General features: G+C 73.0%; 55 protein-coding genes and 1 riboswitch (1 of these 56 running past the window's edge). Of the genes, 27 read left to right on the top strand and 28 right to left on the bottom strand.

Annotated features, from left to right (window positions below):
• The first annotated feature begins 29 nt into the window (after positions 1 to 29).
• Genes KBX63_RS12430 through KBX63_RS12440 form a run of 3 tightly spaced genes read left to right on the top strand, consistent with a single transcriptional unit; the run spans position 30 to position 3515 of the window.
• Positions 30 to 1538, top strand: a complete 1509-nt coding sequence (locus tag KBX63_RS12430) for a S8 family serine peptidase (protein ID WP_210911155.1) — start codon at positions 30 to 32, stop codon at positions 1536 to 1538.
• Between the two features lie 37 nt (positions 1539 to 1575).
• Positions 1576 to 2142, top strand: a complete 567-nt coding sequence (locus KBX63_RS12435; protein ID WP_210911156.1) for a WXG100 family type VII secretion target — start codon at positions 1576 to 1578, stop codon at positions 2140 to 2142.
• 17 nt (positions 2143 to 2159) lie between these two features.
• On the top strand, positions 2160 to 3515 hold the full coding sequence (locus KBX63_RS12440) for a WXG100 family type VII secretion target (RefSeq protein ID WP_210911157.1): 1356 nt from the start codon (positions 2160 to 2162) through the stop codon (positions 3513 to 3515).
• A 95-nt stretch (positions 3516 to 3610) separates the two neighbouring features.
• Here KBX63_RS12440 and mycP read toward each other — a convergent pair whose 3' ends face one another.
• Complete coding sequence (mycP, locus tag KBX63_RS12445) at positions 3611 to 4855, bottom strand: type VII secretion-associated serine protease mycosin (protein ID WP_307871697.1); 1245 nt, start codon at positions 4853 to 4855, stop codon at positions 3611 to 3613.
• 50 nt (positions 4856 to 4905) lie between these two features.
• Positions 4906 to 5244 carry a MarR family winged helix-turn-helix transcriptional regulator gene (locus tag KBX63_RS12450; RefSeq protein ID WP_210911158.1) on the bottom strand — a complete coding sequence of 113 codons (339 nt, stop codon included), beginning with the start codon at positions 5242 to 5244 and terminating at the stop codon, positions 4906 to 4908.
• Between the two features lie 203 nt (positions 5245 to 5447).
• Here KBX63_RS12450 and KBX63_RS12455 point away from each other — a divergent pair, with 203 nt between their 5' ends.
• On the top strand, positions 5448 to 6167 hold the full coding sequence (locus tag KBX63_RS12455; RefSeq protein WP_210911159.1) for a carbonic anhydrase: 720 nt from the start codon (positions 5448 to 5450) through the stop codon (positions 6165 to 6167).
• Between the two features lie 56 nt (positions 6168 to 6223).
• Here the strand turns inward: KBX63_RS12455 and KBX63_RS12460 are convergent, their stop codons facing one another.
• Together KBX63_RS12460 and KBX63_RS12465 are read right to left on the bottom strand one after the other, a co-directional pair.
• Complete coding sequence (locus KBX63_RS12460) at positions 6224 to 7243, bottom strand: hypothetical protein (RefSeq protein ID WP_210911160.1); 1020 nt, start codon at positions 7241 to 7243, stop codon at positions 6224 to 6226.
• A 4-nt stretch (positions 7244 to 7247) separates the two neighbouring features.
• Positions 7248 to 7378: riboswitch (cyclic di-AMP (ydaO/yuaA leader) on the bottom strand.
• A gap of 166 nt (positions 7379 to 7544) precedes the next feature.
• Entirely contained in the window at positions 7545 to 8921 is a 1377-nt protein-coding gene (locus KBX63_RS12465) for a YibE/F family protein (RefSeq protein ID WP_210911161.1), read from the bottom strand.
• A 311-nt stretch (positions 8922 to 9232) separates the two neighbouring features.
• On the opposite strand from KBX63_RS12465, the gene KBX63_RS12470 reads away from it, so the two are divergent.
• Entirely contained in the window at positions 9233 to 11302 is a 2070-nt protein-coding gene (locus KBX63_RS12470; RefSeq protein WP_210911162.1) for a heavy metal translocating P-type ATPase, read from the top strand.
• Positions 11303 to 11351: 49 nt separating this feature from the next.
• Here the strand turns inward: KBX63_RS12470 and KBX63_RS12475 are convergent, their stop codons facing one another.
• Entirely contained in the window at positions 11352 to 11648 is a 297-nt protein-coding gene (locus KBX63_RS12475) for a metal-sensitive transcriptional regulator (RefSeq protein ID WP_007454936.1), read from the bottom strand.
• A 152-nt stretch (positions 11649 to 11800) separates the two neighbouring features.
• Between KBX63_RS12475 and KBX63_RS12480 the strand changes: the two genes are divergently transcribed.
• The 7 genes from KBX63_RS12480 (at position 11801) to KBX63_RS12510 (ending at position 17914) form a co-directional block, all read left to right on the top strand.
• The gene (locus tag KBX63_RS12480) at positions 11801 to 12010 is read left to right on the top strand and encodes a heavy-metal-associated domain-containing protein (protein WP_210911163.1); all 210 of its coding nucleotides are present in this window, start codon (positions 11801 to 11803) and stop codon (positions 12008 to 12010) included.
• 14 nt (positions 12011 to 12024) lie between these two features.
• The gene (locus KBX63_RS12485) at positions 12025 to 13005 is read left to right on the top strand and encodes a hypothetical protein (RefSeq protein WP_210911164.1); all 981 of its coding nucleotides are present in this window, start codon (positions 12025 to 12027) and stop codon (positions 13003 to 13005) included.
• A gap of 12 nt (positions 13006 to 13017) precedes the next feature.
• Positions 13018 to 15273 carry a cation-translocating P-type ATPase gene (locus KBX63_RS12490; RefSeq protein ID WP_210911165.1) on the top strand — a complete coding sequence of 752 codons (2256 nt, stop codon included), beginning with the start codon at positions 13018 to 13020 and terminating at the stop codon, positions 15271 to 15273.
• 84 nt (positions 15274 to 15357) lie between these two features.
• Positions 15358 to 15531, top strand: coding sequence for a CsbD family protein (locus tag KBX63_RS12495; RefSeq protein ID WP_089017952.1), 174 nt, complete (start codon positions 15358 to 15360; stop codon positions 15529 to 15531).
• Positions 15532 to 15693: 162 nt separating this feature from the next.
• The gene (locus tag KBX63_RS12500) at positions 15694 to 16041 is read left to right on the top strand and encodes a helix-turn-helix domain-containing protein (protein ID WP_074316342.1); all 348 of its coding nucleotides are present in this window, start codon (positions 15694 to 15696) and stop codon (positions 16039 to 16041) included.
• Positions 16038 to 16316 (top strand): hypothetical protein, encoded by a 279-nt coding sequence (locus KBX63_RS12505; RefSeq protein WP_210911166.1) that lies wholly within the window; start codon positions 16038 to 16040, stop codon positions 16314 to 16316. The genes KBX63_RS12500 and KBX63_RS12505 overlap by 4 nt, the downstream gene beginning before the upstream one ends.
• Before the next feature lie 122 nt (positions 16317 to 16438).
• Complete coding sequence (locus tag KBX63_RS12510) at positions 16439 to 17914, top strand: alpha/beta hydrolase (RefSeq protein WP_210911167.1); 1476 nt, start codon at positions 16439 to 16441, stop codon at positions 17912 to 17914.
• A gap of 101 nt (positions 17915 to 18015) precedes the next feature.
• Here the strand turns inward: KBX63_RS12510 and KBX63_RS12515 are convergent, their stop codons facing one another.
• The 4 genes from KBX63_RS12515 to KBX63_RS12530 all read right to left on the bottom strand — a co-directional run bounded on the left by KBX63_RS12515 (position 18016) and on the right by KBX63_RS12530 (position 21689).
• A complete protein-coding gene (locus KBX63_RS12515; protein ID WP_210911168.1) occupies positions 18016 to 18648 on the bottom strand; it encodes a dihydrofolate reductase family protein in 633 nt (210 codons plus the stop codon).
• Positions 18649 to 18677: 29 nt separating this feature from the next.
• On the bottom strand, positions 18678 to 19931 hold the full coding sequence (locus tag KBX63_RS12520; RefSeq protein ID WP_210911169.1) for an RNA polymerase sigma factor: 1254 nt from the start codon (positions 19929 to 19931) through the stop codon (positions 18678 to 18680).
• Positions 19928 to 20284: a YciI family protein gene (locus KBX63_RS12525; protein ID WP_247662240.1), complete on the bottom strand. Its 357-nt coding sequence runs from the start codon at positions 20282 to 20284 to the stop codon at positions 19928 to 19930. Before KBX63_RS12525 ends, KBX63_RS12520 begins: the two co-directional genes overlap by 4 nt.
• A gap of 148 nt (positions 20285 to 20432) precedes the next feature.
• Entirely contained in the window at positions 20433 to 21689 is a 1257-nt protein-coding gene (locus tag KBX63_RS12530) for a DUF2786 domain-containing protein (protein WP_210911171.1), read from the bottom strand.
• Positions 21690 to 21923: 234 nt separating this feature from the next.
• On the opposite strand from KBX63_RS12530, the gene KBX63_RS12535 reads away from it, so the two are divergent.
• Positions 21924 to 22415: a DUF2243 domain-containing protein gene (locus KBX63_RS12535; protein ID WP_210911172.1), complete on the top strand. Its 492-nt coding sequence runs from the start codon at positions 21924 to 21926 to the stop codon at positions 22413 to 22415.
• Positions 22412 to 23287: a cytochrome c oxidase assembly protein gene (locus tag KBX63_RS12540; protein WP_307871698.1), complete on the top strand. Its 876-nt coding sequence runs from the start codon at positions 22412 to 22414 to the stop codon at positions 23285 to 23287. The genes KBX63_RS12535 and KBX63_RS12540 overlap by 4 nt, the downstream gene beginning before the upstream one ends.
• Positions 23288 to 23318: 31 nt before the next feature.
• Here the strand turns inward: KBX63_RS12540 and KBX63_RS12545 are convergent, their stop codons facing one another.
• The 9 genes from KBX63_RS12545 to KBX63_RS12585 all read right to left on the bottom strand — a co-directional run bounded on the left by KBX63_RS12545 (position 23319) and on the right by KBX63_RS12585 (position 32777).
• Positions 23319 to 23588: a hypothetical protein gene (locus KBX63_RS12545; protein ID WP_210911173.1), complete on the bottom strand. Its 270-nt coding sequence runs from the start codon at positions 23586 to 23588 to the stop codon at positions 23319 to 23321.
• Positions 23589 to 23602: 14 nt separating this feature from the next.
• Positions 23603 to 24688, bottom strand: a complete 1086-nt coding sequence (locus KBX63_RS12550; RefSeq protein ID WP_210911174.1) for a hypothetical protein — start codon at positions 24686 to 24688, stop codon at positions 23603 to 23605.
• The gene (locus KBX63_RS12555; protein ID WP_210911175.1) at positions 24666 to 25007 is read right to left on the bottom strand and encodes a hypothetical protein; all 342 of its coding nucleotides are present in this window, start codon (positions 25005 to 25007) and stop codon (positions 24666 to 24668) included. The genes KBX63_RS12550 and KBX63_RS12555 overlap by 23 nt, the downstream gene beginning before the upstream one ends.
• 4 nt (positions 25008 to 25011) lie before the next feature.
• Entirely contained in the window at positions 25012 to 25470 is a 459-nt protein-coding gene (locus tag KBX63_RS12560) for a YbaB/EbfC family nucleoid-associated protein (RefSeq protein ID WP_210911176.1), read from the bottom strand.
• 139 nt (positions 25471 to 25609) lie between these two features.
• Entirely contained in the window at positions 25610 to 26725 is a 1116-nt protein-coding gene (locus tag KBX63_RS12565; protein WP_210911177.1) for a reverse transcriptase family protein, read from the bottom strand.
• Between the two features lie 356 nt (positions 26726 to 27081).
• Positions 27082 to 28227, bottom strand: coding sequence for a CaiB/BaiF CoA-transferase family protein (locus KBX63_RS12570; RefSeq protein ID WP_210911178.1), 1146 nt, complete (start codon positions 28225 to 28227; stop codon positions 27082 to 27084).
• Positions 28224 to 30392 (bottom strand): 3-hydroxyacyl-CoA dehydrogenase NAD-binding domain-containing protein, encoded by a 2169-nt coding sequence (locus tag KBX63_RS12575; protein ID WP_210911179.1) that lies wholly within the window; start codon positions 30390 to 30392, stop codon positions 28224 to 28226. The genes KBX63_RS12570 and KBX63_RS12575 overlap by 4 nt, the downstream gene beginning before the upstream one ends.
• 14 nt (positions 30393 to 30406) lie before the next feature.
• A complete protein-coding gene (locus KBX63_RS12580; protein ID WP_210911180.1) occupies positions 30407 to 31621 on the bottom strand; it encodes an acetyl-CoA C-acetyltransferase in 1215 nt (404 codons plus the stop codon).
• A complete protein-coding gene (locus tag KBX63_RS12585) occupies positions 31611 to 32777 on the bottom strand; it encodes an acyl-CoA dehydrogenase family protein (protein ID WP_210911181.1) in 1167 nt (388 codons plus the stop codon). Before KBX63_RS12585 ends, KBX63_RS12580 begins: the two co-directional genes overlap by 11 nt.
• Before the next feature lie 407 nt (positions 32778 to 33184).
• Here KBX63_RS12585 and KBX63_RS12590 point away from each other — a divergent pair, with 407 nt between their 5' ends.
• Positions 33185 to 33847, top strand: coding sequence for a TetR/AcrR family transcriptional regulator (locus KBX63_RS12590; protein WP_210911182.1), 663 nt, complete (start codon positions 33185 to 33187; stop codon positions 33845 to 33847).
• A gap of 21 nt (positions 33848 to 33868) precedes the next feature.
• Here KBX63_RS12590 and KBX63_RS12595 read toward each other — a convergent pair whose 3' ends face one another.
• The gene (locus KBX63_RS12595) at positions 33869 to 34621 is read right to left on the bottom strand and encodes a zf-HC2 domain-containing protein (protein WP_210911183.1); all 753 of its coding nucleotides are present in this window, start codon (positions 34619 to 34621) and stop codon (positions 33869 to 33871) included.
• Between the two features lie 72 nt (positions 34622 to 34693).
• Between KBX63_RS12595 and KBX63_RS12600 the strand changes: the two genes are divergently transcribed.
• From KBX63_RS12600 to KBX63_RS12635, 8 genes are all read left to right on the top strand, one after another.
• The gene (locus KBX63_RS12600) at positions 34694 to 35734 is read left to right on the top strand and encodes a TRM11 family methyltransferase (protein ID WP_210911184.1); all 1041 of its coding nucleotides are present in this window, start codon (positions 34694 to 34696) and stop codon (positions 35732 to 35734) included.
• A 389-nt stretch (positions 35735 to 36123) separates the two neighbouring features.
• Complete coding sequence (gene kdpF / locus KBX63_RS35155; RefSeq protein WP_089017935.1) at positions 36124 to 36213, top strand: K(+)-transporting ATPase subunit F; 90 nt, start codon at positions 36124 to 36126, stop codon at positions 36211 to 36213.
• A complete protein-coding gene (gene kdpA / locus KBX63_RS12610) occupies positions 36213 to 37868 on the top strand; it encodes a potassium-transporting ATPase subunit KdpA (RefSeq protein WP_210911185.1) in 1656 nt (551 codons plus the stop codon). The genes kdpF and kdpA overlap by 1 nt, the downstream gene beginning before the upstream one ends.
• 20 nt (positions 37869 to 37888) lie before the next feature.
• Positions 37889 to 40090, top strand: a complete 2202-nt coding sequence (gene kdpB, locus KBX63_RS12615; RefSeq protein WP_247662173.1) for a potassium-transporting ATPase subunit KdpB — start codon at positions 37889 to 37891, stop codon at positions 40088 to 40090.
• Complete coding sequence (locus KBX63_RS12620) at positions 40090 to 40971, top strand: potassium-transporting ATPase subunit C (protein ID WP_210911186.1); 882 nt, start codon at positions 40090 to 40092, stop codon at positions 40969 to 40971. Before kdpB ends, KBX63_RS12620 begins: the two co-directional genes overlap by 1 nt.
• Before the next feature lie 79 nt (positions 40972 to 41050).
• Positions 41051 to 43603: a DUF4118 domain-containing protein gene (locus KBX63_RS12625; protein ID WP_210911187.1), complete on the top strand. Its 2553-nt coding sequence runs from the start codon at positions 41051 to 41053 to the stop codon at positions 43601 to 43603.
• A complete protein-coding gene (locus KBX63_RS12630; RefSeq protein WP_210911188.1) occupies positions 43600 to 44280 on the top strand; it encodes a response regulator in 681 nt (226 codons plus the stop codon). The genes KBX63_RS12625 and KBX63_RS12630 overlap by 4 nt, the downstream gene beginning before the upstream one ends.
• A 115-nt stretch (positions 44281 to 44395) precedes the next feature.
• A complete protein-coding gene (locus tag KBX63_RS12635; RefSeq protein ID WP_307871699.1) occupies positions 44396 to 44821 on the top strand; it encodes an FAD-dependent oxidoreductase in 426 nt (141 codons plus the stop codon).
• 44 nt (positions 44822 to 44865) lie between these two features.
• Here KBX63_RS12635 and KBX63_RS12640 read toward each other — a convergent pair whose 3' ends face one another.
• The 9 genes from KBX63_RS12640 to KBX63_RS12680 all read right to left on the bottom strand — a co-directional run bounded on the left by KBX63_RS12640 (position 44866) and on the right by KBX63_RS12680 (position 52636).
• Positions 44866 to 45393 (bottom strand): YetF domain-containing protein, encoded by a 528-nt coding sequence (locus KBX63_RS12640; RefSeq protein WP_307871700.1) that lies wholly within the window; start codon positions 45391 to 45393, stop codon positions 44866 to 44868.
• Positions 45394 to 45466: 73 nt separating this feature from the next.
• Complete coding sequence (locus tag KBX63_RS12645; protein WP_210911189.1) at positions 45467 to 46570, bottom strand: L-dopachrome tautomerase-related protein; 1104 nt, start codon at positions 46568 to 46570, stop codon at positions 45467 to 45469.
• Between the two features lie 102 nt (positions 46571 to 46672).
• Entirely contained in the window at positions 46673 to 47557 is an 885-nt protein-coding gene (locus KBX63_RS12650; protein WP_210911190.1) for an SMP-30/gluconolactonase/LRE family protein, read from the bottom strand.
• A 30-nt stretch (positions 47558 to 47587) separates the two neighbouring features.
• Positions 47588 to 48529, bottom strand: coding sequence for a sugar kinase (locus tag KBX63_RS12655; RefSeq protein WP_210911191.1), 942 nt, complete (start codon positions 48527 to 48529; stop codon positions 47588 to 47590).
• Entirely contained in the window at positions 48526 to 49146 is a 621-nt protein-coding gene (locus KBX63_RS12660; RefSeq protein WP_210911192.1) for a bifunctional 4-hydroxy-2-oxoglutarate aldolase/2-dehydro-3-deoxy-phosphogluconate aldolase, read from the bottom strand. The genes KBX63_RS12655 and KBX63_RS12660 overlap by 4 nt, the downstream gene beginning before the upstream one ends.
• Complete coding sequence (locus tag KBX63_RS12665; protein ID WP_210911193.1) at positions 49146 to 50006, bottom strand: hypothetical protein; 861 nt, start codon at positions 50004 to 50006, stop codon at positions 49146 to 49148. Before KBX63_RS12665 ends, KBX63_RS12660 begins: the two co-directional genes overlap by 1 nt.
• Complete coding sequence (dgoD, locus tag KBX63_RS12670; RefSeq protein WP_210911194.1) at positions 50000 to 51145, bottom strand: galactonate dehydratase; 1146 nt, start codon at positions 51143 to 51145, stop codon at positions 50000 to 50002. The genes KBX63_RS12665 and dgoD overlap by 7 nt, the downstream gene beginning before the upstream one ends.
• Positions 51142 to 51852, bottom strand: a complete 711-nt coding sequence (locus tag KBX63_RS12675; RefSeq protein ID WP_210911195.1) for a FadR/GntR family transcriptional regulator — start codon at positions 51850 to 51852, stop codon at positions 51142 to 51144. Before KBX63_RS12675 ends, dgoD begins: the two co-directional genes overlap by 4 nt.
• A 37-nt stretch (positions 51853 to 51889) precedes the next feature.
• Positions 51890 to 52636 (bottom strand): SDR family NAD(P)-dependent oxidoreductase, encoded by a 747-nt coding sequence (locus KBX63_RS12680; protein WP_210911196.1) that lies wholly within the window; start codon positions 52634 to 52636, stop codon positions 51890 to 51892.
• A gap of 158 nt (positions 52637 to 52794) precedes the next feature.
• On the opposite strand from KBX63_RS12680, the gene KBX63_RS12685 reads away from it, so the two are divergent.
• The 4 genes in view from KBX63_RS12685 to KBX63_RS12700 are tightly spaced (at most 1 nt apart) and all read left to right on the top strand, a layout consistent with a single transcriptional unit that may run on beyond the window.
• Positions 52795 to 54090, top strand: coding sequence for an extracellular solute-binding protein (locus KBX63_RS12685; RefSeq protein WP_210911197.1), 1296 nt, complete (start codon positions 52795 to 52797; stop codon positions 54088 to 54090).
• 1 nt (position 54091) lies between these two features.
• Positions 54092 to 55009, top strand: a complete 918-nt coding sequence (locus KBX63_RS12690; RefSeq protein ID WP_210911198.1) for a carbohydrate ABC transporter permease — start codon at positions 54092 to 54094, stop codon at positions 55007 to 55009.
• On the top strand, positions 55009 to 55830 hold the full coding sequence (locus KBX63_RS12695; protein ID WP_210911199.1) for a carbohydrate ABC transporter permease: 822 nt from the start codon (positions 55009 to 55011) through the stop codon (positions 55828 to 55830). Before KBX63_RS12690 ends, KBX63_RS12695 begins: the two co-directional genes overlap by 1 nt.
• Positions 55827 to 56006: the 5' end (the start) of an alpha-galactosidase gene (locus KBX63_RS12700; protein ID WP_210911200.1), read on the top strand. Its footprint extends 1914 nt past the window's final position; 180 of the gene's 2094 nt are visible here — the first part of the coding sequence; the start codon lies at positions 55827 to 55829; its stop codon lies off the right edge, out of view. The genes KBX63_RS12695 and KBX63_RS12700 overlap by 4 nt, the downstream gene beginning before the upstream one ends.

Consider the following 56006-nt stretch of genomic DNA (forward strand, 5'->3'; position numbering starts at 1 on the left):
TTGGCGTCGACACAGGTTCTGGGAGAGCGATGGGTACGGGGAAGTCTTACCGTTCGGCGCGGGTCACCGCCGCGGCCGTGCTGGCGTTGTGTGCCGCGATGGCGTCCGGCGTGGTCCCGGCACCCGCCCACGCCGCCGATACGGTCCGCGGCCTGCAGTGGTATCTCGACTCGCTGAAGATCCCCCAGGCACACAAGATCACCCAGGGCAAGGGAGTGGTGGTCGCCGTCATCGACTCCGGTGTGGACCCATCGCACCCTGACCTGCGCGGTCAGGTGCTGCCGGGGCATGGGGTGAATGCTGCCGCCGCTCCGGACGGGCGCCGCGACGACGACGCGGAGTCCGGGCACGGCACCTCGATGGCGGGCATCATCGCCGGCCGCGGTGGGAGCACGACGCGGGAGTTGGGCATCGCGCCGGCCGCGAAGATCCTCCCGGTCTCCATGGGGCCCCGCGCGGCCAGCATCGACATGGTCCTCGCGATCCGCTGGGCGGCGGACGCGGGCGCGGACGTCATCAACATCTCCTACGGTGGCGACCCGGCTCGACCCGACCCGGACCTGACGGACGCCGTCAAGTACGCGTTGGGCAAGGACGCGGTGGTGGTCGTCTCCGCCGGAAACATCGAGGAGGGCGACCGGCAGGTCACCCTTCCGGCCAACATCCCCGGCGTGATCGCCGTCTCGGGGCTGAACAAGCGCGGTAGCTTCTTCGCCGGCTCGGTGCAGGGCCCGGAGATCGTGCTCGCCGCACCCATGGAGAGCATCATCGGGCCGGCGCCCAAGGCGGTCTCGCCGAACGGCTACACGGTGGCCAGCGGCACCAGCTCGGCGGCCGCCATCCTCTCCGGGGTGGCGGCGCTGGTCCGAGCCAAGTATCCGAACCTCGACGCGGCCAACGTCATCAACCGGCTGGTCAAGACCGCTCGCGACGCCGGGCCGGCCGGTCGCGACCCGCAGTTCGGCTTCGGTGCGGTCGACCCGCTCGCCGCACTGACCCGCTCGGTGCCGGCGGTGACGGCCAACCCGCTGCTGGGCACGGCGGCCGGCTCGACCCGGCCCGGTGGTGCCGCCCGGCCCGGCGACGATGACGGCCCGGCGGTCGAGTTCGGGGTCAGCAACAGGGCCGGCGCCATCGTCCAGGTGGGGCTCTGCCTGGCCGTGCCGATTGTCGCGCTGGTCATCCTGCTGGTGGTGCTGCGGCGTCGCAAGCGGCGCGCGCCGGCGGCCGTCACCGGCCCACCGGGGCCGCCGCCTGGTTGGCCCGCGGGTCCGCCCGGCTGGCCGCCGCCAGCGGGTCAGGCCCCACCTCAATACTCCGGCCCGGGCTACGGTCCGCCGCCGGGCCAGCCCGCGCCGGGGTATCCGCCGCCGGGGTATCCGCCGGCTCAGGCCACGCCGGGCTATCCGCCGGCCGGTCAACCCGCGCCGGGCTACCCGCCGGCTCCGGCCGCGCCGGCACCACCGTCGGGCGGGCCCGGTTGGCCGGGTGCCGGCCCGGGGCAGGCTCCACCGCCATCCAGCCCACAGCAGCAGTGAGCGCGGACCACCAGTCAGGTTTTCGGGGAGGGGACCGATGACGGACGACACGACCAAGCAGCCGGAACGGTTCGAGGCAGACAACATCTACATCCCGGTCCCGGTGGGCGCGGTGCCGACGCCGGGTCTGGCAGTGACCGGCTTCGAGATCGACAACGTCAACCACGCTGCGACGCCGGAGGGTCTGGTCACCGCGCCCGGCGAGGCGGGCGTCAAGACCGAGTGGGATGCGACCAGCCTGGACTCGGCCATCACCTGGCTGGAGACTCACGCGGCATACCTGAACAAGCTCTCCTACGACATGGTCGACATCCAGGACCTGATGGGCGGTGCGGCCGCCGGCGCGGCGGCCGGGGCGGCCGGGGGCCCGGCGAGTCCGCTCGGCGGCTTCGACTGGGCCGGCCGTTTGGCAGCCAAGCACCAGGGGCTCTACCAGGGCACCGAGAGCGGCGTCCAGCGGCTCTCCCAGAGCCTGTACGACGCGGCGGAGGCACTGCGTCAGGTGAAGGAGAACTACGAGACGGCGGAGCATGCCAACGCGATGTCCGCCGCCGACATGCAGCGGGTCTTCGGCGACGTGGCCGGCAACGGCGACGGTCGCTAGAACGGGGAGGACGGCGAATGGGCCTGAGCTGGGAAGAGATGTGCCAGAAGGTCGTCATCGACGGCCGGCCGGGTGACGTGGAGAGCGCCGCCCTTGGCTGGGAACAGCTGATCAAGAATCTCAACAACGTCAAGCAGAGTCTCGACACCAACATCAAGGACCTGGGCACGGTCTGGAAGGGCCCGGCGTACGAGGCGTTCAAGGGTCACGTCGAGCAGATCGCCAAGGACACCGGGCAGATCGTGGCGGACGCCGAGAAGGGCACCGGCATCGTCCAGTCGCTCAAGAGCGCCGCGGAGAAACTCACCGCCGCCCAGCGGGACTTCCCGGTCCCGGCGACCTGTGTCAACGACGTGCTGGAGGCGCGGAACGCCAAGCTGACCCTCAGCGTGGGCTTCTTCGAGGCCAAGGTGGCACCGGACTTCCTCGGCTGGTTGGACCCGGTGACCGCGGTCGCTGACTGGATCAACGACCGGTCCGAGGAAGCGGCGGGCGTCTACCAGCGGGTCAGCGGCGACTACCAGAACATCGCCCCGGGCACCCCGGGTGATGCGAGCGGCTTCGACAACAAGACACCGAAGACCGAGATTCCGAAGCTGGACAACGGTGGCGGCGGTGGTGGCGGGGTCGGCGGCGTACCGGACATCGGCGGCGGCAAACCGTCCATCGGCGACATGGGCGCCAGGCCCTCGATCGACGCCACCGGCATGCCGGACACCGGCAACCTGCCCGGCGGCTCCGGCACGCACCCCGATCTCTCCGGCGGGTACGACACCGGTTCGGGCGGCGGCTACCCCGGCACCGGTGGGGTGCCGGGCGCCGGCGGTCTGGAGGACGACTACAGCAGCGGCCTCGCGGGTGCTGGCGGCGGTGGCACGCCGGGTCTCGGCTCCGGTCTGGGGGGCGGCGGCCTGGGCTCCTCCGGCCTGGGTGGCGCCGGTGGGCTCGGCAGCGGCGGTGGCCTGAGCGGCGGCGGCGCTGGCGCCGGCGTTCTCGCGGGCGGCGGCGCGCTCGGCCGGGCGGTCTCCCCCAACATGGGCCCGATGATGGGTGGCGGCGCGGCGGGCGCCGGTCGCGGTGGTGGCCGCGTCGGCGCGGGCGGAAAGCTGGGCGCGGGCGGCGGCATGGCGCCCGGCATGGGTGGCGTCGCCGGTGGCGGCGGTGCCGGCCGGGGCGGTGCCGGTCGGGGCACGGCGGGCGCGGGTGCCGGCGGCCGGGGCGCGGGTGCCCGAGGCGCGGGTGGGATGGCCGGGATGGGTGCCGGTGCGGGCGCCGGCTATGGCGAGGAGGAGGCTCCCCGCAACACCTGGCTGGAGGAGGACGAGGACGTGTGGGGCGCGGACGGCGGCGGCACCTCCGGCGTCCTGCGCTGATCGTCGGGACACCACGGCACCGACGGGGACGACCGTCGGTGCCGTGCTGCCTACGACCACCGGAGGCCGTGCCAGGCGCGATCAGCCGGCGCCGGTCAGTTGGTGATCGGTGAGTCGGTGCGCCGGCCCGGGCGCCAGCCGCGCCGACGGCCCCGGACCAGGATCGGCCGGGCGGCCAGCAGCAGCGCGGCGAGCAGCCCGCCGACCGCCGCCGCCCAGATCGCGGCACTGCGTTGCCAGCTCAGCGGGTCGTCCGACCTGGCGGGCGCAGGGAGCGCGCCGGCGGGCGGATCGGTGCGGGTGCCCAGCAGGCTCGACACGGCCCGGTACGGGTTGACCACGCCGTAACCGACCTCCGCGTTGTGCCCGTCCGGCGGGTTGTCCGCCGTCCGTTCCAGCCGGTCGGCGACCTGCTGTGGATCGAGGTTCGGGTAGGCGGCCCGGACCAGCGCGGCCACCCCCGACACGTACGCGGCGGCGAAGCTGGTGCCGCCGGTCGGCTCGGCGCGGTAGCCGTCCCCGCCCGGGGCCGGCCCGACGATGTTCAACCCCGGCGCGGCGACGTCGACGTAGGTGCCGCTGACCGAGGTGCCGACGTGGCCGCCCTGCTCGTCCACTCCGGCGACCGCGATCACACCCTCGTACGCGGCCGGGTAGGCCGTCTTCTCCTGCTGCTGTTCCTGCCGGTTGCCGGCGGCGGCGACCAGCACCACCCGCTTCGCGAGCGCGTTCTTGACCGCTGCCTCCAACTCGGGGCGGGGCAGGGTCACCAGGGACAGGTTGATCACGTCGGCGCCCTGCTCGACCGCGTAGTCGATGGCTGCGGCGATCTGCCCGGGCAGCGCCTCGTCGTTGGTGCCCTTGGCGTCCGGCAGCACCCGGATCGGCAGGATGCGGGCCGCCGGGGCGATGCCGCTGAACGGTGCGCCGGTGCCCTCCTTGCCGGCGATGATGCCGGCGACCATCGTGCCGTGCCCAACCAGGTCACACTGGCCCTGGTTGGCCGCCAGGCCGTTGAAGTCACGGCCTTCGAGCACCTGGCCCTTGAGCAGCGGGTGGATGGCGGAGACCCCGGAGTCGATGACCGCCACCGTCACGCCGGCGCCCCGGGACAGCGGCCACGCCGAGGACGGCTCCAGCCGGCGCAGCGCCCACGGCATCTCCACCAGGGCGTCCTCGCCCTCTGGGCCGCAGGTCGGCGGCGCCGCGACCGCGGGGGAGGGGACGGCCACCAGGGCGGCGCCGAGCAGGATCGCCAGCGTTCCACTGAGGACAGCACGGACGGCACGTCCGGTCCGGCGGGAGGGCTCGGTCGCGCTCACTGGCAGGTATTCGCGCACCCGCAGAGATTACCGCTGCGTCCGGTCCGGCAGCTGTCCGGAGATGGCGGTCAGGGGTGGGGCGCGGCTTCCGGGGCGGGTGTCTCGGCGAAGAGCGCGAGCAGAGCGCCGACCTGGCGGTCGGCCTCGGCGGGGTGCCGGAAATGGCCGGCCGGGTTGAGGGTGTACTCGTTGCGCCGCCCGACGCGGGTGCGGTGCAGGTAACCGCCGGCCTCCAGGTCGGCGACGATCGCCTGCGCGGCCCGCTCGGTCACACCAACCTCGGCCGCCACGTCGCGCAGCCGCGCGGTGGGATCGCGGGCGATGGCCAGCAGAACGTGCCCGTGGTTGGTGAGGAAGGTCCAGTTCCGGCCGCCGGTGTCGCCAGCCGCCGTCGCCGTGCTCGCCATCGTGGGTCCGCCTTTCCGGTTGCCGCCGCAATCTCGGAACGTCGCCGGAGCGCCGGCCCGAGGAGGCAACGTATGAAATCTATATCACGCATATCTTGACGCATCTTGCGGTGCGTGTGACCGTGGAGCCCGAGCCAGCGCCCGCCGCCGCCCCGCTGAAGAGTCGGTTGAGCAGGTCAAACGCGTGGAGGAGAGGTGCGGGGATGAGCCGTCCCGGTACACCCGGCAGGCAGCCGGGTTCGCAGCGTACTGCCGACCCGACGCCAGCACTCACCGGGCCCGCCCAGGCGTACGCCGAGTTGGCCGCCGGGAACCGGCGCTTCGTCCGTGGTGCCCCGCGCCACCCCAACCAGGATGCCGGGCACCGGGCCGCCGTGGCAGACGGGCAGCACCCCTTCGCGGTGATCGTCGGCTGCTCCGACTCCCGGTTGGCCGCTGAGATCATCTTCGATCGTGGGTTGGGCGACCTGTTCGTCGTCCGCACCGCTGGGCACACCACCGGCCCGGAGGTGCTGGGCAGCGTGGAGTACGCGGTGACCGTGCTCGGCACCCCGCTGGTGGTGGTGCTCGGCCACGACTCGTGCGGTGCGGTGCAGGCGGCCCGGGAGTCGGCCGCCACCGGCACCCCGCCCCAGGGGCACCTGCGCGCAGTGGTCGACGCGGTGCTGCCCAGCCTGCGCCGGGCCGCCGCCGAGGGCGTCGACGACATCGACGGCATCGTCGACATCCACATCGCACAGACCGTCGAGGCGTTGCTCGGGCAGTCGCCCGTGCTGGCCGCCGAGGTGGCGCAGGGGCGGTGCGCGGTGGTGGGGGTGTCGTACCGTCTCGCCGCCGGAGTGGTGCGGCCGGTGGCCGCCGTGCCGGCCGCGACACTCGACGTACCGACCGGCACCAGCACGCCGGCCGCGCCCGCCGCCTGACACGCCGAGGGCCGCCCCGCGTGACGCGGGGCGGCCCTCGGCGGAGAGCGCGTGGATCAGAGCAGCGACATGTGCACGTGGTCGGTGTGGTTCGACGGCCCGCTGTACGACTTCCAGCCGGTCGCCGGGAACCAGATCTGCCGGTTCCAGATCACGTAGTAGATGCCGAGGCGGTCGGCGTTGCGGATGAGGAACGCGGCGATGTTGTTGCCGTACGTCCGGGTGTCCTCGTTGTGCCACGGGCTGAAGCCGCTCTTCTGCAAGGACCAGTCACAGGCGCGGCCCTTCGGGTGCTCCCACGGTCCGCCGGAGCGGTAGCAGCCGACGAATCGGTTGAAGCCGGCCCGCTTGACCTCCTTGTACGCGTGCAGCGTGCGCGGGGTGACGCAGCCCGAGGTGGTGGGGTCATTCTCGCTGCACGACTGGGACTTCCAGTCGCCGTCGGCGGTCCGTCCGGGGCCGAGCCGCGCGACCGGCGAGGTGGCCGACACCAGCCCGCCGGTGAAGCCCTTACCACCGACCAGTGCGAGCGCCTTGTCCGCCTCGCGCTTCTCCTTCGCCATCAGGGCGGCCTGCTTCTGCTGCTCGCGGACCTCCGCGTCGAGGGCCAGCTTGGCCTGCTCGGCGCGGGCCTTCACCGCGTTGACCTCGGCGAGCTTCTTCTCGTTGACCATGTTCATCTCGTCGAGCGCGGCGGCGCGCTGGACGAACGAGTCAGGGGCGTCGCTCTCCAGCAGCATCGCCATCGGGCCGATCCGGCCGGTGCGGTACGACTGGGAGGCGATCTGCCCGACCTGTGGGGCCAGTGCGTCCAGGTTGGCCTTGGCCCGGTTGACCTCCAGCGCCAGCTGCAGCTGCTTCTTCTTGGACTTGCCCAGCCTGGACTTGGCGGCGGAGTAGTCGCGGTTGGTCTTCTCGATGACGTCGGTGAGCAGCTTGGGCTCGCCGTCCTCCTCGTGCCCGGACGGTGTGGGGGTCGTCGGGGCGGCGTGGGCCGGGAGGGGTCCGGCGAGCACGGTCAGTGCGGCGATTACGGCCACCACGGGTGTCAACCAGCGGCGTAGGGGTGCCGTCACAATGTTCCCTTCCGTCGACCGCCGACCGGGTTAGCTGACGGGTTCGGGGCGGAAGTGGCCCCTACCGCTGTCGCGGATTCACCCCACGTACCTGGGTTCCCGGCTCGCCGGTTGGCGATTGGGCGGTGGCACCGCAGGCGCCGCTTCGCGCCTTCATCGGTGACCGGCAGCGAGGTTACCCGAGAGTCCACCGGCTGAGCTACGCCCTGATGCCGACTAAAAGCGTCATTTCGCCATGGCGTTGAGTGACCAGTGACGCGGTTCTCAGGGCGGACGCCCCACCTGGTCACGTTGAGGAGTGTCACCATGCCGTATCCGTGCTCCTGTTCGGCTCTGGCCACCGGTCGGTGGCTGTGGATGGGGGTGTGGTCCGCGCCGGGTCGGGCGACGTGGGGTCGGGTCGACCCGTGCGCGGAGAGATCAGTGCGGCCAGTGCCTCGGCGCGGTCGGGCTGAGGTCGCGGGGCGGGCGCGTCGACGGCGGGAGCCGGGCCCTGCCGGCCGGCTGCGGTCACCATCGCGGCCAGCCCGGTGGTCAGCGGTACGGCGGCGATCAGCCCGAGCGTGGCGACCGCGCTGCGGACGATCTCCTGCGCGAGGAACTCGCTGGTCAGGATCTGCCCGATCGGCCGCGAGTCGGCGGTGAGCAGGAGCAGCAGCGGCAACGAGGCGCCCGCGTACGCCAGCACGATGGTGTTGACGGTGGAGGCGATGTGCGCCCGGCCGACCCGGGTCGCCGCCCGGTAGAGCTGCAACCGGGTCAGCCCGGGGTTGGCGTTGGCCAGCTCGGTCACGGTTGCCGCCTGGGTGACCGTCACGTCGTCGAGCACGCCGAGCGAGCCGATGATGATCCCGGCGAGCAGCAGGCCGTGCAGGTCCACGTCGGCCTGGAACATCGACAGGGTGGTGGCGTCCTCGCTGCCGAAGCCGGTGAGGTGGGTGGTGGCGGTGACGATGGTGGCCAGTACACCGGTGAGCACCAGGCTGCCCAGGGTGCCGAGCACCGCGACCGAGGTCTGCGCGCTGACCCCGTGCGTCAGGTAGAGCACCACGAACATGATCAGCGCGGCGCCGACCACCGCTACCAGCAGCGGTGAGCGGCCGGCGCCGATTCCGGGCAGCACGAAGGTGAGCAGGATCGCGAAGCTGGCGGCCAACCCGGCCAGTGCCGCCAGGCCCCGCCACCGGCCGAACGCGACGATCGCGGCCGCGAAGATCACCGCCAGCCACAGCAGCGGCGCGCCGCGCTGGTGTTCGGCGATGTTCCAACTGCTGGCGGTGGGATCGGTCGGATCGGTCAGCTCGACCAGGATGACCTCGTCGTCGACCTCGACCCGTGGCGCGCCGGGTCCGGCGGGCACCGGTGTCTGGATCTGCTGGCCGGCGGCCGGGCCGTCGTCTACCCGAACGTCCACCGTGCCGCACGGCCCGTCCCCGACGCCCGGTGTGCCCTCGGGGCCCGGCGCCGTCGGCGGGCACGGCTCGGTCACCACCCGGGTCACCGTGCCGTGGTAACGCGGCACGTTCGCGCCCCCGTCGGTCTGCGGTGACCCGTCGCGCGGCCAGAGGACCACCGCGGCGAGCACCGTCGCGACGAAGAGGGGCACCACCGTCGCGATGAGGATCCGTCGCACCCGGGGCGGGGCGGACGGAGCGGAACGGGTGTGGTCGGAACCCAATGCGAGAACTCCCAACGATCCGATGCGGGATACGTGCCGGCGGGCCGGTCGGTTCACCGCCGCCACGGGAATGCGGCGACGGGCGCGCCAGATCGCTGGATCGCGACTGCGTGATCGCACACGGTGAGTGACCGGCCGGGTCGGCCGGAGGCGACGCCACACCGTGGCGGCACCGGTGCCGAACTGCGCAGCGGGATCCGGAGGGCCATCGTCGGAATGCTAACCACCCCGACCGGGGGATGCAGGTCGTGCCGGAGTGTCGGGTGGTCGAACGACCGGCGTGGCGGTCTCCGGACCGGCATGTTGGAGTCATGTCCGCTCCGTCAGCGCCCGGCCCCGACCGCCCCATCGGCGATCAGCGCCACGCCGGGCACGACAAGCACGCCGGGCACGACAAGCACGCCGGGCACGATCCCGCGATGTTCCGCCGTCGGTTCTGGGTCTGCCTGGCGCTCACCGTGCCGGTGGTGTTGACCAGCAACCTGGTGCTGGACCGGCTCGGCCTCGGGCTGGACGTCCCGGGCCGGTCCTGGGTCGGGCCCGTGCTCGGCTCGGTGGTGTTCTGGTGGGGCGGCTGGCCGTTCCTGGTCGGTGCGGTCCGCGAGGTCCGCGATCGGGCACCGGGCATGATGCTGCTGGTCGCGATGGCCATCACCGTCGCCTACACGGCGTCACTGGCCACCAGCGTGGGCGCCTTCGACCTGGATTTCTGGTGGGAGCTGGCCGCGCTGGTCACCATCATGCTGCTCGGGCACTGGCAGGAGATGAAAGCCATCGGTCAGGCCAGGGGCGCTCTCGCGGCACTGGCCGCGTTGCTGCCCGACGACGCCGAGCGGGTGACGGGGGACGGGCGGGTCGAGCCGGTGCCGGTGACCGAGCTGCGGGTCGGCGACGTGGTGCTGGTCCGGCCGGGTGGGCGGGTTCCGGCGGACGGCCGGATCGTCGACGGCGGCGCCGAGCTGGACGAGTCGATGATCACCGGCGAGTCGCGTCCGGTCCCCCGGTCGGCAGGGGACCGGGTGGTGGCCGGCACCGTCGCCACCGACTCGGCGATCCGGGTCCGCGTCGAGGCGGTGGGTGAGCAGACCGCGCTCGCCGGCATCCAGCGGATGGTCGCGCAGGCGCAGAGCTCCGGCGGACGGGCGCAACTGCTGGCCGACCGTTTCGCCGCCGCGCTGTTCTACCTGGCCACCGGCACCGCCGTGCTGACCGTGCTGGTCTGGACCGTGCTCGGCCAGCCCGACGAGGCGGTGGTCCGCGCGGTCACCGTCCTGGTGATCGCCTGCCCGCACGCGCTCGGGCTGGCGATTCCGCTGGTCGTCGCGCTCTCCACCGCGCTGGCCGCGCGGTCCGGGATTCTGGTCAAGGACCGTTTGGCGCTGGAGCGGATGCGGACCGTCGACGCGGTGCTGTTCGACAAGACCGGCACCCTGACCCGGGGCGAGCACGTGGTCACCGACCTGGTGACGGCACCCGGCGTCGGGCGGGACGAGGTGCTGCGGATCGCGGCGGGCGTGGAGTCCGACAGCGAGCATCCGCTGGCCCGCGCGATCGTGGCGTCGGCCGGGAGCGTCGGCCCGGCCCCGGCCTCCGGGTTCCGGTCGCTGCCGGGCCGTGGGGTGCAGGCCACCGTCGACGGTACGGAGTACGCGGTGGGCGGCCCGGCGCTGCTGCGGGAACTGGACCTGTCGCTACCGGCCGACCTGGGTGCGGCGATCGGCCGGTGGTCGGCGCGGGGCGCCGCGGTGCTGCACCTGGTGCGGCTGCCGGGCACCCTGCTCGGTGCGTTCGCGCTGACCGACGAGGTACGTCCGGAGGCCCGGGAGGCCATCGTCGAGCTGCGCGCCGCGGGCGTCCGCACCATCGCCATGATCACCGGTGACGCCCGCCCGGTGGCCGAGGCGGTCGCCGCCGACCTCGGATTCCGGCGCGGTGTCGACGAGGTCTTCGCCGAGGTGCTGCCGGCGGAGAAGGACGCCCGGGTGGCCGAGCTTCAGCGGCGGGGGTTGACCGTGGCGATGGTCGGCGACGGGGTGAACGACGCGCCGGCGTTGGCGCGTGCCGACGTCGGCATCGCGATCGGGGCGGGCACCGATGTGGCGATCGAGTCCGCCGGGGTGGTGCTGGCCTCGTCGGACCCGCGCGGGGTCGGCGCCGTGGTCCGGCTCTCCCGCGCGTCGTACCGGAAGATGCGGCAGAACCTGGCCTGGGCGGCGGGCTACAACGTGGTGGCGCTACCGCTGGCGGCCGGGGTGCTGGCGTGGGCCGGAGTGGCGTTGAGCCCGGCGCTGGCCGCGGTGCTGATGTCCGCGTCCACCATCGTGGTGGCGCTCAACGCCCAGTTGCTGAGAGGGGTACGTCTCGGCCCGGAGCCCGACTGACTGGGCGTCCGTCGGGCCGGGCGAGTATCGCTCGTGGTCGGCTCGGGTCTCAGCCGCGCTTCATCAGCCGGCCGACCGCCGCCATCATCTCGGTGGCCATCTCGTCGGCCCGGCCCTCGGCCGCGCCCTCGTGCATGCAGTGCCGGGCGTGCCCGTCGAGCAGCCCCAGCGCCACCTTGTCGAGCGCGGCCTGGATCGCGGAGATCTGGGTGAGCACGTCGATGCAGTAGCGGTCCTCGTCGACCATCTTCTCGATGCCCCGGACCTGCCCCTCGACGCGGCGGAGCCGCGCGAGCAGCTGGTCCTTGCTGGCGGTGTATCCGCGGATCGGCGTGGGTGCGGTCATGGCGACAAGGATAACGTACCCCTAGGGGGTATGGTACTGTCCCTTCGTGTCGGATACCCCCACCGGGTACCGGTACAACACGAGGGCAGATGTCCGCCTCCGAATTACCCCTGGGGGGTATAGGCTCGGAGGTGGCGGAGGGAGACAGTTCGATGGTCAACACGACGTACCAGGTGCAGGGCATGACCTGTGGGCACTGCGTCAGCTCGGTCAGCGCCGAGGTCGGCGCCATCGCCGGTGTGCGCGACGTTCAGGTCGACCTGGCCACCGGCCGGGTCACCGTCAGCAGCGACCAGCCGCTGGACGTGGAAATCGTCCGGGCCGCCGTCGACGAGGCCGGCTACGACCTCGTCGACGCCTGATCGAGAGGCTCGCCATGAACACGGTCACCAGACTGGGCGGATTCGCCCTGGGCCTCGCGGGGGTCTTCGGCGCGGCGTACGGGATCGGTCAGGTGGCCGGTCCCGCCGCCCCGGTCGCCGAGAGTCGGCACGACGACGGCGCGACCCACCAGCCGGGCCCGGGCGGCCAGGGGGAGCACGACGAGGCGGCCGGCCGGGTTCCCGGCGGCCTGCTCGTCTCCGACCGCGGGTACACCCTCGAACCGGTCGCCGCCCCGGCCGGCGAGTTCGCCTTCCGGATCGGCGGCCCCGACGGCCGACCGGTGACCCGGTTCGACGTGGCGCACGACAAGCGGATGCATCTCATCGTCGCCCGGCGGGACCTCTCCGGCTTCCGCCACGTGCACCCTGACCTGGCCCCGGACGGCACCTGGAAGGTCGCCACCCCGCTGGCCGGCCCCGGGCAGTGGCGGGCGTTCGCCGACTTCGTCCCGACCGGGGCAGAGCCACTGACCCTCGGTGTGGACGTCACCGTCCCCGGCCCGCTGGCCGAGCGGCCGCTGCCCGCACCGGCGACCAGCACGACCGTCGACGGCTACACGGTCACCCTGACCGGCGCGGTGCAGCCCGGTGGCACCTCACCGCTCACTCTGACCGTCAGCCGGGACGGGCAGCCGGTCACCGACCTGGAGCCCTACCTGGGCGCGTACGGCCATCTCGTGGCGCTGCGCCGGGGCGACCTGGCGTACCTGCACGTCCACCCGGAGGGCGCACCCGGCGACGGGCGCACCCGGCCCGGTCCGGCCGTCACCTTCCTCGCCGAGGTGCCCTCGGCCGGCAGTTACCGGCTCTACCTCGACTTCCGGCACGGCGGGTCGGTGCACACCGCCGAGTTCACCGTGGTCGCCGGCCCCCCGCCAACCGGCGCACCGGCGACCGGTGGCGATCCCACCCCGAGCGGACCCACCCGGACCGAGGGCGCCGACCACGGCAGCCCCGGACACGGGCACAACTGACGGGACCAGATGATGACCACCACCAGCAGATCGCTGCCCGAGGCGCCGAACCGGATCGAGTTGGCGATCAGCGGAATGACCTGTGCCGCCTGCGCCGCCCGGATCGAGAAGAAGTTGAACCGGATGGACGGGGTCAGCGCGACCGTCAACTACGCCACCGAGAAGGCCACCGTCCGGTACGTCGACGGCGTCACGCCGGACGACCTGATCGACACGGTGCAGAAGACCGGCTACACGGCCGCTCTGCCGTCCCCGCCGGCCACCGCCGAGGAGCCGGTGGACGCGCTGCGCGCCCCGCGTACCCGCCTCTGGGTGTCGGTGGCGCTCAGCGTGCCGGTGGTCCTGCTGGCGATGGTGCCGGCCTGGCAGTTCGACTACTGGCAGTGGCTGTCGCTGACCCTGGCCGCCCCGGTGGTGGTCTGGGGCGGGCTGCCCTTCCACCGGGCCGCCTGGACCAACCTGCGGCACGGCACGGCGACCATGGACACCCTGGTCTCGCTCGGCACCCTCGCCGCGTTCGGTTGGTCGCTCTGGGCGCTCTTCCTCGGCGATGCCGGAATGCCCGGGATGACGCACCCGTTCCGTTTCGACATCACCCGCACCGACGGCGCCGGCAACATCTACCTGGAGGCGGCCGCCGGGGTGACGGTGTTCATCCTGGCCGGCCGCTACTTCGAGGCCCGCTCGAAGCGGACCGCCGGCGCCGCCCTGCGCGCCCTGCTCGAACTGGGCGCCAAGGAGGTGGCGGTGCTCCGCGACGGGGTGGAGACCCTGATCCCGGTGGACCAGCTCGCCGTCGGTGACCGGTTCGTGGTCCGCCCCGGCGAGAAGATCGCCACCGACGGCGTTGTCGACGAGGGCACCTCGGCCGTGGACGCCAGCATGCTCACCGGCGAGTCGGTCCCGGTCGAGGTCGGCCCGGGCGACGGCGTCGTGGGTGCCACGATCAACGCGGGCGGCCGGCTCGTCGTCACCGCCACCCGGGTCGGCGGGGACACCCAGCTCGCCCGGATGGCCGACCTGGTCGAGCAGGCCCAGAGCGGCAAGGCGGCCGTGCAGCGACTGGCGGACCGGATCTCCGGTGTGTTCGTGCCGATCGTCATCACGCTCGCCGTGGGCACCCTCGGCTGGTGGCTCGGCACCGGGGCCGGGCCGACCGCCGCGTTCACCGCCGCGGTGGCCGTGCTGATCATCGCCTGCCCCTGCGCCCTCGGTCTGGCCACGCCGACCGCACTCCTGGTCGGTACGGGCCGGGGTGCCCAGCTCGGCGTGCTGATCAAGGGACCGGAGGTGCTGGAGTCGACCCGGCGGGTGGACACCGTGGTGCTGGACAAGACCGGCACCGTGACGACCGGCCGGATGACCCTGGTGGACGTGACGCCGGCCGCCGATGAGGACCGTGCCGAGCTGCTCCGGCTCGCGGGGGCGGTCGAGGCCGCCTCCGAGCACCCGATCGCCAGGGCGATCGCCGCGGGCGCCGCCGAGGCCGGGGCGCTGCCGTCGGTGACCGGCTTCGCCAACGTCGAGGGGTTGGGCGTGACCGCCACGGTGGACGGCCGGAGTGTGCTGGTCGGCCGGCTCCGGCTGCTGCGCGAGCGCGGGCTCGACGTACAGCCGGAGGTTCAGCGGGCGGTCGCCGACGCGGAGGCCAGCGGCCGGACGGCGATCGTCGCCGGTTGGGACGGGCGGGCCCGGGGGGTGCTCGCGGTCGCCGACGTGGTCCGGCCGACCAGCCGCGCGGCGGTGGCTCGGCTGCGCACCCTGGGACTCACCCCGGTCCTGCTGACCGGAGACAACGTCACCGTGGCCCGGGCCGTCGCCGCCGAGGTGGGCGTGGACGAGGTGATCGCCGAGGTGCTGCCGGCCGGCAAGGTCGACGTGGTCAAGCGACTCCAGGCCGAGGGCAGGTCGGTGGCGATGGTCGGTGACGGGGTCAACGACGCCCCGGCGCTGGCGCAGGCCGACCTGGGCCTGGCGATGGGCACCGGCACCGATGTGGCGATCGAGGCGTCGGACCTCACCCTGGTCCGGGGCGACCTGGACGCCGCGGTGGACGCCATCCGGCTGTCCCGTCGCACGCTCGGCATCATCCGGGGCAACCTGTTCTGGGCCTTCGGGTACAACGTGGCGGCCCTGCCGCTGGCCGCTGCCGGGCTGCTCAACCCGATGATCGCCGGGGCCACGATGGCCCTCTCCTCGGTCTTCGTGGTGGCCAACAGCCTGCGCCTGCGCCGGTTCCGCTCGGCCGGCCCCGGTGACGGGGTGTAGTGGCGGAGCCGACCGCAATGGTTGGGTCGGGGATGGCGGGGGTACTGCTGGTGGTGCAGCGACGCTCGCGATGGAGGTTGGCACATGGGTATCGACGACAAGATCAACAACGCCAGCGAGGACGCGGCCGGCAAGCTGAAGGAAGGCGCCGGTCGGGCCACCGACAACGAGCAGCTCGAGGCCGAGGGTCGCAACGACCAGGCCGGGGCCAAGCTCAAGCAGGCGGGCGAGAAGATCAAGGACGCCTTCAAGAGCTGACGTACGACGCACTTCCGCACGCCGGGCCGGTGATCTCACCGGCCCGGCGTGCTGTCTGTCCGCCCCCTCCGGAGACCCTGAGATCCCCCTGATTCCGCTCCCGATCCCGGTCGCCGCGCACCGGCACCTGCTAACTTCTCTTGGCATGTGCAAGGGCTGCTTATGAGTGCCGCTCCGCCGCCGACCGGCGACGACCTGGTCCGGGTGCTGGCCACCCTGGCCAACCCGCACCGGCTGCGGGTCGTCGCCGCTCTGGCCCGGGAGCGCGCCTACGTGAGCCGGCTGGCCCGGCAACTGGGCATCAGCCGGGCGCTGTTGCAGGTCCACCTACGGAAGCTGGCGGCGGCCGGGCTGGTCACCGCCCGCCTGGAGTTGTCGGAGGACGGGAAGGCCATGAACTACTACGAGGTGGAGCCGTTCGTGCTCACACTCACCCCCGAGATCATCGCGGCGGCGGTCGAGACGCTGACCGTGCCCGAGTCGGCCGAGCAGCCCGGAGCGGAGCGATGACCGGGATGAGCGACCACGACTGGACCGAGGTGGTCGGCGCGATCGGCATCTTCGCCCTGCTGATCACCGTGTTCTCGGTGACCGTCGTCCAGATCGCCAAGACCCGGCGGGCCCGGTACGACGGTGCCCGCTCGGACGACTACCGCCGGCTGGCGGAGACGGCCGCCCGCGCCCAGGAGGAGAACGCCCGCCTGCTGGCCTCGCTGGACGGCCGGCTGGGCGGAATGGAGACCCGGATGGGCGCGCTGGAACGCGTCCTGCGCGAGGTCGACTGAACCCGGTGGACGAAAGGCCCGGGCCGTCGAGCGGCTACTCGACGGCCCGGTGGAAGCAGCACCACCTCGCCCGCTGGGCGAGTTTCTCCCGTGACGCTCCTTCGAGGAGAGGACAGCACTCCATGCTGCGCGTACGCAAATCGACCGTCGGTTGGGCGGTCGCCCTGGCCCTCACGGCCACCGGCCTGGCCCCGGTCGGCCCGGCTGCCGCTCGACCACAACCAGGCCCCACCATCGACTGGCGGCCCTGCCTCAAGGACGCCACCGCCGAGTGCGGCACGCTGTCCCTGCCGGTGGACTGGCGCCGACCCCGGGGCGAGCGTTTCGACCTGGCGCTGGCCCGTCGGACGGCCACCGACCCGTCCGCCCGGACCGGCGTGCTGGTGTTCGGCCCCGGTGGGCCGGGCGACAGCGGGGTCGACCGGGTGGTGACCGGCAGCTCGCGGTTCAGCGCCGAGCTGCGCCGCCGCTTCGACATCGTCAGTTTCGACCCGCGCGGCACCGGTCGCAGCCACCCGGTGGTCTGCTCGACCGACCTGCTCGCCCGGCAACCGCAACTGCTGGCCGACCAGGCTCAGTTCGACGCCACGCTGGCCGGCAACGCGTTGCTGCAGGCCGACTGCCGGGCCCGCACCGGGCCGCTCTACGACCATGTGGACACGACCAGCGCGGCCCGAGACCTCGACGCGGTCCGCGCCGCGCTCGGCGAGCGGCGGCTGACCTTCCACGGCAGCTCGTACGGCACCCTGCTCGGGCAGCGGTACGCGGAGCTGTTCCCGCACCGGGTCCGGGCCATGGTGCTGGAGGCCGCGATGGATCACAGCCTCGGCATCCGCGCCTTCCTCGACACCCAGGCCGTCACCGCGGAAGACGCGTTCGACGAATTCGTCGCCTGGTGTGCCCGGTCCACCGGCTGCGTGCTCAAGGGGCGGGACATCCGGAAGGTCTGGGCCGAGCTGCACGGGCGGGCCGCGGGCGGGACGCTGACCGACCCGGACCGGCCCGGGGTTGCGCTCACCCCGTTCGAGCTGAGTCGGCTCGCCCACAAGAAGCTCTACGAGACGCACTGGTGGCCGGAGCTGGCCGGGTGGATCGCCAGAATGGACCCCGCCACCACGCCGAACACGGCATCGTCGGCCGGCGTCAGGTCGACGGGCGACGCCGTCGCGCCGTACCCGTTTGCGGTCTTCTGCCAGGACTGGAGCCTGCCGGTCCGCGACTACCGCGAGTACGCCGGGCACCTGCGCCGGATGGCGCGGCTCGCGCCCGACCTGCGTTACCCGCCGGCGGTGTTCGCTCCCGTGACCTGCCTGGGCACGCCGGCGCCGGTCGCCAACCCGCAGCACCGGCTGCGGGTCCGCACCGATGTGCCGCTGCTGCTCGCCGCCACCGTGCACGACCCGGCCAGCGGGTACAACTGGGCCACCAACGTGGCCCGGCAGTTGGGCGGGCACGGCGTGCTGCTCACCTACCAGGGCTGGGGACACGGCAGCTACACCACCAGCCCGTGCGTGGGCGGCGCTGTCGACCGCTACCTGACCAGCCTGGTGGCGCCCCGCCCGGGCACCAGTTGCCCGGCCATCGAACCGCCGTCGTGATCGACCCGTCGGTCTGACCGGGCCGGCCGGCAACCCGAGCCGGCTGACCCTCCGGTCGCCGTGCGGCAGGATCCGCGCGGCGACCGGGGCCGGCACCCCGATCAGCGCAGGACGCGGTAGCGCAGGTGCGCCACGGTCGGCCCGGCCACCACCGCCTCCTGCTCCAGTCGCGGCGCGATGCCATCGAAGAGCCGTTCGCCGGCCCCGAGCACGATCGGCACCACATGCAGATGCAGCGTGTCGATCAGCGCGGCGGCCAGGTACTGCCGGACCGCGCTCGCGCCGCCGCCGATCGACACCTGCCGGTCACCCGCAGCCTCCCGGGCCTGCCGCAGCGCCGACTCGATCCCGTCGGTGACGAACCGGAACTCGGTGCCGCCCCGCATCACCAGCGGTGCCCGGGGATGGTGGGTGAGCACGAAGACCGGGGTGTGGAACGGCGGATCGTCGCCCCACCAGCCCTGCCAGCTCTCGTCCCAGTCGCCGTCCCCGCCGCCGAACATCCGCCGGCCCATGACGTACGCCCCGACGTCGCGGGTCAGCTCCTCGACCAGCTCGGCGTCGACGCCCCGCTCGCCGCCGGTCAACCCGTGCTGCGCCCGCCAGCTGTCCAGGCCGAAGAACCACTCGTGCAACCGGAGCCCGCCCCGGCCCAGCGGATCCTGCCGACTCTGGTCCGGCCCGGCCACGTACCCGTCCAACGAGATCGACAGTTGACTGCTCACCGTTCCCATGCCAGGTCGACTCCGGCGACCGCCGGAACTCATCGCCGCGCGGCCAGACGGACGGCCCGCAGCTCCAGGTAACGCTGCTCGGGCAGGCTGGTGGTGCCCCGGGCCGCCGCCAGGTACGCGTCCCGCGCCGCCGCGAGCTCCCCGGCGAGCTCCAGCAGGTGGGCCCGGACCGCGGCGAGCCGGTGGTGCCCGGCGGTGCGCTCGTCGGCGTCCAGCGGAGTGAGCAGGGCGAGCCCGGCCCGGGGCCCGTCCACCATGGCCACCGCCACCGCCTGGTTGAGGGTGACCATCGGATTCGGCGCGATCCGGGCGAGCAGCCGGTAGAGCGCGGCGATCTGCGGCCAGTCCGTCGCCGCCGCCGTCGGCGCCTCGGCGTGCACCGCGGCGATCGCCGCCTGGAGCTGGTACGGGCCGGGCGGCGACCAGGTCAGCGCCTCGGTGATCAGCGCGATGCCGGCCCCGATGGCCGTCCGGTCCCACCGGGTCCGGTCCTGCTCGGCCAGCGGCACCAGCTCGCCGTCCGGGCCGACCCGGGCGGCCCGGTGCGCGTCGGTGAGCAGCATCAGCGCCAGCAGCCCGGCCACCTCGCCGTTCCCGGGCAGCAGCCCGTGCAGGACACGGGCGAGCCGGATCGCCTCGCCGGTCAGCTCCACCCGGTGCAGCTCCGGCCCGCTGGACGCGGTGTACCCCTCGTTGAAGATCAGGTAGAGCACCCGGAGCACCGTCCCCAGCCGCTCGTCGCGCTCATCCGGTGCAGGCATGCCGAACCGGGCACCGGCGGCCTCGATCCGCTGTTTGGCCCGGCGGATCCGTTGACTCATCGTCGCTTCCGGCACCAGGTGCGCCCGGGCGATCTGGGCGGTGCTGAGCCCGCCGACGGCGCGCAGGGTGAGCGCCACCTGCGCCGAGGGGGCCAGCGCCGGGTGGCAGCAGAGGAAGAGCAGGGTCAGGGTGTCGTCGGCGTCCGCCACCGCGGGCTCCGCGTCGGCCGCCGGCGCCACTCCGGCGTACGCCGGCTCGCTCAGCGCCACCGCCACCTCGCGGTCCCGGCGGGCGCGCTCGCTGCGCCACTCGTCGGTGAGCCGGCGGGTGGCCACGGTGAGCAGCCAGGCGCGAGGGTTGTCCGGCACGCCCTGCCCGGGCCACTGCGTCGCAGCGGCCAACAGCGCCTCCTGCACCGCGTCCTCGCACCGGTCGAACTGCCCGTGCCGGCGGACCAGCAGGCCGAGAACCTGCGGCGCGAGCGTGCGCAGCAGGTCCTCGACCGTCCGGTCGTCGGTCACATCTCCGTCCCGGCCTCGTCCATGATCGGGCGGACCTCCATCGCGCCGCCGAAGCGCACGTCCGGCCAGCGGGCGGCGATCTCGGCGGCCCGTTGCGGGCTGTCGCAGTCGACGGTCAGGTAGCCGGCGAACTGCTCCTTGCTCTCCATGAACGGCCCGTCGATGACCTCCGGGTGGCCGCCCGCGAGCCGGACCGTCCGGGTCTGCGACGGGTCGGCCAGCGCCTGACCGCCGACCAGCTCGCCGGACTCGGTCAGCTCCTTCATGATCTCGTCGACCTCGCCGAACAGGGCGGTGCGCTCCCGCTCGGTCAGCTCCTCGGTGAAGCCGGGCCGGTTCCAGATCAGCAGCATGTACTTCACGGCGATGCTCCTCGGGTCCTGGTCGCGCCCCGGGCGGGGCGCGGTTTCACCGGAGGGTCGGAGCCGAAGCTCCGTTCCCTACCGCCTACCGAAGAACATCGCAGAATTTTCCAACCGTGGCGTTCCCACGCCGGGTGGGTCAGCGTGGGTCGGGTCGTCCCGGCACCTGTCGGGGCGGTGGCCCGCCGCCGACGTCCAGCGACGCGCGGTCGGCCGCGGAGGTGCCGGACGACCAGCCCTCGGCATCGCGGACGCTGAGCCGGTGCCGGGTGACGCCGGGGAAGAGGGTGTCCAGCCGCTCCCGGACCGCCTCGCCGCGCGCGGCGAGCACCGGGAGGAGCCGCTCCGGTCCGGCCGTCTCGGCCGCCGCCCGGTCCGCCGCCTCGGTGGTCGCGCGCAGCCGCTCGCCGATCCGCAGCGCGAACGCGTTGAGGAAGGACTCGTCCCAGACGCGGGTCCGCCGCCCGGCCCCCGGTCGCCGCTCGGCCCGCCCGCGCAGCATCGCGGCGGTGGCCTGGACCAGCAGCGAGGTGTAGAGCAGCTCCACCGCCACGAGGTCGGCCGGCCAGCCCAGCACGGTGGCGAAGCCGAGGTCGTCGGACCAGACCGCCTCACAGCGGTTCGCCGCCGCGACCTCCTGCACCAGCAGCGCCTTCGCCCCCGCGTACGGGGCGTCGGTGCCGAGCCGTACCCCGCCGGGCAGGTCGCCGCGGTCGGCCCCGGCGGCCAGCAGTGCTTCGTCGATGCTGTGCCGGGCGATCAGCTCCTGCGCCTTACCGGTCAACGCCTCCGCCTCGGCCGGGAAGGTGGTCGACTCGGCCTTGGCCAGCAGCGCCCGTACCCGGTCGAGCATTCCGGACCCCCTGCGGGCCGCGCCGGCCGGCCGGCTGGCGGCAGCCGCACCGGTCGTGCCGGGTGGCGGGCGCAGCACCGCGATTGGCGGCAGGCTCTCCACCAGGGCGAGGGTGTCCACCGCCGCTCGCAGGGCGTCGACCCGGTCCAGCCCTTCCTGGGCGGACCAGCCGGCCAGCACGTTCCGGTCGTCGTCCCACCACACCTCGGCGGCCAGCTCGCGCAGCTGCTCGTCCCACCACGCCGGGACCGGTCCGGCCTGCTCGCGTCGTTGGGCGGCCATCGCGTCCCGGACCAGCCGGGCCGGGCGGGCGCCGAGTCGTCGGGTGGTGAGCCGGTCCAGGTCGGCCGGTTGCCAGCCGCGTGGCCAGAGCCGTGCCACACCGCGGACCAGGCGACGCAGCAGCGCCGCGTCCACCGCCGCCGTGCCGTCCGCCGCGCCGGTGCCGACCATCAGCCGGTCCAGCTGGCGTTCGGCCTGCCGTACGTCGGTGCCGCGCACCGCCGCGAGCGCATCGGCGACGAGTTCGTCCGCGTCCGGCACGGGTACCTCCTCTCGGCTTCCGCTGTGTCTCAGGCTCCATGATCATGCCGTCAGCCCTGCCGGAGGCGCGAAACGGGGATGTCGTCGCCACGATGACCGGCGGCGCCTCGATCAACAGTCCGGGAAGCAGCGGTGTTCCACAACCTCGGTCCGCCGCCCGTTGCGGCTCGGCGGGCATGTTCCGCCCAGTCTCGGGTAGTTCGACCCTCAGTTGAGGCGGATGCGAGGTGTGTGGTGGTCGGTTCGAGCCTGCCCGGTGCGCGCAGCGCCGCCGTGCCGGAGGTCCGGTCGTCCATCCTCGCCGGCGCCCTGATCGGGATCGCGGTGATGGCCGCGGTGGACGAGATCGTCTTTCACCAGCTGCTGGCCTGGCACCACTTCTACGACCGGTCCACCCCGTCGGTGGCCCTGCTCTCCGACGGGCTGCTGCACGCCGCCGAGCTGCTGGCCCTGGTCGGCGGGTTCTTCTGGTTCGCCGACCTGCGCCGGCGGGGTGCCCTGGCGGCCCGGTTCGCCTGGGGTGGGTTCCTGCTCGGCGCCGGGGGCTTCCAGCTCTTCGACGGGCTGGTCGACCACAAGGTGCTGCGGCTGCACCAGATCCGCTACGGCGTCCACCTGGTCCCGTACGACGTGCTGTGGAACGTGGGAGGCGCGGTGCTGCTGCTGGCGGGCGCCGCTCTGGTCTGGCGGGCGCGGTCCCGACGGTCACGCGACGGCCAGCGGTGACGGTCACGCTCGCCCCGGCCTGGTTCGCGTCGCCGGCGGTCGCGCACGGGGGGCACGCGGCGGATGGCCCGGGCTGGTATCCGCTGGCGGCGGTCGGCCTGCTGGCCGGCGGCTATCTCGTGGCCGCCGCGCGCGATCCACGGGGCTGGGACCAGCGGCGCAGCGCCGCCTGGCTGGCCGGGTGTGCCGTGCTGGCGGTCGCGGTCGGGCCGCTCGCACAGCTCCCCGACGACCCGCGCGGACACATGGCGCAGCACCTGCTGCTCGGCATGGTGGCCCCGCTCGGGCTGGTGCTCGGCGCCCCGGTGACCCTGCTGCTGCGGATCTCGTCCACGCCCACGCGCCGGTTCGTCGGTCGGCTGCTGCGCAGCCGCCCGCTGCACCTGATCACCCACCCGGTCACCGCCGCGCTGCTCAGCACGGGCGGGCTGGCCCTGGTGCTGCTCACCCCGCTGTACGCGGCGGCCGAGCGCCAACCCACCCTGCACCACGCCCTGCACCTGCACTACCTCGCCGCCGGATACCTGTTCGCCTGGTCGCTGGCCGGCCCGGACCCGGCACCCCGCCGTCCCGGGCTGGCCGTGCGGCTCGGCGCGCTGTTGGGCGCGGCGGCCGGGCACTCCGCGCTCGCCAAGTACCTCTACGCGCACGCCGACACCCTGCCGCCCGGGCTGGCCGACCCCGACCCGGCGGGGTTCCGCTCCGCCGCCCAGCTCATGTACTACGGCGGGGATGTGGCTGAGCTGCTGCTCGCCGTCGCCCTCTTCGCCACCTGGTACCACCGCCCCTCCCGCCTGCACCCGGGGCGACCATCTCGGTCGATCAAGAAGGTCCCGTCACGAAAGGACAATTCCTTGACGGAAACCTCTTGATCAACAGAGGAGGGGGGTCGGGGGTGGCGGCTCAGCCGCGCGTTGAGAGGGCGGTGGAGAGCCGGCCGAGGAACGCGCGGATGCTCTCCTCGCTGTGGTGCGTCTCGGCCTGGTCATTGAGGGGGCCCGAGTAACGCAGCGCCTGGTCGAGCGCGTCCAGCGTCTCGGCCCGGTCACCCGGGTAGAGCCCGCCGATCACCCCGTCGGCGACCCGCGTCACCACCGTGTCGTCGAGCGCCCGGTCGAACTGGATCCCGTAGAGGATTCCGTTGACGTGGCCCTTCCAACTGCTCGTACCCATGCTCGTGAGCTCCCCTAGAAGATCTTGCTGCCGTCCCAGGCCAGGATCGGGACGTCGCCGAGACCGTTGCGCTTGAACTCGGCGTCGAGATTGGCCATGTGGCTGACGTCGGGCTGGTAATGGCCGCTGCGCGCCGTCGCGTGCTGGACCATACCGTCCTTGACGATCAGCTCGCCCGCCGCAGCGACCGGCTGCCCGTTACCCAGCGTCGAGTGGTGGAAGTCGCCCACCTTCTGGTAGTTGGACGCGTAGATGTTGCCGTTCCGGTCCATCACGAAGATCGCCTGGCCGTTTCCGCTGAACACGGTCTGGGCGCTCGAGGTGTCGAACGGCTCGCCGTTCCTCGCGCTGCGCAGGACGCCGTTGCCGTCGAAGAACACCCGGTGCTGTTCGAGTTCCTCCGGACTGAGCCGGCGCACCGCCGTGGGGAAGTGCCCTCCAGGCAGGTGTTCGTTCCGGTACTTGTCGAGCATCGGCTTGGTGTTGTGGTAGCGGGGCGTGGTGTGCGGGCCGGGCACGCCGGGTCGTCCCGGGCCGCCCCGTCTCGGGCCCTTGCTGGTGAACCGGCGCAGCAGCGTCTTCGCCCGCTTCAGCAACCGCGGAATGATCTCCTTGACGACCCGCTCGACGACCTCCTTGACAATCCGTTGAATCGCCATCCGGGCCAGGCCGATCGAGACGGGGATCTGGGCCAGCGAGGCACCGAGGGTGGGGGCCGCCGCCGCCAGCGCGATCGCCACCTGCACCACGAGGATCGTCAGCTGGACGATGACGAGGATCTTCTGCGTCAGGGTGATGATGGCCATCACCAGCAACGCCATGGCGATCAGCTCGGCGGCCTGCGCGCCGTCCTCCATCCGGCGCGGCGCACCCTCCTCGCCTCGCCACGCCTGCTCGAACGCGCGGACGTCGTCCCCGCTGTTCGTCGCCCCGACCTTCGCTGCGCCCGCCTCCGCCTCCGCGAGCGTCGTGCGCAGCCGGCCGGCGAACGCGAACCACAGCTGCGACGCCTCGAACAGCAGCTCCTCATCGGCGGTCGGCCAGGTGAAGCCGACCCAGCCCAGGGCCTCGACGAGCTCAGGAGGTAGCTGCATACCCATGGGGCAGCTCCATCCTCGTGAAAAGTTCGGCGTTGGCGGTGTCGGTCGCCTCGTGTGCGTCGGCATTGAGGTCGAGGTTCGCGGCGGCCTCCAGCAACTGGTCGGCCATCGACCGGTACACGTCGAGCGCATGCGTCAGAACCTCGACGTACACGGCTCCAAAGAGCGAGCCCGCCTCGTCGGCGCCCCACGGATTTCCCGCGCCGTTCACCGTCGATTCGAGGCTGGCGATCTCTGTGCCGAGCTGCTGGCCGGTGACTGCGAGCAACCGCGCCGCGGCATGGAGAGCGTCGACGTCGACCTGAATCCCGTCGGACATGGGCTCAGCGTCGATCCATCCGGCGGGTGACGGCATCCAGGTCGCCGATCATCCGCTCGAACCCGCGGAACGCCTCCTCCGAGACGCGTTCGAGCTGCCCGGTCAGGGCCGCGCTGTCGGCGCCGACGGCGGCCGTCAGCTCGGCGCGCCGGGCGCGCTCGTCGGCCTGTGCCGCCTTGACCGCCTCCAGGACGTATTCGGCGATCGCGCTGGTGCCGGCTCGGGAAAGGCTCGGGTCGATCACCAGAGTCTCCAGGCCGCCGAAGGCGGACACCTCCGCCTCGACGAGACCGTCACCGCCGGTGCCCCGCCCCACCATCTGCTCGGCGGCCGGTACGGCCCGGTCGCCCTGCTCGTCGGCCCCGTCCGGCTGCGCCGAGGTGGAGCCCGTGGCCTGGCTCAGCAGGCGCATCGCCTCTTCGAGCGAGCGACTCAGGCCGGACGGATCGATTCCGCTCGTCATGCTCGTCCCCCTACGACTCGCAGTCCTCATCCGGTGAGCGACAGTACCAACGCGACACCTGCCCTCGCGGCCCTCAATCCTTAATGGAGTGAATGGACGGCCGATGACCTGCCGGTCCTCGTTGGACGTGTTCAGATGGTCATCGGGGGGAGGCCAGGGCGGCGGCCAGGAGGGTCGCCAGTTTGGCGGTGCGGGCGGCATTGTGCAGGATGGCGCGCAGCCGGTCGTATTCGACGCGCGGCACCGCCGGCCGCTCGTTGACCACCAGCCCGGCGAGGAGCTGCCGGTCGGCCCGGCCACGGATCCGGGTCTTGCCCGGGTGCACCCGGAAGCCCTCGTCCCGGGTCACCTCGGTCACCGCGGCGAGCAGGTCGGCGACCCGCCGGGGCGGCAGCTCGCCGGAGAAGGCGAGGTCGTCGGCGTACCGCTGGTAATCGAGGTCGAAGGCGGCGGCCAGCCCGGTCAACCGGCGGTCGAGCCGGAACGCGCAGAGGTTGGCCAGCGCCGGGGAGGTCGGGGCCCCCTGCGGGAGGTGCCCGGCGCGCAGCACGGCCAGCCGCCAGGGCCGCTCGGGCAGGTCGGCCGGGGCGGCACGGAGCACCGCCGGTGGCGTCCGGGTGGTGCAGATCGCGGCGAGCGCGTGCGCGACCGGCTCCGGAAAGCCGGCGGTACGGAACAGCCCGTACACCCGCCGGGCCGGCACGCTGCCGAAGAACGCGGCCAGGTCGACGCGGACCACCACCGCCCGCCCGGCGTGCGCGGCCGCGAAGGTGTGCGCCGAGCGGCCCGGCACGAACCCGTGCGCCGCCGGATGCACCGGCAGCGGCCCCAGCACCTCGGCGAGCAGCCGCCGGTGCAGGGCGCGCAGCCGCGGCTTCGGCGCCTCGATCAACCGGCCGCCGACGGCCCAGCGATACCGGTAGTGGGGCAGACGCTGATCGTTGGCACGGCGGTTCATCGCCCGCCGGTCGGCGTACCAGTCGAGCTGGTCCGGGGTCAGGTCGAGCAGCCGGGCAAGGTCGGCCAGGTCGTCCAGGACCGGGGTCGACCAGGGCCGGCGGACCGTGCGGGCCGGCGTCACCGGCCGGGCCCGGACCGCGACGGTCTGGCCGCGCCGCCGCGCCGCACCGACCGCCTCGGCCAGCAGCGCCAGGTCGGCGAGGAAGGCGGCCAGCTCCCGGGGCCGGTCGCGCGGGGCCCGGGGGTACGCGGCGAGCGCGGCGTCCGCGACCGGCCACAGCCACCGGCGGCGCACCCCAGCGCCCGCCCGCCGGATGCGACCAGGTCGCCGCGTTGCCACCGATCGGCCGCCAGGAACGCGTCGGCGAGCGCGACGGCCAGGGAGTCGACGGTCGTCACGGCCGGCCCGGGTTGGATGACAACGTGCCCCGACGAATCCCGGTCGTACGGGTGCACAGGCTCGCGTAGCGTGCCTGTGCACCCGTGGTGTGGTGCCCAGGTGGATGCGACGCCCCCGGGGTTGCCCCGGAGAGACTCCGACCGCGTCCCCGGAAGGGGCGCGGCCAGGTCAGCTCGGGGCACGCTGCCATCCGGGCAGCGTATCCCCGGTCGCCCGGTGCCGGCGGGTCCGTGGCCGGCCCGCCGCGCGGGTCACCGCCAGTCGGTGAGGATCGTGTCGACCGGTAGGACGTCCCGCTCCGGGTCCGGCGCCGGGGCTGGCTGGCCGGCCGGCGTCCGGTCGAAGCGGGGCGCCGGGGCCGGCTGGATCTCGCCGCCCACCTCGACGAAGGTGCCCCGGGCGGCATTGTGCGGATGCCGGTGCGCCTCGCGGGGGGCGAGCACCGGCGCGACGCACGCGTCCAGGTCGGCGAAGACCGCCGTCCACTCGTCCCGGCTCCGCTCGGCGAACCGTTCGGTGAACCGCCGGCGCAGCTCGTCCCAGCCGCTCGGGTCGTACTGGGCGGGCAGGTCCGGCTCGTCGGCGAGGCCGAGGCCGGTCAGCAGCTCGGCGTAGAACGCCGGTTCCATCGCGCCGACGGCCATGAAGCCGCCGTCGGCGGTGCGGTACGTGTCGTAGAACGGCGCCCCGCCGTCGAACACGTTGCGCCCACGCGGTGCCGCCCACAACCCGGTGCCGAGCAGCCCGTGCAGGAACGCGGTGAGCAGTGCGGAACCGTCCACCATCGCCGCGTCGACCACCTGGCCGGCACCGGAGCGTTCCCGTTCCAGCAGTGCGGCCAGCACGCCCACGGCGAGCAGCATGCCGCCCCCGCCGAAGTCGCCGAGCAGGTTCATCGGGGCGTACGGACGCTCGCCGGCCCGACCCAGTGGCTCCAGCGCTCCGGCCACCGCAATGTAGTCGATGTCATGCCCGGCCCGGGGCGCCAGCGGGCCCTCCTGACCCCAGCCGGTCATCCGCGCGTACACGAGCCGGGGATTGCGGGCCCGGCAGGTGTCCGGCCCGAAGCCCAGCCGCTCGGCCACCCCCGGCCGGTACGCCTCCACCAGCACGTCCGCCCGTTCCACCAGGCGCAGCAGGTCCGCCACCCCGGCCGGTGACTTCAGGTCCAGCGCGGTCACCCGCCGGCCGCGTTGCAACGGCCCGACGGTCGGCGCGGCCAACCGCCCCGCAGCCGGGCCGCCCGGCCGGTCCACCCGCACCACGTCCGCGCCGAGGTCGGCGAGCACCATGCAGCCGAACGGCGCCGGAGCGAGGCTGGCCAACTCGACAACGCGTACCCCGGCCAGCGGCCCGCCGCGCCCTGGCCCGTCCGCCGGCCGGTCGGTGGCCGTCACGCGGCGCTCACCGCTTCGGCGGGGCGGGTGGCCGAGGCGGCGAGCCGGTCGACCAGGTCGGCGGGGGGCGTGAACCGGTCGCCGTAGCGGGCGGCCAGCTCGGTGGCGCGGGCCGCGAAGCCGGCCGGACCGGCCCCGTACTGCCGGATGTAGCGGATCACCCCGCCGGTCCAGGCCGGGAAGCCGATGCCGAGGATCGAGCCGATGTTGGCGTCGGTCTCGGTCCGCAGCACCCCCTCGTCCAGGCAGCGCAGCGCGTCCAGCGCCTCGGCGAAGAGCATCCGCTCCTGGAGGTCGGTGAACGGCACCGCCCGCCCCGCGTCGGTGGTCAGGTCGGCGAGACCGCTCCACAACCGACCCCGGGTGCCGTCGGCGTACCCGTAGAAGCCGCGCCCGGCGCCGCGCCCCGGCCGGTCGTACGCGTCCACCAGCTCGTCCACGAGCCGGTGTGCGGGCAGCGGCAGGACGCCTTCGCCGGCCGCCTCGAACTGTCGACGGATCCGTTGGATCAGGGTGAGGCTCACCTCGTCGGCCAGCGCCAGTGGCCCGGTCGGGTAGCCGGCCTGTAGGGCGGCCTGCTCCACCGAGGCGGCCGGCACCCCCTCGGCGACCATGCCGACCGCCTCGTCGATGAACCGGCCGATGACGCGGCTCGTGAAGAAGCCCCGGCCGTCGTTGACCACGATCGGGGTCTTGCCGATCCGCCGGCCCAGGTCGAACGCCCGCGCCAGCGCGGCGTCGCCGGTACGCCCGCCGACCACGATCTCCAGCAGCGGCATCCGGTCCACGGGCGAGAAGAAGTGCATGCCGATGAAGTCGGCCGGGCGGTCCACGCCTTCGGCCAGTCCGGTGATCGGCAGGGTGGAGGTGTTGGACGCGAGCAGGGCGCCCGGTGCCAGCACCGGCAGCACCTCGGCGAAGACCGACCGTTTCAGCGCGGGGTCCTCGAAGACCGCCTCAATCACCGCGTCGCAACCGGCCAGCGCGTCCACCCGGTCGGAGGTGGTGATCCGGTCCAGCACGGCTCGGGCGTCCGCCTCGGTCGCGCGGCCCTTGCGGACCTTCCGCGCCAGCAGCCGCTCGGCGTGCGCCCGCGCCCGGCCCGCGGCCTCCGGCGAGACGTCCTTCACCACCACGTCCAGGCCGGCGCTGGCGCAGGCGTACGCGATGCCGGCGCCCATCATGCCGGCACCCAGCACCGCGACCCGGCGCACCGGCGCGACGTCCACCCCGGATGGCCGGGTCGCGCCGCCGTTGACGGCCTTCAGATCGAAGAAGAACGCGCCGATCATGTTCTTCGCGACCTGCCCGGTGAGCAGACCGATCAGGTGCCGGGTCTCCACGGTGAACGCGGTCTCCAGGTCGACCTGGGCGCCCTCGACGGCGGTGGCCAGGATGGCCTCCGGCGCCGGCAGCCGGGCACCCTTGAGCTGCTTACGCAGGGTCGCCGGGAAGGCCGGCAGTTGCGCGGCCAGCGACCGACTGGACGGGGTGCCGCCGGGCATCCGGTAGTCCGGCCGGTCCCACGGCTGGGTCGGGTGGGGATTGGCGGCGATCCAGGCCCGGGCCCGGGCCAGCAGCTCCGCCGGGGTCGCCACCACCTCGTCGACCAGCCCGGCAGCCTGGGCGTCGATCGGGCGCATCCGCCGACCGGTGAGCAGCACCGTGGTCAGCGCCCCGGCCAGGCCGAGCATCCGCACGGTCCGGGTGACCCCGCCGGCGCCGGGCAGCAGGCCCAGGGTCACCTCGGGCAGCCCGAGCCGGCTGTCGGGCACGTCCAGGGCGACCCGGTGGTGGCAGGCCAGCGCGATCTCCAGGCCGCCGCCGAGCGCCGAGCCGTTGACGGCGGCGACCACTGGCCGGCCCAGCGTCTCCAGCCGGCGCAGGTCCCGCTTGATGGTGCCGAGCAGTTCGGCCAGCGCGGGCGCGTCGGCGCGCGTCGCCCGGGCCATCTCCGGCAGGTCGCCGCCAGCGAAGAAGGTCGACTTCGCGCTGGTCACGACGACCCCGGTCAGCTCGTCGCGCTCGGCCTCCAGCCGGTCCAGCACCGCGCTCATCGACGCGGCGTACGCCCGGTTCATCGTGTTGGCGGACTGGTCGGGGTCGTCCAGGGTGAGCGTGACGATGCCGTCGGCGCCGCGGTCGTACCGGATGGTGTCGGTCATGGTCGTCCTCCGGATCAGCCGCGCTCGATGACGGTGGCGACGCCCATGCCGCCGCCGATGCAGAGGGTCACCACGGCGCGGCGCAGGTCGCGCCGCTCCAACTCGTCCAACGCCGTGCCGAGCAGCATCGCGCCGGTCGCGCCGAGTGGGTGGCCGAGGGCGATCGCCCCGCCGTTGACGTTCACCCGGTCCGGGTCCAGTCCCAGGTCGCGGACGTACTTGAGCACCACCGCGGCGAACGCCTCGTTGATCTCGAACAGGTCGATGTCGGCGAGGGTCAGCCCGGCGGCGGCGAGCGCCTTGTGGGTGGCCGGGATCGGGCCGGTCAGCATCAGCGTCGGGTCGGCGCCGCTGACCGCCGCGCCGACGATCCGGGCGCGCGGGGTGAGGCCGAGGTCCCGGCCGACCTCCGCCGAGCCGATCAGCACCAGCGCCGCGCCGTCCACGATGCCGGACGAGTTGCCGGCGTGGTGGACGTGCTCGATCGCCTCCAGCCAGTGGAACTTCTGCAACGCGACCGCGTCGAAGCCGGCAGCCTCGCCCATGGTGGCGAAGGACGGGGTGAGCCGGGCCAGCGCCTCCCGGGTGGTCTCCGGGCGGGGGTGCTCGTCCACGGTGAGGATGTCCAGCCCGTTGCCGTCACGGACCGGCACCACCGAGCGGGCGAAGTGGCCGCCGGCCCACGCCTTGGCGGCCCGCTCCTGCGAGCGCAGCGCGTAGCCGTCCACGTCGTCGCGGGTGAAGCCCTCCAGGGTGGCGATCAGGTCGGCGCTGACGCCCTGCGGCACGAACGAGGTGGCCAGCGCGGTCTGCGGGTCGGTGGCCCAGGCCGCGCCGTCGGCGCCCATCGGCACCCGGGACATCGACTCCACCCCGCCGGCGAGCAGTAGGTGCTCCCAGCCGGACCGGATCCGCGCCGCGGCGGAGTTGACCGCCTCCAGCCCGGAGGCGCAGAACCGGTTGAGCTGCACCCCGCCCACCTGGTCGGGGAGGCCGGCCAGCAGCGCCGCGGCCCGGGCCAGATCGCCGCCCTGCTCACCGACCGGGGTGACGATGCCGAGCAGCAGGTCCTCCAGCCTGCCGACGTCCAGGCCGGGATTGCGCTCGCGCAGCGCGTCGATCAGGCCGACCACCAGGGAGATCGGCTTCACCCCGTGCAGCGCGCCGGTGTCCCGGCCGCGTCCGCGCGGGGTGCGGACCGCGTCGTAGACGTACGCCTCAGAGGGCACGGGCGATCAACTCCTTCATGATCTCGTTGGTGCCGCCGTAGATCTTCTGGACGCGGGCGTCGGCGTACATCCGGGCGATCGGGTACTCCGTGGTGTAGCCGTAGCCGCCGAAGAGTTGCAGGCACCGGTCGATGACCTCGCACTGGCCGTCGGTCAGCCACCACTTCGCCATCGCGGCGGTGGCCACGTCCAGCTCGCCGCGGGTGTGCCGGACGATGCAGTCGTCCAGGAAGACCCGGCTGACCCGGGTGCGGGTGGCGCACTCGGCGAGCACCATCCGGGTGTTCTGGTGGCCCATCAGCGGCTTGCCGAAGGCGGCCCGCTCCCTGGTGTACGCGACGGTCAGCTCGATCGCACGTTCCATCGCGGCGACCGCGCCGACGCCGATCACCAGTCGCTCCTGCGGGAGCTGCTGCATGAGCTGGATGAAGCCCAGCCCCTCGGCGCCGCCGAGCAGGTTGTCCGCGGGCACTCGGAACTCGTCGAAGAACAGCTCGGCGGTGTCGTTGGCATGCAGCCCGATCTTGGACAGCAGCCGACCCCGGCGGAAGCCCTCCGGGTCACCGCTGACCTCGCAGACCAGCAGCGAGACACCGGCCGCCCGCTGCTCGGGGTCGGTCTTCACGGCCACGATGATCAGATCGGCCAGGCCACCGTTGGTGATGAACGTCTTCGCCCCGGTGACCAGGTAGTCGTCGCCGTCACGGACCGCCCGGGTGCGCATCGCCTGGAGGTCGGAGCCGCCGTCCGGCTCGGTCATCGCGATCGCGCCGATCAGGTCACCGCTGCACAGGCCGGGCAGCCAGCGCCGCTTCTGCTCCTCGCTGCCGTACGCCGCCAGGTAACCGGTGACGATGCCACTGTGGACGGCCAGCCCGAGGCTGCTCTCCCCGGTGTACGCCTGCTCGTGCAGCATGACCGCCTCGTGGGTGAATCCGCCGCCCCCGCCGCCGTACTCCTCGGGGACGGACAGGCCGAGCAGCCCCAGCTCGCCGGCGCGCCGGTAGTGCTCGCGGTCGGGGTGGCCCTGCGCCAGCAGGCGTTCGGTGTGCGGCAGCACCTCCTTGGTGAAGAAGGTGCGGGCCAGGTCGGCGAGGTCGTCGTGCTCCGGCTGCCGCCAGGGCGAGGGGGGACCGTCGAGTGGGGGCGTCGGCATGTGCACCACCCTCGCCTGCTGTTGGCGGAATGTCAATAAGTCTCGATCAGTGGCCGGACGCCGGTACGCGGGCCGTTCGCCAAGGGCGGACGCTCGGTGTTCGGCGGCGCAGTTGGGCGACTCGGCGTGGCGTCAGCTGCGCCGTTCACCACCTTCGCCGTGTCCTTTGCTCTGCTTCAACGGACGCAACAGTTACCGAACGCTCATCCCGCAGCCCTCACGGTCATATCCCTTGCTGCCGTAGCCGCTGTTCAGGGGCGGTGCTGCGTGGGGTTAAGCAGAGCAAAGGGAGCGCGTGGGCCAGGCGAGGCCGGCAGTTACGTGACCCAGCGTAAGAACGCCAGCGGTCGGGCGCCGGTGACCCAACGTCTAGGCCGACGTCCAGAGCTGCCGATAGGGTCGGGCAGATGATTGTCGAGACGGCTCCGCGCCGCCGCCGGTTGGAGCCGGACGCCCGGCGCGGGCAGATCCTGGCCTGCGCGGTCCGGCTGTTCGGCGAACGCGCGTACCCGGATGTGTCGACCACCGACATCGCCCGCGAGGCGGGCGTGGCCCGGGGCCTGGTCAACCACTACTTCGGCACCAAGAAGGAGCTCTACCTGGAGGTCGTCCGGGTCATGGTGACCATCCCGGAGGTGGCCCTGGAGCGGCTGCCCAAGGGGGACCTGCGGTCCCGGGTCGACGCCAGCGTCTCCTGGTTCCTCGACGTGGTCTCCCGGCACAGCACTTCCTGGCTGGCCGCCGTCACCGCGCGCGGAATGGGCGGCGACGCCGACGTGGAGCGGGTGCTCGCCGAGGCCGAGGAGGTCGCCGCGGACCGGATGCTGGTCGCGGTCGGCCTGGCCGATCAGGCGGAACACCGCGAGGAGTTGCGCGGGATGGTCCGGGCCTACGGCGGGCTGGCCACCTCGACCGCGCGGGAATGGCTCCAGCGCGGCGCGCTGACCCGGGCCCAGGTGCATGTGCTGCTCACCATCACGCTGCTGGCGATCGTCGAGCAGGTCATCCCGGAGGCCATCGTGAGTGCCGGCGGCCAGGCTGGCGCGACGGAACCGGCTGGCGCGAGCTGACCGGCCCTGACCGCCGGGGGCTCAGGCCGCGCGCCGGTCGGCGGCCTGCGCCGGGTACGGCTCGGAGCGGACCACCCGCAGCGGCCGGTCGATCTCGTCCGCACGGAACCGCCAGCGCGACGGCGCCGACTGCCGCTGCGGCGCGGGGCCTCCAGGGCGCAGCCAGGGCCGGGACAGCAACACGGTGATCAGGTAACCGCCCACCAGGAAGCCGTGGCTGACCAGCCGCTCGGCACCCACCGTGCCGGTGGCCAGGTCGTTGACCGAGAGCAGCAGCAACGTGCCGACGAACGCGCTGAGCATCGGCACGAGGCCGGCCGGCGGGCTGCGGCGCAACGCCACGAAGAGGAAGCCGGCACCCACCGCCACGTTCCACGCGGCCGACTCGTGCCACAGGTGCTGACCGGCCGGATGCAGGTGGTCGGCCGCCGCGCCCCGGCCCACCTGGGCCAGGCCGAGCACCAACTGCACCGCGCCGAGCAGCCCGAGCGCCGCGCGCAGCCCGGCGACCAACCGGCCCCGCCAGGCAGCGCCGGGCCGCCACCGCGACCGCCGAGCGGGTGGCGCGGCGACGGCGAGGATCGCGTCCGTCCGGTCGGGCGGTTCGGTGACCAATCGGGTACGCACCCGACGGGTCACCCCGGCCGCCACCGCGAACCAGACCCGGCACTCGGCGCACCTGTCGAAGTGCCGCTGCGCCGCCGCCCGTTCCTCGACGGTCTCCTCGCCGTCCAACTGCGCGGAGAGGACCTCCCGCCACTGCTCACACCCCATGTACGGGTAGTCGGTCGGGCCCCCGCTCCAGTTCCCGGGGGCTGCGGCAGGTTGTGGAATACTCGCCGGATCATGACGCGCTACGGCCTGCTGATCCTGCCCTCCACCAACCGGGTGTACGCCCGATCCGCCATCGACCTCACCCGGGCCGAGCTGGAGATCTTCGGCCAGTCGGCGCTGGATGGCCGGATTGGCGACCTGGGCACGACGACGGTCGGCGGGGCCACCTACCTCACCTTCGCCGGTGACGGGTTGACCGAGCGGGACCTGGCCATGCTGGGCAACCTCTCCGCGGGGTACGCGCTGTTCGAGGTCGTCGGCGAGTTGCTGCGCCCGATCGAGTGGAGTCGCCTGGACCGCTACGACGACGACCTGATCACCATCCAGAAGTACCCGGGCAAGACCAACGAGCAGTTCACCAAGCTGCTGCTCAACGTCACGTTGCTCGCCTCCGACCGGGCCGCTGAGCTGACCAGCCGCCGGTTCCGGGTGCTCGACCCGCTCTGCGGTCGCGGCACCACCCTCAATCAGGCGCTCATGTACGGCTTCGACGCCGCCGGGATGGACCGCGACCAGAAGGACGTCGAGGCGTACCGGGCGTTCATCACCACCTGGCTGAAGCAGAAGCGGATCAAGCACCGGGTGCTGGAGTCGGGGCCGGTGCGCCGGGAGCGCAAGGTCGTTGGTCGCCGGGTGCGGATCGAGCTGGCCCCCACACGCGAGGCGCACAAGGCCGGCGACCTCCAACTGCTCGACGTGGTCAACGCCGACACCACCCGCGCCAACGAGTTCTTCCGGCCGGAGACCTTCGACCTTGTCGTGGCGGACGCGCCGTACGGCGTCCAGCACGGCAGCCGTACGGCCGAGCACGGGCTGACCCGGGACCCGCTGGCGCTGCTCGCGGACGCCGCGCCGGTCTGGGCGCGGCTGCTGCGCCCCGGCGGGGCGCTCGGCATCTCCTGGAACACCCACGTCGCAGGCCGGGACGACGCGGCCGCGGCACTGGCCGCCGCCGGACTGACCGTGGTCGAGGCGGAGCCGTACCGCGCGCTGCGGCACCGGGTGGACCAGTCGATCATGCGCGACGTGCTGGTGGCCCGCCGGCCGGCCTGACCCCGGCCGCCGCACCCGTATCCGCGTCGGGTCGCACCCGTCGCGCCCGCGTCCCGGCAGTGCGCCCCACGCCAACCACGCCGCAGCGCACATCCGGGCCTGTTCGCGGCTTGCCTCCGGCCGGCTCCCTGAGCGATTTGTGCCGCATTTCACCTGCTCAGGGTGCGGGTGTGAAAGGCGCGTCAAGAAAAGGTTCGCCGCCGTCATGGTCGCGTTATGACCCCTGCCGTCGGGGAGGTGGCGGGGCTTTGATTGCCCGGCGCGACCGGGAGGCGGTCGCGACGAACCTTTCCGGTAAGAGGAGTCAGCGTGTCTGACGTGGTGTTCGTGGTCCTGACGGTGGCGCTGTTCGCAGTGCTCGCTTTGGTGGTACGGGCGGTGGAGAAGCTGTGAGTGCCGTCAACGCCGTGGGTCTCGTGCTCGCGATCGTCCTGGGCGCGTTCCTGGTGTTCGCCCTGCTGTTTCCGGAGCGCTTCTGATGACGATGACAACAGCGGGCGTCATCTTCGTGTTGACGCTGGTGGTGGCCCTGGTCGCCGTCCACAAGCCGTTCGGCGACTACATGTTCCGAGCGGTCTCCGGCACCCGGCAGTCCCGGGTCGAGCGGGGGATCTTCCGCCTGGTCGGAGTCAACCCGGCCGCCGAGCAGACCTGGGGCGTGTACGCCCGCAGCGTGCTGGCGTTCTCCGCGGTCTCGATCCTGTTCCTGTACCTGTTCCAGCGGGTGCAGAACCACCTCTGGTTGTCGCTGGGCTTCGACCCGGTGGTGCCGCACGGCGCCTGGAACACCGCCGTCTCGTTCGTGACCAACACCAACTGGCAGTCGTATTCGGGCGAGTCGACGATGGGTCACCTGGTGCAGATGGCCGGTCTGGCGGTGCAGAACTTCGTCTCGCCGGCGGTCGGCATCGCGGTGGCGATAGCGCTGGTGCGCGGCTTCGCCCGCAGCCGCACCGGGCAGCTCGGCAACTTCTGGGTCGACCTGACCCGGATCACGCTGCGGATCCTGCTGCCGATCGCGGTGCTCGGCACCGTCGCGCTGATGGTCGGCGGGGTGGTGCAAAACCTGTCCGCCGGCACCGACGTGACCACGCTGACCGGCGGCACCCAGACCATCACCGGTGGTCCGGTCGCCAGCCAGGAAGTGATCAAGGAGCTGGGCACCAACGGTGGCGGCTTCTACAACGTCAACAGCGCCCACCCGTTCGAGAACCCCACCACCTGGACGAACTGGCTGGAGATCTTCCTGATCTTCCTGATCCCGTTCAGCCTGCCCCGGGTCTTCGGCCGGATGGTCGGGCAGAACCGGCAGGGCTACGCGATCGCCGCGGTGATGGGGATCCTCGCGTTCGCCAGCGTGGTCATCACCAACGCCTTCGAGCTGGCCGGCCACGGCACGGTGCCGCAGGCGGTCGGCGCGGCGCTGGAGGGCAAGGAGGTGCGGTTCGACGTGTCGAACTCGGCCACCTTCGCCGCCGCCACCACGCTGACCTCGACCGGTGCGGTGAACTCGTTCCACGACTCGTTCACCTCGCTCGGCGGCATGATGACGATGGTCAACATGATGCTCGGCGAGGTCGCCCCGGGCGGTACCGGTTCCGGTCTCTACGGCCTGCTCATCCTGGCCGTGATCACAGTGTTCATCGCCGGACTGATGGTGGGCCGCACCCCGGAGTACCTGGGCAAGAAGATCGGCTCCCGCGAGATCAAGTTCGCCTCGCTCTACTTCCTGATCACGCCGATCCTGGTGCTGGTCGGCACGGCGGCCGCGTTCGCCACCGGCAACAACTCCACCGCGCTCAATGTCGGTCCGCACGGCCTCTCCGAGGTGCTGTACGCGTTCACCTCGGCCAGCAACAACAACGGGTCCGCCTTCGGCGGCATCACGGTGAACACCACCTGGTGGGACACCGCGCTCGGGTTGTGCATGCTGTTCGGCCGGTTCCTGCCGCTCATCTTCGTGCTCGCGTTGGCCGGCTCGCTGGCCCGCCAGGCACCCACCCCCGCGTCCGAGGGCACCCTGCCGACCCACCGACCGCTGTTCATCGGCATGGTCGTCGGCGTCACGGTGGTCCTCGTCGCGCTGACCTTCCTGCCCGCGCTCGCGCTCGGCCCGCTGGCAGAGGGGCTCTGACCACCATGAGGAACGAGGACATGTCCGTCACTCCCGTGACATTCGGGACCAGCGAGCAACCGACCGCCGGGGCCGACCAGGGCGACCGGGTCAGCGGCGGCCTGCTCGACCCCAAGCAGCTGATCCGTTCCCTGCCGGACGCCCTGCGCAAGCTCAACCCGACCACCCTGTGGCGCAACCCGGTGATGCTGATCGTCGAAGCCGGCGCGGCCTTCACCACCGTCCTGGCGGTGACCGACCCGTCGGTGTTCGCCTGGGCGATCACCATCTGGCTCTGGCTGACCGTGCTCTTCGCCAACCTGGCCGAAGCGGTCGCCGAGGGCCGGGGCAAGGCCCAGGCCGCGGCGCTGCGGCAGGCCAAGCGGGACACCATCGCCACCCGGCTGGTCGACTGGACGCCGGGCGCCCGGGCCAACGCCTACCGCGACGAGGCGGTACCCGCGCCGGAGCTGCGCCAGGGCGACATCGTGCTGGTCGAGGCGGGCGGGATCATCCCCGGTGACGGCGACATCGTCGAGGGCATCGCCAGCGTCGACGAGTCGGCCATCACCGGCGAGTCCGCCCCGGTCATCCGAGAGTCCGGTGGCGACCGCAGCGCGGTCACCGGCGGCACCAGGGTGCTCTCCGACCGGATCGTCGTGAAGATCACCCAGAAGCCGGGGGAGAGCTTCATCGACCGGATGATCGCCCTGGTCGAGGGGGCCAACCGGCAGAAGACGCCGAACGAGATCGCGCTGAACATCCTGCTCGCCGCGCTCACGATCATCTTTCTGCTGGCCGTGGTCACCCTTCAGCCGCTGGCCATCTTCTCCAAGGCGTACCAGGCGGCCGCGCCGGACAGCGGCGCGATCACCGACTCCGGCGTCACCGGGGTGGTGCTGATCTCGTTGCTCGTCTGCCTGATCCCCACCACCATCGGCGCGCTGCTCTCCGCCATCGGCATCGCCGGCATGGACCGGCTGGTGCAGCGCAACGTCCTGGCCATGAGCGGCCGGGCCGTCGAGGCGGCCGGCGACGTCAACACCCTGCTGCTGGACAAGACCGGCACCATCACGCTGGGCAACCGGCAGGCCGCCGAGTTCGTACCGGTCGAAGGGGTGACCCCCGCGACCCTGGCCGACGCCGCGCAACTGTCCAGCCTGGCCGACGAGACCCCGGAGGGCCGCTCGGTGGTGGTGCTCGCCAAGAACGAGTTCGGGCTGCGCGAGCGTGAGCCCGGCGTGATGCCGCACGCCACCTTCGTACCGTTCACCGCGCAGACGCGGATGAGCGGCGTCGACATGATCCCGGACGCCAGCGTGGACGGCGGGACGGTCGAGACGGCGCGCCGGGTCCGCAAGGGCGCCGCGGCCGCGGTGATGAAGTGGGTCCGCGAGAACGGCGGCCACCCGACCGAGCAGGTCGGCGAGATCGTTGACGCGATCAGCGGCACCGGCGGCACCCCGCTGGTCGTCGCCGAGCACGTCGACGGTGAGCCCGCCCGCGCGCTGGGCGTCATCCACCTCAAGGACGTCGTCAAGTCCGGCATGCGGGAGCGGTTCGACGAGATGCGCCGGATGGGCATCCGGACCGTGATGATCACCGGCGACAACCCGCGTACCGCGAAGGCGATCGCCGACGAGGCCGGGGTGGACGACTTCCTGGCCGAGGCGACGCCGGAGGACAAGCTCGTGTTGATCAAGCGGGAGCAGGAGGGTGGCCGGCTGGTCGCGATGACCGGTGACGGCACCAACGACGCGCCGGCGCTCGCGCAGGCCGACGTCGGGGTGGCGATGAACACCGGCACGTCGGCCGCGAAGGAGGCCGGCAACATGGTCGACCTCGACTCCGATCCGACCAAGCTGATCGAGATCGTGGAGATCGGCAAGCAGTTGCTGATCACCCGTGGCGCGCTGACCACGTTCAGCATCGCCAACGACATCGCGAAGTACTTCGCGATCATCCCGGCCATGTTCGCCGGCCTCTACCCGAGCCTGGACGCGCTGAACATCATGCGGCTGTCCAGCCCGGAGTCGGCGATCCTGTCCGCGGTCATCTTCAACGCCCTGGTGATCATCGCGCTGATCCCGCTCGCCCTGCGGGGCGTGCGGTACCGGCCGGCCGCCGCGTCGAAGCTGCTCAGCCGCAACCTGCTGGTGTACGGGCTGGGCGGCATCATCGTGCCGTTCATCGGGATCAAGCTCATCGACCTGCTCATCCAGTTCATCCCGGGGATTTCGTGATGCGCCTACCCACCTGGATCGCCCAACACCTCGCCGCCCTGCGCGCCCTGCTCGTCTTCACGGTGCTGCTCGGGCTGGTCTACCCGCTGGCCCTGGTCGCCGTCGGCCAGCTGCCCGGCCTCAACCACAGGACCGACGGCTCGCTGATCGACGCCGGCGGTACGACGGTCGGCAGCTCACTGATCGGCCAGTCCTTCACCGACCGCGACGGCAACCCCGTCCCGCGTTACTTCCAGTCCCGCCCGTCGGCCGCCGGCGACGGCTACGACCCCACCTCCACCTCGGCCAGCAACCTCGGCCCGGAGAGCGTGGTCGACACCATCGCCACCGACCCGGAGGAGTCCAGCGAGAGCCTGCTCACCCAGGTCTGCGGGCGCAGCAAGGAGGTCGGTGAGCTCAACGGCGTCGACGGCGGACGCCCCTTCTGCACCGCCGACGGGGTGGGCGCCGTGCTCGCGGTCTTCCGCGCGGACGGGCTGACCGGCCCCGTCATCCGGGTGGTCAGCGTCAACCAGGCCGCCCCGGCCACCCCGTTCCTCCCCTCGTACCAGGGAGTGCCGGTGGAGCTGGCCCAGCCCGGCGAGGACTACGTGGCCGCCGGTGCCGTGGTCACACCGATCCGCGGCAACGCCCCCGCCGACCCGGCCGTGCCCGCCGACGCGGTCACCGCCAGCGGCAGCGGCCTCGACCCACAGATCAGCCCGGCGTACGCCGAGCTGCAGCTGAACCGGGTCGCGCGCGAGCGCGGTGCGGACCCGGAAGCGGTCCGCCGGCTGGTGGCTGAGCACACCACCGGGCGGGGGCTCGGCTTCATGGGCGAGCCCGGGGTCAACGTGCTGGAGCTGAACATCGCGCTGGACGAGCGGTTCCCGGCCCGCTGACCGTGTTAGGAAGGGCCCCTTCACCCCCACCAGGCGTTAAGAAGGGGCCCTTCCTTTCTGATCGGAGAGGATGGTTTCCGTGGCACGCGGAGAATTGCGTATCTATCTCGGGGCCGCTCCCGGAGTCGGCAAGACGTACGCGATGCTGGAGGAGGCGCGGCGGCGAGCCGCGCGCGGCACCGACGTGGTGATCGGCTTCGTGGAGACCCACGGCCGCCAGCAGACCGCGGCCATGCTCGGTGACCTGGAGCAGGTTCCCCGCCGCACCATGCAATACCGGGGCGCCGAGTTCACCGAGATGGACCTGGACGCGGTGCTGGCCCGCCGACCGGCGATCGCGGTGGTCGACGAGCTGGCGCACACCAACGTGCCCGGCTCCCGGCACGACAAGCGCTGGCAGGACGTCCAGGAGCTGCTCGACGCGGGGGTCGACGTGCTGTCCACGGTCAACGTGCAGCACCTGGAGTCGGTCAACGACGTCGTCGCCCAGATCACCGGCACCATCCAGCGGGAGACCCTGCCGGACGAGATCGTCCGCGCCGCCGAGCAGGTCGAGCTTGTCGACATGACCCCCGAGGCGCTGCGCCGGCGGATGGCGCACGGCAACATCTACCGCCCCGACAAGATCGACGCCGCGCTGGGCAACTACTTCCGGGTCGGCAACCTCACCGCGCTGCGCGAGCTGGCGCTGCTCTGGCTGGCCGACAAGGTCGACGAGCAACTCGACCGGTACCGCAGCCAGCAGGGCATCGAGGCCACCTGGGAGGCCCGGGAACGCGTCGTGGTGGCGCTGACCGGCGGCCCGGAGGGGGAGACGTTGATCCGCCGGGCCGCCCGGGTCGCGGCCCGGAGCAAGGGCGCCGACCTGCTCGCCGTGCATGTCGCCCGCAGTGACGGCCTGGCCGGCGCCGACCCGGCGCAGCTGGCCCGGCAGCGGGTGCTGGTGGAGAGCCTCGGCGGCACCTACCACCAGGTGCTCGGCACCGACGTGCCGGCCGCGCTGCTGGACTTCGCCCGTGGCGTGAACGCCACCCAGCTGGTCCTCGGCGCCAGCCGGCGGGGCCGCTTCGCGCAACTGTTCGCCAGAGGCGTCGGGGTGACCACCACGGCGCTCTCCGGCTCCATCGACGTGCACCTGGTCACCCACACCGAGGCCGGTAGGGGACGCCGGGCGGGGGCCGTGCCGGCGGCGCTGTCCCGGCGCCGCCGGTTGCTCGGCTTCGCCCTCGCCGTGCTCGGCCTGCCGCTGCTCACCCTGCTGCTGAGGACGCTGCCCGACCTGACGCTGACCAACGACATCCTGCTCTTTCTGGTGGCCGTGGTGGCGGTCGCCCTGGTCGGCGGGCTGTGGCCCGCCCTGGTGGCCGCGCTCGGCGGCTCGCTGCTGCTCAACTGGTTCTTCACCCCGCCCTACCGGACGCTGACCATCGCCGAGGCGGACAACCTGCTCGCCCTGGCCGTCTTCGTCAGCGTGGCGCTGTCGGTGAGCTGGATCGTCGACGTGGCCGCGCGGCGGACCCGCGAGGCGGCGCGGGCCGCCGCCGACGCGCAGACCCTCGCCGCCGTCGCCGGTGGCGTGCTGCGCGGCGAACGCCCCCTGCCCGCGCTGCTGGATCAGCTCCGGGAGACCTTCGGGCTGCGCGCCGTGAGCGTGCTGGAGCTGGCCGAGGAGGCCAGTGGCCGCCCGGAGCGAGCCCGCGAGGAGCACGCCTGGCACGTCGTGGCCAGCGTCGGCGAGGGACCGGCCTGCACCCCCGAAGGCGGTGAGACGACAGTACCGGTCGACGACCGGATCACCGTCGTGCTCTGCGGTCGACGATTGGAGGCCGCCGACCGGCGGATCGTCGAGGCGTTCGCCGCCCAGGCCGCCGTCGCGCTGCGCCAGGAACGGCTGGCCGAGGAGGCGGCCACCGCCCGGCCCCTCGCCGCGGCGGACCGGATGCGTACCGCGCTGCTCGCCGCCGTGAGCCACGACCTGCGTACGCCGCTGGCGTCCGCGAAGGCCGCCGTGACCAGCCTGCGCAGCCAGGACATCGAGTTCGACGAACAGGACCGCGAGGAGCTGCTGGAGACCGCCGAGGAGTCGTTGGACCGGCTCGCCCGGCTGGTCGGCAACCTGCTGGACATGAGCCGGCTCCAGGCCGGCGTCCTCGGCATCACCGCGACCGCGATCGGCCTGGAGGACGCCGTACCCCGGGCGCTCGACGAACTCGGTCCACCCGCCGCCGCCGTCGTGACCGACATCCCGGCCGACCTGCCCGCGGCCACCGCCGACCCCGGCCTGCTGGAGCGGGTGCTGGTCAACGTCATCGCGAACGCCCTGCGGTACAGCCCGCCCGAGCAGCCTCCCACCGTCACCGCCAGCGCACACGCGGGCCAGGTGGAGCTGCGGATCATCGACCGTGGACCGGGCATCCCGGAGGACCAGTGGGAGCACGTCTTCCTGCCGTTCCAGCGCCTCGGTGACCGGGACAATCAGACCGGTGTCGGCCTCGGGCTCGCCCTGTCCCGGGGTCTGGCCGAGGCGATGGGTGGCAGCATCAGCCCCGAGACCACGCCCGGCGGTGGGCTCACCATGGTGCTGCGGCTACCCGCCGCCGCGCAGACCAGCTCGGAGGGGCCACCGGAATGACGCGCATCCTGGTCGTCGACGATGAGCCGCAGATCCTGCGGGCCCTGCGGATCAACCTGCGTGCCCGCCGGTACGACGTGGACGTCGCCGGCACCGGGGCGGCCGCGCTGAAGGCCGCCGCCAGCCACCCACCGGACCTCGTGGTGCTCGACCTCGGGCTGCCCGACATCGACGGGGTCGAGGTGATCCGCGGCCTGCGCGGCTGGACGGCCGTGCCGATCATCGTGCTCTCCGGGAGGGCCGGCAGCGAGGACAAGGTCGCCGCGCTCGACGCCGGCGCGGACGACTACGTCACCAAGCCGTTCGGGGTGGAGGAGCTGCTGGCCCGCATCCGCGCGGTGACCCGGCGGCTCGGCGGGTCGAGCGAGGCGGTGCCCGCGCTGCGGATCGGCCAACACACCGTCGACCTCGCCGACCACGCCGTGCGGCGGGACGACGGCACCGAGGTCAAGCTGACCCCCATTCAGTGGAGCGTGCTGGAGAAGCTGCTGCGCCACCCGGGAAAGCTGGTCAGCCAGCGCCAGCTGCTCCAGGAGGTGTGGGGGCCGGAGTACCAGAACGAGACCAACTACCTGCGGCAGTACCTGGCCCAGCTGCGGCGCAAGCTGGAGGACGACCCGGCCCGACCCCGCCATCTCATCACCGAGCCCGGGATGGGCTACCGCTACCGGCCCTGACCGGAGGCCTCGACCCGGTTGACACCCACTGCGAGAGATTGAAGAATTTCGTTCGCAGTCGCAGCGGCGTGCTTCTGTAACCGTCCCCGTTCCGGTTACCCCTCGGGAGCCCGCCGTGTCGCTGCCCCTGTCCCGCCGCCGCCTGCTGACCGCCGGCGGTGCCGGTCTCGTCCTGGCCGGTCTCTCCGACCCGTTCCGGGCCGGCCCCGCCCTGGCCGCCGTCACCACCGCCGACCTGGTCGTCTACGGCGCCACCTCCGGCGGCCTGGCCGCCGCGATCACCATGCGCCGCCTGGGCCGCACCGCCGTGGTGGTCGAGCCGACCGGCCACGTCGGCGGGCTGAGCACCGCCGGGCTGGGCGCCACCGACACCGGCGTGCAGGCGTCCATCGGCGGCCTGGCCGCCGAGTTCTACCGCCGGGTGTACGTCAAGTACCACGGCGGGACCCTCACGCCGACCTCGCCGCTGCGGATGACCTTCGAGCCGCACGTGGCCGCCGACGTCTTCGCCGACCTGGGCCGGGCACTGCCGATCGGCTGACTCGCCGCACCCGAGGTGTCCTGACCTGGCACGCAGGCCGGTCGTCAGCCGTGGCCGCCCGACGCGTCGCTGTCGTTCGTCGAGCGGCCGTGCATACGGGTGGTGACGCTGAACCGCCCGTCGGACTCCATCCGCATCTCGCGAACCTCCGCCAGGTCGGTGATGCCCTGCTTCCGCAGCAGGCTGTGCAGCTCCTCGTCGGTGATCAGCTCCCGCCGCATGTTCGCGCGCATGATCCGTCCGTCCCGCACCAGCACCAGCGAGCCCGGCCGGATCAGCCGGGCGGCGGCGGGCCAGCGGTAGGCGACGGCGTTCAGCAGGTACGACCAACCGATGATCACGGCGACCAGCAGCACCCCGTCGGTGACCGAGGTGTAGCCGCCCGACAGGCCGTTCTGCGCGGCGTCGGCGAGCAGCACGATCACCAGCAGGTCGGTGACGCCGGTGGTGCCGCTCTCCCGCTTGAGGATGACCCGCAGGAGCGTGAACAGCGCGAGGTACATGACGCTGCCCCGGACCACGATCTCCAGCAGCGGGGTGTCCGGGAGTAGCACCTCTGACCAGTCGGCCACCTGACCGGCTACCCGCCGGTCGCCCCGCCATGCCTGCCGGCCGAGCGACCGAGGGGCACCAGCTCCCGGGCGGTCAGCGGCGCAGGAGCACCGGCCCGGCGTCGATCCGGGTGCGGAACAGCGCGTACGGCCGGCGCCGCAGGTCCTGCCCTCGCTGGTACTGCGGTTGCCGGTGCAGCTGGTTGGCGGTCACGTAGAGGTACCCGTCGGTGGCCACCGACATGGTGTCCGGCCAGAGCAGTCGAGGGTCGTGGACCAGGGTCTCGTACTCGCCGTCCGGTCGCCGGCGCAGCACCGCGTTGTGCTCGTAGGAGGTGAGGTAGAGCCGCCCGGCGTCGTCGGTCTCCAGCCCGTCCGACGCGGTGCCCTTGTCCCCCTCGTCGACCACGGTCGCCGCGGCCGCCTCCTGGGTGACCGCCGGGTCGGCCAGCGCCTCGGTGGCCACGCTGTACCAACGCCGGGACGCCAACGGGCAGTAGTGCAGCCGGGTGCCGTCGGCCGAGATGGCGATGCCGTCGGCGCCCATGGTCACCGGTTTCGGCGGCCCGTCCGGGGGCCGCTCGAGGAACGGTCGGCCCTCGACCACCGGGCGGAACGTCGTCAGCGGCTCCGCCTTGGTGGACGGGTGGTCGTGCAGCCGCCGCCAGGAGGCCCCGCTGGCCAGGTCCACCACGATGATCCCGTTCGGCCCGGAGCTCGCCGAGTCGGTGATGTACGCGACCCCCGACTCGCCCCGCCGCAGATCGAAGCGGACGTCGTTGAGGTAAGTCGTGGGCAGCGCCACGTCCGGCGGGAAGGTGATCACCTGGGCCACCGTGTCGGTGTCCAGGTCGACCCGGACCAGCTTGGGCCCGCCCGGTTTCGTCGGTTGGAACATCGGGCTGCCGGTGTCCAGGACCCAGAGTCGGTCGGCCGGGTCCACCACGATGCTCTGCACCGAGACGAACGCGCCCGCGTCGTCGTCGCCCGACGGGTCGTTCCACGGCTGGTCGGGGTAGGGCATCTCCCGGCCGTCGCGCAGCTCGACGACGGTGGCCGGCACCTCGTCGCCCCACTTGGGAAAGTTGACGAAGATCCGGCCCCCGTGCGAGACGCTCACCCCGGTCGGCATCGGGCCGGTGAAGGTGTGCACCAGCTCCAGCTCGCCGAGCGGCTCGTCGCCGACCGGCCCGTTCATGACGCCCGCTCCACGGATCTCATCGCCTCGCCCCCTACCGGTCGGCCGGACCCTCGCCGACCGAGGGTGGTCATTCCCGCCCTGGCGTCCGATATGCCTTTGTCAGCTGGCGTCGGGCGCGGCGGCGAACGCGGTGGGCAGGCCGGGGACCGGGACGTCCACCGCGAGCAGCGCGCCGTCCAGTGGTCCGGCTGGCGTGAGCCCGTGCCGGGCGGTGCCGATGAAGAGCCGGCGCAGGTCGGGGCCGCCCAGGCAGATGCCGGCCGGTTGGGTCGCCGGCAGGCGGATCTCCCGGTCCAGCGTGCCGTCCGGTCGGTAGCGGCGCACCGCCGAGCCACCCCAGAGCGCGACCCAGAGGTGACCCGCCGCGTCGACCGTCATTCCGTCCGGCCCGCCGTCGACCCCGGCCAGCCGCAGGAACGGCTCCCGTCCGTGCAGGGCCCCGGTGTGCGGGTCGACGCTGAACCGATCGACCTCGCCGCGCGGCGAGTCGGCCAGGTACATGGTGGTGCCGGCGGCGTCGAACGCCGGGCCGTTCGGCACCGTCAGCCCGGTCACGGCCGGCACCGGCGCCGCGCCGGGAGCCAGCCGGTACAGCGTGCCCCCGCCGGGCACCCCGGCGTACGTCATGCTGCCCGCCCAGAACCGGCCGTGCGGGTCGGCGACCGCGTCGTTCATCCGGGCCGGCTCGGGCCCGTCGGCGACCAGTTCGGCGACCGGCCGAGGGTCGCCGGTGGCGGGCAGCAGCGCGACGCCGGTCCCGGCGGCGGCCAGCCAGTCACCGGCGTTGCCGGCCACCGGGGCGACCGCGCCCAGCGGGACATCCAGGTGGCGCAGCTCCCGCAGCGGACCCGGCCGGTCGCCGCCGGTCTCCAGCAGCCGCCCGGCCAGCAGGTCGACCAGCACCAGCCGGTCGGCCACCCAGCGCAACCCCTCGCCCAGCTCCAGCCGGTCCGTGCTCCACACGGTCGGTTCGGTCAGCTCCATCTCGCTCCCTTGAAAGATCCGTCCCGGTGGTCAGCGCACGGTGCCACCGGGCCCGTGGTCGAGCAGCGCCAGCTCCGCCCGGTCGGGCAGGCCCTCCCAGTCGCCCCGGGTGGCCACCGCGAACGCGCCGGTGGTGACCGCCCGGTCCAGCCGGGCCGGCGCGTCGGCGCCGTCCAGCAAGCCGGAGAGCAGACCGGCCACGAAGGCGTCGCCGGCGCCGACGGTGTCCACCACCGGCACCGTGCGGGCGGGGCGGTGCACCGTGCCGTCCGCGCTGTGGCTGGTCGCTCCACCGGCGCCGTGCTTCACCACGACCTCGGTCACGCCGGCCGCCCGTAGCGCCGCGACCGGGTCGGCGGCGTCGGTCAGCACGGCCAGCTCGTCGTCGGAGGCGACCACCAGGTCGATCGAGGGCAGCAGCGGCCGCAGCGCGGCGGCGGCCTCGGCGACCGACCAGAGCCGGTGCCGGTGGTTGACGTCCAGGCAGATGGTGCTGCCCGCCGCGCGAGCGAGCCGTACCGCCGCCACCACGGCCTGGTAGGGCTCGGCGCCCAGCGCGCAGGTGATGCCGGTGACGTGCAGCAGCCGGGGCGACGGCCGGGCCGGGTCGAAGGCGGGGGTGACGTCGGCGGGGCGCAGCCGGGAGCCGGCCGACCCGGCGCGGTGGTAGGTGACCCGGTTGATGTCGGCGACCCGGGACTCGAAGAGGATCAGCCCGGTGGGGGCCGTCGGGTCGACCCGGGACCAGGCCAGGTCGACGCCCTCGGCGCGCAGCGTGCGGCGGATCAGTTCGCCGGGCTCGTCGGCGCCGGTGACCCCGACCCAGGCGGCCCGGTGGCCGAGCCGGGCCAGGCCGATGGCCACGGTCGACTCGGACCCGGCGACCGAGATGCCGGCGGTGCCGCCCAGCCGCAGCGGCCCGGTGGTGCGGAAGGCCGCCATCGTCTCGCCGAGCGTGAGCAGGTCGGTCACGGCCGGACCGCCGCGAGGAAGACGGCGGCCCGCTCGCGCAGCGCCGCCGGGTCGCCGCCGCGGACGGCGTCGCCGAGCAGCGGGGAGCCGACGCCGACCGCCACGGCCCCCCGGTCGAGGTAGCGCCGCGCGCCGTCGGCGTCGACCCCGCCGACCGGCACGAACGCGGCGCCGGGGAACGGGTCGCGCAGCGCGCCGAGGTAGTCGGGCCCACCCAGGGAGGCCGGGAAGAGCTTGATCGCGGCGGCTCCGCCGCTGTTGGCCTGCACCACCTCGGTGGGGGTGAGCGCGCCCGCGAGGACCGGGAGCCCGAGCCGGCCGGCCTCGGCGAGGCTCGGCGCCAGCGCCGGGGTGACCAGGAAGCCGGCACCGGCGTCGGCCGCCGCGCGGGCGTCCTCGGCGCTGAGCACGGTGCCCGCGCCCAGGGCGAAGTCCGGCCCGAGGGCGGCTCGGGCCCGCCGGATGGTGCCGAGCGCGTCGGCGCCGGTCAGCGAGACCTCGACCAGCGCCACGCCGCTCTCGGCCATCGTGAGCACCGCTGACAGTGCGGCGGCCGGGTCGGGACCACGCACGATCGCCAGCAGTCGGTGGGTACGCAGCTCGTCGAGCAGGTTCATCACGGGTGTCCTCGCAGAAGGCGGTGGGCGGAGAGGGTGAGCCGCCAGGCGACCTCACCGGCGGGCGGGACGACCGCCGCGTCGGACGGGCCGGCATCGGCCAGGTCGAAGGCGGCGCCGAGCATCGGTTCGACACCGATGCTGCGGTAGGGCGTGGTGGCCGGCCAACCGCCCAGGTTGCGCCAGAGCGCGGTGCTGCGGGGCTGGTCGGCGCACTCCAGCTCCAGGGTCAGCCGGTCGGCGCCGTCGGTCACCTCGACCCGGGGGCAGTCGAGCAGCACCGCACCGAGCGCGGTGCCGTCGTCCGGGCCGAGGGTGTCCAGCGCCAGCCCGGCCGGTGCCGGCCAGGGCCCGGTCAGCCAGGGGCTGCCGGCGGGCCAGGTGCCCGGGGGCAGCAGAGCGGCGGCCTCCGGATGCAGCCGGGTCGAGGTGCCGGCGGGCGCGTCGAGACGGGCCCCCGGTGAGAGGTCGAGCAGGGCGTGCGCTGCCCACACGAACCGGTGGCCGGGCTCGGCGGCCAGCCGGTAGTCGGCCACCACCACGCCGTCCCGGTCACTGATCCGGCGGGTCACCGTGAACATGGGACGCTCGATGACCACCGTGCCCGGCCCGACTGTCCGCCACGGCCGGGACCACACCTCGCCGTGGTCGGGCCGGCCGCGCACGGTGGGCAGGCACTCCTCCAGCCCGCCGGCGTCGATGAACGCGTCGTCGGGGCGTACCTCGTGCCGGCCGGGCTCCGGCCCGCGCCAGAGCCATTCCCGGCCGCCGCCGCGCAGGCTGGTCCACCGGCCGCCGCGCGCCGCGTCGTACGCCACCCGCATCGGCACCGGCGCGGGCCCGGCCGCCCCGGTCACCATTCGGCGAACGACCCGTCGCGGTGCTGCCAGACCGGATTGCGCCAGGCGTGCGGGGTACGGGCGGCCGCACGGACCGCCGCCTCGTCCACCGTGATGCCCAGCCCGGGCCGGTCGAACCGGGCGATGTGCCCGTCCACGAACCGGAACGGCTCCGGGTCGAGCACGTAGTCCAGCAGGTCGGAGCCGGAGTGGTAGTGGATGCCGATGCTCTGCTCCTGGATCAGGAAGTTCGGCGTCGCGAAGGCCACCTGGAGGCTGGCAGCCAGGGAGATCGGGCCGAGCGGGCAGTGCGGGGCCAGCAACGCGCCGTACGTCTCGGCCAGCGCGGCGATCCGGCGCACCTCGGAGATCCCGCCGGCGTGCGACAGGTCCGGCTGAACCACGGCGACTCCGGCCTGCAACGGGCCGAGGAACTCGGAGCGGCCGTAGAGCCGCTCGCCCGTGGCCACCGGGATCGGTGTGCCGGCGACGATGTCGCGCAGGTGGTGGGCCTGGTCGGGCAGGACCGGTTCCTCCACGAAGAAGGGACGCAGGGGGGCCAGCTCGGGCAGGATCCGGCGTATCGCGGCCAGGCCGGCCCGGCCGTGGAAGTCCAGCGCGATGTCGCGGTCGGGGCCGAGCACCTCCCGGGCGGCGGCGACCCGGCCGACCACCGCGTCCACCTCGGCGGAGGTGGGAATGGCGGAGAGCCGCCCGCAGGCGTTCATCTTGACGCCGGTGAGACCGGCGGCGGCCTGCGCGGCGGCGGCGTCGGCCACCTCGTCGGGCTCGTCCCCGCCGATCCAGGAGTAGATGCGCACCCGGTCCCGGACGGCCCCACCGAGCAGGGCGTGCACCGGCACCCCGTACGCCTGCCCGGTGATGTCCCAGAGCGCCTGGTCGAGGCCGGCGACCGCGCTGGAGAGGATCGGGCCGCCCCGGTAGAAGCCGCCCTTGGTGAGCACCTGCCAGTGCTGCTCGATCCGGAGTGGATCCTCGCCGATCAGATATTCGGAGAGCACCTCGACCGCGCTGCGTACGACCTCGGCGCGCCCCTCGACCACGGGCTCACCCCACCCGACCAGCCCGTCATCGGTCTCCACCCGGCAGAACAGCCACCGTGGCGCGACCAGGAAGGTCTCGATCCGCTCGATCTTCACCGACTGCCCCTCTGTTTCCGTGCCTTCTCGACGTCCCGGACGGCCTTGTCCAGCAACTCACGCATGGCGGTCTCGGTCGCCGTCTCGTCGCGCGCCCGCAGCGCGTCGACCACGGCGCGGTGGCTGGGCACCGGGTCGTCGTGCGGCGCGCCGCCGTGCACCAGCCGGTCCCGCTCGGCGAGCCCGGTCTCCATCACCACCTCCATGCGCTCCAGCAGCTCGTTGTGGGTGGCGGCGAGCAGCGCGCGGTGGAAGGAGAGATCGGCGGCGACGGCGGCGGCGGGGTCGCCGTTGGCCTCGGCCATCTCGGCCAGCGCCCGGTCGAGGGCGGCGATGTCGTCCTCGGTGGCCCGGCTGGCGGCCAGCCGCGCGGCGGCCGGCTCGATGATGGCGCGTACCTCGTGCAGCTGGTCGAGCAGGCGCTCGTGGGGGCCTTCGGCGAACTGCCAGCGGATCACGTCGCCGTCGAGCAGGTTCCAGTCCGCCCGCGGCCGGACGAAGGTGCCGCGTTTCTGCCGGGCGTCGACGATGCCCTTGGCCGAGAGCACCTTCAGCGCCTCGCGCAGCGCCGTCAGGCTGACGTCGAACTCCTCCTGCAGCGCGACGATGTTCAGGGTCGCTCCGGCGGGAATCTCACCGGTGAGGATGCGGCGGGCGATGGCTTCGACGGTCTGCCCGTGGACGCCGCGGCGTGCGTACTGTGCCAATGCTCTCCTGGCCTTCTCGCTGGTCGGTATCGATCTCTCAGGCCGAGGCTTTCACCGCGGTCCAGCCACCGTCCACCACCAGGCTCGCGCCGGTGACGTAGGCGGCGTCCGGCGAGACGAGGAAGGCCACCGTCGCGGCCACCTCGTCCGGCGTGCCGAACCGTTTCGCCACGGTCTCCGCGACGCTGCGTCGGCGGTCCTCCTCGGACACCTCGGCCCAGGCGCCGGTGAGGATCGGCCCGGGCAGCACGGTGTTGACCCGCACCTGCGGGCCGTACTCCACGGCGAGCTGGCGGCCGAGCGCGACGAGGCCGCCCTTGGCCGCGGCGTACGCGGGCCGGCCGGGCAGCCCGACCAGTGCGTGCACCGAGGAGATCAGCACCACCGCGCCCGCGCGTGCCCGCAGATCGTCCAGGCAGGCGCGCACGCCGAGGAACGAGCCGGTGAGGCTCACCCCGAGCTGGTGGTCCCAGGACTGCCGGCTGGTCTCGTGCGCCGGCGCGATCTGCACCGCGTACGCGGTGCTGACCAGGATGTCCACCGGGCCGAGGCTGCCGTGCACCGCGGCCACGGCGGCCGACCAGTCGGCCTCGTCGCCAACATCGCCCATTACGGACAGTGCTCGGGTGCCCTGGGCGATCAGCTCGTCGGCCAGCATGGTCGAATCGGCCACGTCGAGCAGCGCGACTGCCGCTCCCTCGGCGGCGAGCCGTCGGGCAGTGGCCGCGCCGATCCCGCCCATCGCGCCGGTGATCAGCGCGTTCTTGCCCTCAAGCCGGCGCATAAGCTGATCCACCTGACCCTCGCCTTGATCTCATCTAATCATTAATTAGGAAGATATCTTGACAGCCGCCGAGGGTCGATGCAACCTTCTGGTCACACCATTCACATGGCCGACACAATGCGCCGTGACGCTACGTGTCGTAGAGGAAGGACACCCCCGTGAGCGACTTCGACCCCGGTCGCCGGCGATTCCTTGGCCACCTCGGGCTCGCCGGCCTGGGCGCCCTCGGCGCCAGCTCGTTCCTCAGCGCGTGCGCCAGCTCCGCGAGCGGGCCGACGGCCGGCAACGGCTCCGGCGCGGTCACCATCCAGTCCAACCTCTCCTCGCCGCAGGCCAAGGCGGCGATGGAGAAGCTGATCGCGAACTTCAACGCGCAGGGCAAGGGCACGGCGAGCCTCAACACGATCGCCTCGGAGACCTTCCGGACCCAGCTGCCGACGTACCTGACCTCAGCCAACCCGCCGGACCTCTACACCTGGTACGCGGGCTCGGTCGCCAACGACTACGCCAGCCGCAACCTCCTGCTGGACGTCTCCGACGTCTGGAAGTCGCTGGGCGACTACCCCCAGTCGCTGCGCACCCTCTCCACCGACGCCAGCGGCAAGCAGGTCTTCGTGCCGATGAACAACTACTGGTGGGGCTTCTTCTACCGCAAGTCAAACTTCGCCAGGTGGGGCGTACGGGAGCCGAAGACCTGGACCGAGTTCCTGGCGCTGTGCGAGACGCTGAAGAGCAAGGGCGTTCCGCCCATCGGCATCGGTCTCGGCGACACCCCGTGGGTGGCGTCCGCCTGGTTCGACTACCTCAACATCCGGATCAACGGCGCCCCGTTCCACCGCGAGCTGCTCGCCGGCAAGCAGCGCTTCGACGACCCCAAGGTCAAGGCGGTCCTCACCCGCTGGCGCGAGGCCCTGCCCTACTTCGACCCCAAGGGCAAGGCGTACCCGTTCCAGGAGGCGACCACCGCCCTGCTGGCCGGCAAGACCGGCATGTTCCTGATCGGCACCTTCTTCGCCGACGCGGCGCCCAAGGATGCTCTCGGCGACCTGGACTTCTTCCAGTTCCCGATCGTCGACCCGGCGGTGCCGGTGGCCGAGGAGGCCCCGACCGACGGCTTCTTCGCCAGCGCCAAGACCGCCAACCCCACCGGCACCAGGGCGCTGCTCACCTACCTGGCCGGCGTCGAGGCGCAGGAGGCGTACGTCAAGGCCAGCTCCGGCATCGTGCTGCCGGCCAACCCGGGTGCCAAGGCCGCCGACTCGCCTCTGGTGACCAAGGGCAAGGCGATGCTCGACGGCGCCAAGGAGCTGACCCAATTCTTCAACCGCGACTCGAGCGACGCGCTCCAGCCGACCGCGGACACCGCGCTGACCAAGTTCATGGACAAGCCGGACCAGATCGACGCGATCCTGCGGGAGTGGCAGTCCAGCGCCGAGAAGGTCTTCAAGGGCTGACGTGACAGCAACGATCTCCACGACTCCGGTCACCCCCACCCGGCGGCGGCGACGGTCGGCCCGACTGTCGCCGCTGCTGGTGGCGTTCGTCCTGGTGCCGTTCGCGGTCGAGAGCGTCTGGGTCTTCTGGCCGGCGATCCAGGGCTTCTGGTTCTCCCTCACCCGCTGGGACGGCATGTCGCCGCCCACCTTCGTGGGCGTCGACAACTACGTGGAGATGGCCGGCGACGCCACCTTCCGGGGCGCCCTGCTCAACACGGTGATCTGGCTGGTCCTCTTCGGCGGCCTCTCCGTGCTGGGGGGCTTCGGCATGGCGCTGATCCTGCAACGGGAACGGCGCGGGGTCGGCTTCTACCGGGCCGCCCTGTTCACCCCGGTGGTCTTCTCGTTGGTGGTGACCGCGCTGGTCTGGCGGGTCTTCTACCAACCCGACGGCATCGCCGACACGCTGCTGCGGGCCATCGGCCTGGAGCAGCTGATCCGGCCCTGGCTCGCCGACCCGCAGACCGCGCTGTACGCGGTGATCCTGCCCGCCCTGTGGCGGCAGATCGGCTACGTGATGGTGCTGTTCCTGGCTGGGCTGAAGGCGATCGACCCGGCGCTGCACGAGGCGGCCCGGATGGACGGCGCCAACTCCTGGCAGCGGCTGCGGCACGTCACCATCCCGCAGCTCCGGGGGGTCAACGCCGTGGTGCTCTCGGTCATCGTGATCGACTCGCTGCGCTCGTTCGACATCGTCTGGTCGCTGACCAAGGGCGGGCCGTACCACTCGTCGGAGCTGCTCAGCACCTACATGTACTCGACCGCGTTCCAGGGCCTGCGGCTGGGCTACGCCTCCGCGATCGCCGTCGTGATCTTCGTGCTGGCGCTGGCGGTCATCCTCGGCTACCTGGTCCGCGCGTTCCGGGAGGAAGCGTGATGAACAAGCTCCGCACCGGGGCCTTCCACACCGGGATGATCCTGCTCTCGCTGCTCTGGCTGGGGCCGGTGATCTGGGTCGTGGTGATGTCCACCCGGTCGTTCGACGACATCGCCGCGCACGGGGTGGGCAGCCTGCCCCGCTCGTTCACGCTGGACACCTACCGGCAGGCGTGGACCGACGGCGGCGAGCTCCGCGCGCTCATCAACAGCATGCTGGTCACCGTCCCGTCGGTGGCGCTGAGCCTCGGTCTGGCCGCGATGGCCGCGTTCGCGCTGAGCCGCTTCCGGATCCCCGGACGGCGGACCATCCTGCTGCTGATGCTCGCCGGCAACCTGCTGCCACCGCAGATCCTGCTCATCCCGGTGGCCAAGTTCAGTGAGCTGACCGGCCTGTACGACACGCTCTGGGCGCTCATCGCGGTGCAGGTCGGCTTCGGGCTCGGCTTCTACACCTTCGTGCTGCACGGCTTCATGCGGGACCTGCCGGGTGAGATCCAGGAGGCGGCCACGATCGACGGCGCCGGCACGGCGCAGATCTTCACCCGGGTGATGCTGCCGCTGACCAGGCCCGCGCTGGCGGCGCTCGGGGCGCTCTCCTTCACCTGGATCTTCAACGACCTGCTCTGGGCGATCACCGTGCTGCGCACCGACGACAACATGCCGGTCACCCCGGCGCTGCTCGGCCTCCAGGGGCAGTTCGTCTCGTCCTGGAACGTCATCGCCGCCGGCACGGTCATCGCGGCCGTCCCCACCGTCGCGGTCTTCCTGCGCTTCCAGCGGCACTTCGTCTCCGGCCTGGCGCTCGGGGCGGTCAAGTGACCGCCCCCGCGCCGAACGGGCAGCGCTGGACGCTGCGCGGCGCGCACACCGAGTACACCTTCACCGTGCCGGCGCACGGCCGCTGGCTGGAACTGGTCGCCTGGGGCCCGCACGGCGTCTCCGACGGCCCGTCCCCGGTCGCCTACGACGGCCCGGTGCCGTTCCTCACCGCCGGG

Origin of the sequence: Micromonospora sp. U21, from assembly GCF_018070045.1 — a bacterium.
GTDB lineage: Bacteria > Actinomycetota > Actinomycetes > Mycobacteriales > Micromonosporaceae > Micromonospora.

Bases quoted from the DNA above. Each gene is read 5' to 3' on its own strand.
- KBX63_RS12585 (WP_210911181.1), bottom strand. From the start codon at position 32,777: ATGCCGACGCCCCCACTCGACGGTCCCCCCTCGCCCTGGCGGCAGCCG.
- KBX63_RS12680 (WP_210911196.1), bottom strand. From the start codon at position 52,636: ATGCGCCGGCTTGAGGGCAAGAACGCGCTGATCACCGGCGCGATGGGC.
- KBX63_RS12515 (WP_210911168.1), bottom strand. From the start codon at position 18,648: ATGGGAACGGTGAGCAGTCAACTGTCGATCTCGTTGGACGGGTACGTG.
- KBX63_RS12450 (WP_210911158.1), bottom strand. From the start codon at position 5,244: ATGGCGAGCACGGCGACGGCGGCTGGCGACACCGGCGGCCGGAACTGG.
- KBX63_RS12545 (WP_210911173.1), bottom strand. From the start codon at position 23,588: ATGGGTACGAGCAGTTGGAAGGGCCACGTCAACGGAATCCTCTACGGG.
- KBX63_RS12510 (WP_210911167.1), top strand. From the start codon at position 16,439: ATGCTGCGCGTACGCAAATCGACCGTCGGTTGGGCGGTCGCCCTGGCC.
- KBX63_RS12560 (WP_210911176.1), bottom strand. From the start codon at position 25,470: ATGACGAGCGGAATCGATCCGTCCGGCCTGAGTCGCTCGCTCGAAGAG.
- KBX63_RS12550 (WP_210911174.1), bottom strand. From the start codon at position 24,688: ATGGGTATGCAGCTACCTCCTGAGCTCGTCGAGGCCCTGGGCTGGGTC.
- KBX63_RS12595 (WP_210911183.1), bottom strand. From the start codon at position 34,621: ATGGGGTGTGAGCAGTGGCGGGAGGTCCTCTCCGCGCAGTTGGACGGC.
- KBX63_RS12500 (WP_074316342.1), top strand. From the start codon at position 15,694: ATGAGTGCCGCTCCGCCGCCGACCGGCGACGACCTGGTCCGGGTGCTG.
- KBX63_RS12695 (WP_210911199.1), top strand. From the start codon at position 55,009: ATGAACAAGCTCCGCACCGGGGCCTTCCACACCGGGATGATCCTGCTC.
- KBX63_RS12480 (WP_210911163.1), top strand. From the start codon at position 11,801: ATGGTCAACACGACGTACCAGGTGCAGGGCATGACCTGTGGGCACTGC.
- KBX63_RS12505 (WP_210911166.1), top strand. From the start codon at position 16,038: ATGACCGGGATGAGCGACCACGACTGGACCGAGGTGGTCGGCGCGATC.
- KBX63_RS12650 (WP_210911190.1), bottom strand. From the start codon at position 47,557: ATGGAGCTGACCGAACCGACCGTGTGGAGCACGGACCGGCTGGAGCTG.
- KBX63_RS12590 (WP_210911182.1), top strand. From the start codon at position 33,185: ATGATTGTCGAGACGGCTCCGCGCCGCCGCCGGTTGGAGCCGGACGCC.
- KBX63_RS12440 (WP_210911157.1), top strand. From the start codon at position 2,160: ATGGGCCTGAGCTGGGAAGAGATGTGCCAGAAGGTCGTCATCGACGGC.
- KBX63_RS12495 (WP_089017952.1), top strand. From the start codon at position 15,358: ATGGGTATCGACGACAAGATCAACAACGCCAGCGAGGACGCGGCCGGC.
- KBX63_RS12475 (WP_007454936.1), bottom strand. From the start codon at position 11,648: ATGACCGCACCCACGCCGATCCGCGGATACACCGCCAGCAAGGACCAG.
- KBX63_RS12470 (WP_210911162.1), top strand. From the start codon at position 9,233: ATGTCCGCTCCGTCAGCGCCCGGCCCCGACCGCCCCATCGGCGATCAG.
- KBX63_RS12665 (WP_210911193.1), bottom strand. From the start codon at position 50,006: ATGGTGACCGGGGCGGCCGGGCCCGCGCCGGTGCCGATGCGGGTGGCG.
- KBX63_RS12485 (WP_210911164.1), top strand. From the start codon at position 12,025: ATGAACACGGTCACCAGACTGGGCGGATTCGCCCTGGGCCTCGCGGGG.
- KBX63_RS12575 (WP_210911179.1), bottom strand. From the start codon at position 30,392: ATGACCGACACCATCCGGTACGACCGCGGCGCCGACGGCATCGTCACG.
- KBX63_RS12435 (WP_210911156.1), top strand. From the start codon at position 1,576: ATGACGGACGACACGACCAAGCAGCCGGAACGGTTCGAGGCAGACAAC.
- kdpB (WP_247662173.1), top strand. From the start codon at position 37,889: ATGTCCGTCACTCCCGTGACATTCGGGACCAGCGAGCAACCGACCGCC.
- KBX63_RS12455 (WP_210911159.1), top strand. From the start codon at position 5,448: ATGAGCCGTCCCGGTACACCCGGCAGGCAGCCGGGTTCGCAGCGTACT.
- KBX63_RS12620 (WP_210911186.1), top strand. From the start codon at position 40,090: ATGCGCCTACCCACCTGGATCGCCCAACACCTCGCCGCCCTGCGCGCC.
- KBX63_RS12525 (WP_247662240.1), bottom strand. From the start codon at position 20,284: ATGCTGCTGATCTGGAACCGGCCCGGCTTCACCGAGGAGCTGACCGAG.
- KBX63_RS12630 (WP_210911188.1), top strand. From the start codon at position 43,600: ATGACGCGCATCCTGGTCGTCGACGATGAGCCGCAGATCCTGCGGGCC.
- KBX63_RS12660 (WP_210911192.1), bottom strand. From the start codon at position 49,146: ATGAACCTGCTCGACGAGCTGCGTACCCACCGACTGCTGGCGATCGTG.
- KBX63_RS12490 (WP_210911165.1), top strand. From the start codon at position 13,018: ATGACCACCACCAGCAGATCGCTGCCCGAGGCGCCGAACCGGATCGAG.
- KBX63_RS12645 (WP_210911189.1), bottom strand. From the start codon at position 46,570: ATGAACGGGCCGGTCGGCGACGAGCCGCTCGGCGAGCTGGAGCTGGTG.
- KBX63_RS12430 (WP_210911155.1), top strand. From the start codon at position 30: ATGGGTACGGGGAAGTCTTACCGTTCGGCGCGGGTCACCGCCGCGGCC.
- kdpA (WP_210911185.1), top strand. From the start codon at position 36,213: ATGACGATGACAACAGCGGGCGTCATCTTCGTGTTGACGCTGGTGGTG.
- KBX63_RS12555 (WP_210911175.1), bottom strand. From the start codon at position 25,007: ATGTCCGACGGGATTCAGGTCGACGTCGACGCTCTCCATGCCGCGGCG.
- KBX63_RS12600 (WP_210911184.1), top strand. From the start codon at position 34,694: ATGACGCGCTACGGCCTGCTGATCCTGCCCTCCACCAACCGGGTGTAC.